57 protein-coding genes and 1 riboswitch (1 of these 58 cut by a window edge) are annotated in these 53,119 nt (G+C 73.4%); of the genes, 22 read left to right on the forward strand and 35 right to left on the reverse strand.

From position 1 onward, the window contains the following. The first annotated feature begins 49 nt into the window (after positions 1 to 49). On the forward strand, positions 50 to 631 hold the full coding sequence (locus tag ACWCYO_RS23405; RefSeq protein ID WP_270148847.1) for a dihydrofolate reductase family protein: 582 nt from the start codon (positions 50 to 52) through the stop codon (positions 629 to 631). 93 nt (positions 632 to 724) lie between these two features. On the opposite strand, the gene ACWCYO_RS23410 is transcribed toward ACWCYO_RS23405, so the two are convergent. The 3 genes from ACWCYO_RS23410 to ACWCYO_RS23420 are packed head-to-tail and all read right to left on the reverse strand — an operon-like array spanning position 725 to position 3,683. Then, positions 725 to 1,723 (reverse strand): adenosine deaminase, encoded by a 999-nt coding sequence (locus ACWCYO_RS23410; protein ID WP_449785288.1) that lies wholly within the window; start codon positions 1,721 to 1,723, stop codon positions 725 to 727. A gap of 50 nt (positions 1,724 to 1,773) precedes the next feature. Next, on the reverse strand, positions 1,774 to 3,072 hold the full coding sequence (locus tag ACWCYO_RS23415; protein WP_449785289.1) for an MFS transporter: 1,299 nt from the start codon (positions 3,070 to 3,072) through the stop codon (positions 1,774 to 1,776). After that, positions 3,069 to 3,683, reverse strand: a complete 615-nt coding sequence (locus ACWCYO_RS23420) for an ArsR/SmtB family transcription factor (protein WP_449785290.1) — start codon at positions 3,681 to 3,683, stop codon at positions 3,069 to 3,071. Before ACWCYO_RS23420 ends, ACWCYO_RS23415 begins: the two co-directional genes overlap by 4 nt. 141 nt (positions 3,684 to 3,824) lie before the next feature. Here ACWCYO_RS23420 and ACWCYO_RS23425 point away from each other — a divergent pair, with 141 nt between their 5' ends. Together ACWCYO_RS23425 and ACWCYO_RS23430 are read left to right on the forward strand one after the other, a co-directional pair. Then, positions 3,825 to 4,106 (forward strand): DUF6158 family protein, encoded by a 282-nt coding sequence (locus ACWCYO_RS23425; protein ID WP_270148840.1) that lies wholly within the window; start codon positions 3,825 to 3,827, stop codon positions 4,104 to 4,106. A gap of 127 nt (positions 4,107 to 4,233) precedes the next feature. Continuing rightward, complete coding sequence (locus tag ACWCYO_RS23430) at positions 4,234 to 5,622, forward strand: NADP-dependent succinic semialdehyde dehydrogenase (RefSeq protein WP_449785291.1); 1,389 nt, start codon at positions 4,234 to 4,236, stop codon at positions 5,620 to 5,622. Positions 5,623 to 5,655: 33 nt separating this feature from the next. Here ACWCYO_RS23430 and ACWCYO_RS23435 read toward each other — a convergent pair whose 3' ends face one another. Then, complete coding sequence (locus ACWCYO_RS23435) at positions 5,656 to 5,940, reverse strand: hypothetical protein (protein ID WP_270148836.1); 285 nt, start codon at positions 5,938 to 5,940, stop codon at positions 5,656 to 5,658. Between the two features lie 52 nt (positions 5,941 to 5,992). Then, positions 5,993 to 7,000 (reverse strand): non-homologous end joining protein Ku, encoded by a 1,008-nt coding sequence (gene ku / locus ACWCYO_RS23440; protein ID WP_270148834.1) that lies wholly within the window; start codon positions 6,998 to 7,000, stop codon positions 5,993 to 5,995. A 332-nt stretch (positions 7,001 to 7,332) separates the two neighbouring features. Here ku and ACWCYO_RS23445 point away from each other — a divergent pair, with 332 nt between their 5' ends. Continuing rightward, complete coding sequence (locus ACWCYO_RS23445; RefSeq protein WP_405000745.1) at positions 7,333 to 8,784, forward strand: amino acid permease; 1,452 nt, start codon at positions 7,333 to 7,335, stop codon at positions 8,782 to 8,784. Between the two features lie 90 nt (positions 8,785 to 8,874). Here the strand turns inward: ACWCYO_RS23445 and ACWCYO_RS23450 are convergent, their stop codons facing one another. Continuing rightward, positions 8,875 to 9,693 (reverse strand): hypothetical protein, encoded by an 819-nt coding sequence (locus ACWCYO_RS23450; RefSeq protein ID WP_449785292.1) that lies wholly within the window; start codon positions 9,691 to 9,693, stop codon positions 8,875 to 8,877. Positions 9,694 to 10,439: 746 nt separating this feature from the next. Here ACWCYO_RS23450 and ACWCYO_RS23455 point away from each other — a divergent pair. Continuing rightward, the gene (locus ACWCYO_RS23455; RefSeq protein WP_449785293.1) at positions 10,440 to 11,165 is read left to right on the forward strand and encodes an aggregation-promoting factor C-terminal-like domain-containing protein; all 726 of its coding nucleotides are present in this window, start codon (positions 10,440 to 10,442) and stop codon (positions 11,163 to 11,165) included. A gap of 205 nt (positions 11,166 to 11,370) precedes the next feature. Further along, the gene (locus tag ACWCYO_RS23460; RefSeq protein ID WP_449785294.1) at positions 11,371 to 12,375 is read left to right on the forward strand and encodes a glycosyltransferase family 2 protein; all 1,005 of its coding nucleotides are present in this window, start codon (positions 11,371 to 11,373) and stop codon (positions 12,373 to 12,375) included. A 7-nt stretch (positions 12,376 to 12,382) separates the two neighbouring features. Here the strand turns inward: ACWCYO_RS23460 and ACWCYO_RS23465 are convergent, their stop codons facing one another. Next, a complete protein-coding gene (locus tag ACWCYO_RS23465) occupies positions 12,383 to 13,003 on the reverse strand; it encodes a hypothetical protein (RefSeq protein WP_449785295.1) in 621 nt (206 codons plus the stop codon). Positions 13,004 to 13,124: 121 nt separating this feature from the next. On the opposite strand from ACWCYO_RS23465, the gene ACWCYO_RS23470 reads away from it, so the two are divergent. Beyond that, positions 13,125 to 16,058: an FAD-binding and (Fe-S)-binding domain-containing protein gene (locus ACWCYO_RS23470; protein WP_449785296.1), complete on the forward strand. Its 2,934-nt coding sequence runs from the start codon at positions 13,125 to 13,127 to the stop codon at positions 16,056 to 16,058. On the opposite strand, the gene ACWCYO_RS23475 is transcribed toward ACWCYO_RS23470, so the two are convergent. Next, complete coding sequence (locus ACWCYO_RS23475) at positions 16,059 to 16,565, reverse strand: hypothetical protein (protein ID WP_449785297.1); 507 nt, start codon at positions 16,563 to 16,565, stop codon at positions 16,059 to 16,061. It lies immediately after the preceding gene. Between the two features lie 42 nt (positions 16,566 to 16,607). Then, positions 16,608 to 17,189, reverse strand: coding sequence for a DUF1453 domain-containing protein (locus tag ACWCYO_RS23480; protein WP_449785298.1), 582 nt, complete (start codon positions 17,187 to 17,189; stop codon positions 16,608 to 16,610). Between the two features lie 72 nt (positions 17,190 to 17,261). Here ACWCYO_RS23480 and ACWCYO_RS23485 point away from each other — a divergent pair, with 72 nt between their 5' ends. Then, positions 17,262 to 17,882 carry a TetR/AcrR family transcriptional regulator gene (locus tag ACWCYO_RS23485; RefSeq protein ID WP_270148818.1) on the forward strand — a complete coding sequence of 207 codons (621 nt, stop codon included), beginning with the start codon at positions 17,262 to 17,264 and terminating at the stop codon, positions 17,880 to 17,882. A 32-nt stretch (positions 17,883 to 17,914) separates the two neighbouring features. Next, positions 17,915 to 18,325, forward strand: coding sequence for a PaaI family thioesterase (locus ACWCYO_RS23490; protein ID WP_270148816.1), 411 nt, complete (start codon positions 17,915 to 17,917; stop codon positions 18,323 to 18,325). 45 nt (positions 18,326 to 18,370) lie between these two features. On the opposite strand, the gene ACWCYO_RS23495 is transcribed toward ACWCYO_RS23490, so the two are convergent. After that, on the reverse strand, positions 18,371 to 18,823 hold the full coding sequence (locus tag ACWCYO_RS23495; protein WP_270148814.1) for a CBS domain-containing protein: 453 nt from the start codon (positions 18,821 to 18,823) through the stop codon (positions 18,371 to 18,373). A 76-nt stretch (positions 18,824 to 18,899) separates the two neighbouring features. After that, positions 18,900 to 19,910 (reverse strand): slipin family protein, encoded by a 1,011-nt coding sequence (locus ACWCYO_RS23500; RefSeq protein ID WP_449785299.1) that lies wholly within the window; start codon positions 19,908 to 19,910, stop codon positions 18,900 to 18,902. A 148-nt stretch (positions 19,911 to 20,058) separates the two neighbouring features. Here ACWCYO_RS23500 and ACWCYO_RS23505 point away from each other — a divergent pair, with 148 nt between their 5' ends. Beyond that, a complete protein-coding gene (locus ACWCYO_RS23505; RefSeq protein ID WP_449785300.1) occupies positions 20,059 to 20,832 on the forward strand; it encodes a uracil-DNA glycosylase in 774 nt (257 codons plus the stop codon). A gap of 119 nt (positions 20,833 to 20,951) precedes the next feature. Here ACWCYO_RS23505 and ACWCYO_RS23510 read toward each other — a convergent pair whose 3' ends face one another. Beyond that, complete coding sequence (locus ACWCYO_RS23510) at positions 20,952 to 21,830, reverse strand: CHAD domain-containing protein (protein ID WP_270148808.1); 879 nt, start codon at positions 21,828 to 21,830, stop codon at positions 20,952 to 20,954. Between the two features lie 208 nt (positions 21,831 to 22,038). Here ACWCYO_RS23510 and ACWCYO_RS23515 point away from each other — a divergent pair, with 208 nt between their 5' ends. The 3 genes from ACWCYO_RS23515 (at position 22,039) to ACWCYO_RS23525 (ending at position 24,386) form a co-directional block, all read left to right on the forward strand. After that, complete coding sequence (locus ACWCYO_RS23515; RefSeq protein WP_270148807.1) at positions 22,039 to 22,710, forward strand: hypothetical protein; 672 nt, start codon at positions 22,039 to 22,041, stop codon at positions 22,708 to 22,710. A gap of 139 nt (positions 22,711 to 22,849) precedes the next feature. Then, on the forward strand, positions 22,850 to 23,656 hold the full coding sequence (locus ACWCYO_RS23520) for a DsbA family protein (protein WP_270148805.1): 807 nt from the start codon (positions 22,850 to 22,852) through the stop codon (positions 23,654 to 23,656). A gap of 82 nt (positions 23,657 to 23,738) precedes the next feature. Beyond that, entirely contained in the window at positions 23,739 to 24,386 is a 648-nt protein-coding gene (locus tag ACWCYO_RS23525; RefSeq protein ID WP_449785301.1) for a vitamin K epoxide reductase family protein, read from the forward strand. A gap of 7 nt (positions 24,387 to 24,393) precedes the next feature. Here the strand turns inward: ACWCYO_RS23525 and ACWCYO_RS23530 are convergent, their stop codons facing one another. From ACWCYO_RS23530 to ACWCYO_RS23545, 4 genes are all read right to left on the reverse strand, one after another. Beyond that, positions 24,394 to 24,894, reverse strand: a complete 501-nt coding sequence (locus ACWCYO_RS23530) for an NUDIX domain-containing protein (protein WP_270148801.1) — start codon at positions 24,892 to 24,894, stop codon at positions 24,394 to 24,396. 105 nt (positions 24,895 to 24,999) lie between these two features. Continuing rightward, positions 25,000 to 26,073, reverse strand: coding sequence for a serine hydrolase domain-containing protein (locus ACWCYO_RS23535; RefSeq protein WP_449785302.1), 1,074 nt, complete (start codon positions 26,071 to 26,073; stop codon positions 25,000 to 25,002). A gap of 29 nt (positions 26,074 to 26,102) precedes the next feature. After that, positions 26,103 to 26,639, reverse strand: a complete 537-nt coding sequence (locus ACWCYO_RS23540) for a GNAT family N-acetyltransferase (RefSeq protein WP_270148797.1) — start codon at positions 26,637 to 26,639, stop codon at positions 26,103 to 26,105. Positions 26,640 to 26,718: 79 nt separating this feature from the next. Then, complete coding sequence (locus tag ACWCYO_RS23545) at positions 26,719 to 27,111, reverse strand: ankyrin repeat domain-containing protein (protein ID WP_449785303.1); 393 nt, start codon at positions 27,109 to 27,111, stop codon at positions 26,719 to 26,721. Between the two features lie 408 nt (positions 27,112 to 27,519). Here ACWCYO_RS23545 and ACWCYO_RS23550 point away from each other — a divergent pair, with 408 nt between their 5' ends. The 3 genes from ACWCYO_RS23550 (at position 27,520) to ACWCYO_RS23560 (ending at position 30,090) form a co-directional block, all read left to right on the forward strand. Next, positions 27,520 to 27,714: a hypothetical protein gene (locus tag ACWCYO_RS23550; RefSeq protein WP_270148795.1), complete on the forward strand. Its 195-nt coding sequence runs from the start codon at positions 27,520 to 27,522 to the stop codon at positions 27,712 to 27,714. Between the two features lie 110 nt (positions 27,715 to 27,824). Then, a complete protein-coding gene (locus tag ACWCYO_RS23555; protein WP_449785304.1) occupies positions 27,825 to 29,438 on the forward strand; it encodes a hypothetical protein in 1,614 nt (537 codons plus the stop codon). A 277-nt stretch (positions 29,439 to 29,715) separates the two neighbouring features. Then, entirely contained in the window at positions 29,716 to 30,090 is a 375-nt protein-coding gene (locus ACWCYO_RS23560; protein ID WP_030279777.1) for an RNA polymerase-binding protein RbpA, read from the forward strand. Between the two features lie 133 nt (positions 30,091 to 30,223). On the opposite strand, the gene fxsA is transcribed toward ACWCYO_RS23560, so the two are convergent. The 5 genes from fxsA to ACWCYO_RS23585 form a co-directional block, all read right to left on the reverse strand. Then, positions 30,224 to 30,802 carry an FxsA family membrane protein gene (gene fxsA, locus ACWCYO_RS23565; protein ID WP_449785305.1) on the reverse strand — a complete coding sequence of 193 codons (579 nt, stop codon included), beginning with the start codon at positions 30,800 to 30,802 and terminating at the stop codon, positions 30,224 to 30,226. 55 nt (positions 30,803 to 30,857) lie between these two features. Then, positions 30,858 to 32,498 carry an apolipoprotein N-acyltransferase gene (gene lnt, locus ACWCYO_RS23570; RefSeq protein WP_449785306.1) on the reverse strand — a complete coding sequence of 547 codons (1,641 nt, stop codon included), beginning with the start codon at positions 32,496 to 32,498 and terminating at the stop codon, positions 30,858 to 30,860. 111 nt (positions 32,499 to 32,609) lie between these two features. Then, positions 32,610 to 33,062 carry an N-acetyltransferase gene (locus tag ACWCYO_RS23575; protein ID WP_449785307.1) on the reverse strand — a complete coding sequence of 151 codons (453 nt, stop codon included), beginning with the start codon at positions 33,060 to 33,062 and terminating at the stop codon, positions 32,610 to 32,612. A 42-nt stretch (positions 33,063 to 33,104) separates the two neighbouring features. Continuing rightward, positions 33,105 to 34,712, reverse strand: coding sequence for an amidohydrolase (locus tag ACWCYO_RS23580; RefSeq protein ID WP_449785308.1), 1,608 nt, complete (start codon positions 34,710 to 34,712; stop codon positions 33,105 to 33,107). 31 nt (positions 34,713 to 34,743) lie between these two features. Next, positions 34,744 to 35,184: an Lrp/AsnC family transcriptional regulator gene (locus ACWCYO_RS23585; protein ID WP_030058365.1), complete on the reverse strand. Its 441-nt coding sequence runs from the start codon at positions 35,182 to 35,184 to the stop codon at positions 34,744 to 34,746. A 354-nt stretch (positions 35,185 to 35,538) separates the two neighbouring features. Between ACWCYO_RS23585 and ACWCYO_RS23590 the strand changes: the two genes are divergently transcribed. Continuing rightward, complete coding sequence (locus ACWCYO_RS23590) at positions 35,539 to 36,036, forward strand: hypothetical protein (RefSeq protein ID WP_270148785.1); 498 nt, start codon at positions 35,539 to 35,541, stop codon at positions 36,034 to 36,036. A gap of 116 nt (positions 36,037 to 36,152) precedes the next feature. Here the strand turns inward: ACWCYO_RS23590 and ACWCYO_RS23595 are convergent, their stop codons facing one another. Then, entirely contained in the window at positions 36,153 to 37,316 is a 1,164-nt protein-coding gene (locus tag ACWCYO_RS23595; RefSeq protein ID WP_449785309.1) for an acyl-CoA dehydrogenase family protein, read from the reverse strand. 307 nt (positions 37,317 to 37,623) lie between these two features. On the opposite strand from ACWCYO_RS23595, the gene ACWCYO_RS23600 reads away from it, so the two are divergent. Further along, positions 37,624 to 38,241, forward strand: coding sequence for a uridine kinase family protein (locus ACWCYO_RS23600; protein ID WP_449785321.1), 618 nt, complete (start codon positions 37,624 to 37,626; stop codon positions 38,239 to 38,241). Between the two features lie 407 nt (positions 38,242 to 38,648). Beyond that, positions 38,649 to 40,676 carry an AAA family ATPase gene (locus tag ACWCYO_RS23605; RefSeq protein ID WP_270151377.1) on the forward strand — a complete coding sequence of 676 codons (2,028 nt, stop codon included), beginning with the start codon at positions 38,649 to 38,651 and terminating at the stop codon, positions 40,674 to 40,676. Positions 40,677 to 40,700: 24 nt separating this feature from the next. Here the strand turns inward: ACWCYO_RS23605 and ACWCYO_RS23610 are convergent, their stop codons facing one another. The 10 genes from ACWCYO_RS23610 to ACWCYO_RS23655 form a co-directional block, all read right to left on the reverse strand. Beyond that, positions 40,701 to 41,687 carry an NAD-dependent epimerase/dehydratase family protein gene (locus tag ACWCYO_RS23610; RefSeq protein WP_449785310.1) on the reverse strand — a complete coding sequence of 329 codons (987 nt, stop codon included), beginning with the start codon at positions 41,685 to 41,687 and terminating at the stop codon, positions 40,701 to 40,703. Positions 41,688 to 41,787: 100 nt separating this feature from the next. Further along, positions 41,788 to 42,834 (reverse strand): hemolysin family protein, encoded by a 1,047-nt coding sequence (locus ACWCYO_RS23615; RefSeq protein ID WP_449785311.1) that lies wholly within the window; start codon positions 42,832 to 42,834, stop codon positions 41,788 to 41,790. Then, positions 42,831 to 44,174 carry a hemolysin family protein gene (locus tag ACWCYO_RS23620; protein WP_270148778.1) on the reverse strand — a complete coding sequence of 448 codons (1,344 nt, stop codon included), beginning with the start codon at positions 44,172 to 44,174 and terminating at the stop codon, positions 42,831 to 42,833. Before ACWCYO_RS23620 ends, ACWCYO_RS23615 begins: the two co-directional genes overlap by 4 nt. Before the next feature lie 298 nt (positions 44,175 to 44,472). Continuing rightward, on the reverse strand, positions 44,473 to 44,913 hold the full coding sequence (locus ACWCYO_RS23625; RefSeq protein WP_270148776.1) for a PH domain-containing protein: 441 nt from the start codon (positions 44,911 to 44,913) through the stop codon (positions 44,473 to 44,475). A 176-nt stretch (positions 44,914 to 45,089) separates the two neighbouring features. Continuing rightward, positions 45,090 to 45,938 (reverse strand): ATP phosphoribosyltransferase, encoded by an 849-nt coding sequence (gene hisG / locus ACWCYO_RS23630; RefSeq protein ID WP_270148773.1) that lies wholly within the window; start codon positions 45,936 to 45,938, stop codon positions 45,090 to 45,092. Positions 45,939 to 45,991: 53 nt separating this feature from the next. Then, positions 45,992 to 46,264: a phosphoribosyl-ATP diphosphatase gene (locus tag ACWCYO_RS23635; protein ID WP_270148771.1), complete on the reverse strand. Its 273-nt coding sequence runs from the start codon at positions 46,262 to 46,264 to the stop codon at positions 45,992 to 45,994. A gap of 113 nt (positions 46,265 to 46,377) precedes the next feature. After that, positions 46,378 to 46,851 (reverse strand): 6,7-dimethyl-8-ribityllumazine synthase, encoded by a 474-nt coding sequence (gene ribH, locus ACWCYO_RS23640; RefSeq protein WP_270148769.1) that lies wholly within the window; start codon positions 46,849 to 46,851, stop codon positions 46,378 to 46,380. Between the two features lie 111 nt (positions 46,852 to 46,962). Beyond that, the gene (locus ACWCYO_RS23645; RefSeq protein ID WP_449785312.1) at positions 46,963 to 48,234 is read right to left on the reverse strand and encodes a bifunctional 3,4-dihydroxy-2-butanone-4-phosphate synthase/GTP cyclohydrolase II; all 1,272 of its coding nucleotides are present in this window, start codon (positions 48,232 to 48,234) and stop codon (positions 46,963 to 46,965) included. Beyond that, positions 48,231 to 48,878 carry a nicotinamide mononucleotide transporter family protein gene (locus ACWCYO_RS23650; protein ID WP_270148765.1) on the reverse strand — a complete coding sequence of 216 codons (648 nt, stop codon included), beginning with the start codon at positions 48,876 to 48,878 and terminating at the stop codon, positions 48,231 to 48,233. The genes ACWCYO_RS23645 and ACWCYO_RS23650 overlap by 4 nt, the downstream gene beginning before the upstream one ends. Beyond that, positions 48,875 to 49,582 carry a riboflavin synthase gene (locus tag ACWCYO_RS23655; RefSeq protein ID WP_449785313.1) on the reverse strand — a complete coding sequence of 236 codons (708 nt, stop codon included), beginning with the start codon at positions 49,580 to 49,582 and terminating at the stop codon, positions 48,875 to 48,877. Before ACWCYO_RS23655 ends, ACWCYO_RS23650 begins: the two co-directional genes overlap by 4 nt. A gap of 227 nt (positions 49,583 to 49,809) precedes the next feature. Beyond that, positions 49,810 to 49,937, reverse strand: a riboswitch (FMN riboswitch). Positions 49,938 to 50,133: 196 nt separating this feature from the next. Between ACWCYO_RS23655 and ACWCYO_RS23660 the strand changes: the two genes are divergently transcribed. Next, positions 50,134 to 50,379 (forward strand): SCO4226 family nickel-binding protein, encoded by a 246-nt coding sequence (locus tag ACWCYO_RS23660; protein ID WP_449785314.1) that lies wholly within the window; start codon positions 50,134 to 50,136, stop codon positions 50,377 to 50,379. Positions 50,380 to 50,452: 73 nt separating this feature from the next. On the opposite strand, the gene ACWCYO_RS23665 is transcribed toward ACWCYO_RS23660, so the two are convergent. Further along, the gene (locus ACWCYO_RS23665; RefSeq protein WP_270148761.1) at positions 50,453 to 50,767 is read right to left on the reverse strand and encodes an antibiotic biosynthesis monooxygenase family protein; all 315 of its coding nucleotides are present in this window, start codon (positions 50,765 to 50,767) and stop codon (positions 50,453 to 50,455) included. Positions 50,768 to 51,001: 234 nt separating this feature from the next. On the opposite strand from ACWCYO_RS23665, the gene ACWCYO_RS23670 reads away from it, so the two are divergent. Beyond that, entirely contained in the window at positions 51,002 to 51,697 is a 696-nt protein-coding gene (locus ACWCYO_RS23670; protein WP_449785315.1) for an MSMEG_1061 family FMN-dependent PPOX-type flavoprotein, read from the forward strand. A 68-nt stretch (positions 51,698 to 51,765) separates the two neighbouring features. Here the strand turns inward: ACWCYO_RS23670 and ACWCYO_RS23675 are convergent, their stop codons facing one another. Further along, positions 51,766 to 51,954 carry a YegP family protein gene (locus ACWCYO_RS23675; RefSeq protein WP_270148758.1) on the reverse strand — a complete coding sequence of 63 codons (189 nt, stop codon included), beginning with the start codon at positions 51,952 to 51,954 and terminating at the stop codon, positions 51,766 to 51,768. A gap of 178 nt (positions 51,955 to 52,132) precedes the next feature. Between ACWCYO_RS23675 and ACWCYO_RS23680 the strand changes: the two genes are divergently transcribed. Then, complete coding sequence (locus ACWCYO_RS23680; protein ID WP_270148756.1) at positions 52,133 to 52,549, forward strand: HIT family protein; 417 nt, start codon at positions 52,133 to 52,135, stop codon at positions 52,547 to 52,549. Between the two features lie 455 nt (positions 52,550 to 53,004). Here the strand turns inward: ACWCYO_RS23680 and ACWCYO_RS23685 are convergent, their stop codons facing one another. Next, positions 53,005 to 53,119: the end of a winged helix-turn-helix transcriptional regulator gene (locus ACWCYO_RS23685; protein ID WP_449785316.1), read on the reverse strand. The gene runs 422 nt beyond the window's last position; 115 of the gene's 537 nt are visible here — the last part of the coding sequence; its start codon lies off the right edge, out of view; it ends in the stop codon at positions 53,005 to 53,007.

Consider the following 53,119-nt stretch of genomic DNA (forward strand, 5'->3'; position numbering starts at 1 on the left):
GCTCCCGGCCCGGGAGCGGACGGCGGACCCTCCTCCCCGCGAGGTCGTCATGCGACGCAGGATCGTCCTCTTCGTCAACGTGTCCCTGGACGGCTACTTCGAGGGCCCGGACCACGACCTGAGCTGGCACCAGGTCGACGACGAGGTGCACACCCACTTCAACCGCGAACTCGCCCGGATGGGTGGTTTCGTCTCCGGCCGGCGCACCCACGAGCTGATGGCCTCGTTCTGGCCCACCGCCGACCAGGACCCGGCCGCCGACGGCCCGATGGCGGAGTTCGCGGGCATCTGGCGCGCGATGCCGAAGACCGTCTTCTCCCGCACCCTCGACCACGCCGACTGGAACACCACCATCGTCCGCGAGGTCACCCCCGAGACGGTCGCCGCCCTCACCGCCGGCCCCGGCGGTGACCTCTCGCTCAGCGGCGCCGAACTGGCCGAGTCCTTCCTCGCCCTGGACCTGATCGACGAGTTCCGGATCTACGTCCACCCCGTCGTCCTCGGCCGCGGCACCCTGCTCTTCCGCCCCATCGACCACTCGGTTCCGCTCACCCTGACCGACACCCACCGCTTCACCAACGGCGTCACCCTGCTGCACTACGCCCGCGGCGGGCCGTCACCACTGGACTGAACCGCCGCCGGGCGCGGCGGCGAACCACCACCGCGCCCGTGCCGGCCGCTCAGCCCTCGGTCGGCCCTCGCTCCGCCCTCGGTCGGCCCTCGCTCAGCCCTCGGCCGGCTCGAAGGTGAACTGCTCGACCTCGGCGAGGAGTTCGGCGCGGCGGCGGTCGTCGATGAAGGAGGCGCGGAAGGAGTTGGCGGCCAGCCGGCGCAGGGTCTCCTGGTCGAGGGCCAGGGCCTGGCGGACGGCGCGGAAATTGTCCTCGACGTAGCCGCCGAAGTAGGCCGGGTCGTCGGAGTTGACGGTGACCAGCAGGCCGGCGTCCAGCATCTCCCGCAGCGGGTGGTCGGCGAGGGTGTCGACGCAACGCAGGCGGACGTTGGAGAGCGGGCAGAGGGTGAGCGGGATCTGCTCGCGGACCAGGCGGGCCACGAGTTCGCCGTCCTCCAGGCAGCGCAGCCCGTGGTCGATCCGCTCGACGCCCAGGACGTCCAGCGCCTCGGTGATGTACGAGGCGGGGCCCTCCTCGCCCGCGTGGGCGACCCGGCGCAGCCCGGCCTCGGCGGCCCGGCGGTAGACCTCGCGGAACTTCGCCGGCCGGTTGCCGACCTCGGCCGAGTCCAGGCCGATGCCCGCGATCCGGTCGAAGTGGGGGCGGGCGGCCTCGAAGGTCTCCAGCGCGGAGTCGGCCGACTCGTCGCGCAGGAAGCACATGATCAGCTGGGTGCTGATGCCGTACCGCTCCTCGCTGCGCGACAGCGCCCGCGTAAGCCCGTCCACCACGGTGCCGAGCGGCAGTCCGCGGGCGGTGTGCGCCTGCGGGTCGAAGAAGATCTCCGCGTGCCGGACGCCCTGCTCGGCGGCCCGGGCCAGGTAGGCGTCGGCGAGGTCGGCGAAGTCCTGCTCGGTGCGCAGCACGGCCATCAGCGCGTAGTAGAGGTCCAGGAAGGACTGGAGGTCGCTGAAGGAGTACGCCTTCCGCAGCTGCTCGGTGTCGGCGTACGGCAGCGCGACGGAGTTGCGGGCGGCGAGGGCGAAGGCCAGCTCGGGTTCGAGGGTGCCTTCGATGTGCAGGTGGAGTTCGGCCTTGGGAAGCGGCATGTGCGATCTGTCCGAGCTGTTGGGGACTGAACCTGAAGGTCCGGAATGATTCATCCTATGATCTTTCCGTTCTCTGGGGGCGCCGTGGGCAGCTCCCGGAGGGTGCGCAGCGGCGAGAGGAGCGGCAGTGCCCCGGCCAGCGCGAGCAGGCCGGTCATCACCCACATCGTCGCCCGCAGACCGATCACCTCGCCCAGTGCACCGCCGGTCAGCGCGCCGAGCGGGATGGTGGCCTGGACGACGAACATCGAGCCGGCCGTCACCCGGGTGAGCAGTTCGGGCGGGGTGTAGGTCTGCCGGAAGGAGCCGAGCACGATGTTGCAGAGCACCACCACCGCGACCACGGCGAGCGACCCGACCACGTACAGCGCCGCCCCGAGGCCGGGCCCGGCCAGCGGCATCAGCAGCCCGAACGGGGTGACGGTGAGCAGCACGATCCGCGTCCCGCGCGCCGTCCCGAGCCGGCGGCACAGCGGGCGGGTCGCCAGCGAGCCGAGCACGCCGCCGACCGCGGCGGCGGAGGCGAGGGCGCCGACCCAGCCGGGGGCGATCCCCGCCGCCCGGACCAGGAACAGCGCCAGGATCGACTGGTACCCCATGAGGGCGAAGTTGGCGGCGGCGCCGAAGCACAGGAAGGGGCGCAGGTACGGGTCGCGCAGCAGGAAGGACAGCCCCTCCCGGACCTGCCCGCGCATGCTGCCCGCCTGCTCCCGGACCACCGGCTCCGGTCGGGTGCGGATCCGCAGCAGGGTGCCGGCCGCGACCAGGAAGCTCACCGCGTCGATCAGCAACCCGGCGGCCGCGCCCATGAGTTGGACGATCAGGCCGGCCAGTCCGCGCCCGGCGACCTCGGCCGCCGAGCCGCTGCCGGTCAGCTTGGCGTTGCCCTCGATCAGGTCCTCCCGCGCCACCAGCTCGGGCAGGTAGGCCTGGTCGGCGGCGCCGAAGAACACCGAGCAGACGCCGCTGAGGAAGGCCACGGCCACCAGCTGCGCCATGGTGAGCACGCCGAGCCGGCCCGCCACCGGCACGCTGGCGAACAGCGCGGCGGAGCCGAGGTTGCAGCCGATCATCACGGCCCGCCGGGGCACCCGGCCGACCCACACCCCGGCCGGCAGCCCGAACAGCAGCCACGGCAGCCAGATCGCAGCGCTCAGCAAGCCGGTCGCGAGCGGCCCGGCGTCCAGGGTGAGCACCGCGACCAGCGGCAGCGCGACGGTGGTGACGCTGCTGCCCAGCCGGCTGACGGTCTGCCCCGCCCACAGCAGCCGGAAGTCGCGCTGGGCGAACAGGCCCCAGCGGGAGCGGACTTGGGGGTCATCGGACGGCGGGGCAAGGGTGGCGGTCACGGCTTGGCCGGGACGCTGTGGGCGAAGGCGAGGACGGTCTCGCGCTCCCGCCCGTCCTCGGGCACCGGTCGAAGGGCCCACTTCTGGATCACCTCGTGCAGGTCCGCGGCCAGCTCCCGGGCCTCGTCCGGGGTGAGCCGCAGCCAGGCCTGGGTGGCCACCGAGCAGCCGTCCCGCCAGTCGGGCCCGTACCCGCCGCGCCGTACGGACCATTCCCGGACCAGCTCGACCTGGCGCTCCAGCAGGATCGATCCGGCCGCGTCCGCGACGGCCTCGGTGACCGGGTCCCCGTCGAAGTCGGCCCTGGTCCAGCTGAGTTCGCGGTCGGCCAGCCGCCACCAGCGCTCCCGGCGGTCCCGGGCGAGTTCGGGCGCCTCCTCGATCAGCCCGCTCTCGGCCAGCACCTTCAGGTGGTGGCTGACGTTGCCGACCGCCTGCTCGGTGCGCTCGGCCAGCCTCCCGACGGTGGCCGGGCCGTCGACCTTGAGCAGGTCGATCAGCCGGCGGCGCAGCGGGTGGGTGAGGGCGGCGAGCACCCGGGAGTCCTGGATCTCCCGGGCGCCACGCGGCTGTTCGGCGAGTTCGGGCGTGCGGCCCGTGGTGTCGTCCATGACGGGAGAATATCCGCAAGAACTCTTGTACGACACCTCTTTCACAACTTCTCTTGTGCACTGCCGTCCGCTCGAACGGGTGTACCGGCGCCGGGCACCGGGCACCGGGTAGAAGGGGGCTTCCGCCGAGGAGGTACCGAGATGCGGCACGTCAACGACCCGCACATCCGGCCCGCGGGCATCTCCCCGCACGCTCTGGGCAACGACACCCTGCTGCACGAGCTGGAGCAGCTGCACCGCACCCGCCACGAGACCTTCCTGTACGGCTCGGAGGAGGCGCTGAAGCGGCACACGCTGCGCACCGGGGAGCTGGAGGCCGAGTACCTGCACCGCTTCCCCAACCGGCAGGTGACCGCCGCGCGGACCAGGGCCGGAGCCCGGGCCCGGGAGGCGGCGGCGCGAGTGGAGTCGCTGCCCGAATAGCCCCCGGAACGGCGGACGCCGCTGCCCGGCGGGACACGCCGGGCGGCGGTGGCGTGCCCGGGGGCGGGGTGTCGGGGAGGGTGTGAGGGCAGACGCACCCGACTCTTGAACCCTCTGGGAGCCCCGCATGCCCATCGCCAGCGTCAACCCCGCGACCGGCGAGATCATCCAGACCTTCGAACCGCTCGACGCGGCCGGGATCGAGCGGCGACTGGCCCGCGCCGAGGCCGCCTTCCACCGCTACCGCGGCACCTCCTTCACCGGCCGCGCCGAACTGATGCACCGCGCGGCCGACCTGCTGGACCAGGAGCAGGAGGCACTCGCCCGCACGATGACCGAGGAGATGGGCAAGCCGATCGCCGCCTCCCGGGCCGAGGCCGCCAAGTGCGCCAAGGCGATGCGCTGGTACGCCGACAACGCCGAGGCCCTGCTCGCCGACGAGCACCCGGCCCCGGCCGACGTGGCCGACAGCGGGGCCGCCCGGGCGTACGTCCGCTACCGCCCGCTCGGCCCGGTGCTCGCCGTGATGCCGTGGAACTTCCCGTTCTGGCAGGTGATCCGATTCGCCGCGCCGGCCCTGATGGCGGGCAACGTGGGCCTGCTGAAGCACGCCTCCAACGTGCCGCGCACGGCGCTGGCGATCGAGGAGCTGTTCCAGCGGGCCGGCTTCCCGGAGGGCTGCTTCCAGACCCTGCTGATCGGCTCGGACGCGGTCGAGGGCGTGATCCGGGACCGCCGGGTCGCCGCCGTCACCCTCACCGGCAGCGAGCCGGCCGGTCGGGCGGTGGCCGCCGCCGCGGCCGACGAGGTGAAGAAGGCGGTGCTGGAGCTGGGCGGCAGCGACCCGTACGTGGTCATGCCCAGCGCCGACCTGGAGTCCGCGGTGGGCACGGCGGTACGGGCCCGGGTGCAGAACAACGGCCAGTCCTGCATCGCCGCCAAGCGCTTCATCGTGCACACCGACGTCTACGACCGCTTCACCGCCGCCTTCACCGAGGCGATGAGCTCGCTGCGGATCGGCGACCCGATGGACGAGGACACCGATGTCGGACCGCTGGCCAGCCGCCAGGGCCGGGACGACCTGGAGGAGCTGGTCGAGGACGCCCGCACCCACGGCGCCCGGGTCGAGTGCGGCGGCGAGCGCCCGATGGGCTGGGACACCGGCTGGTTCTACGAGCCGACCGTGCTGACCGGCGTCACCCCGGCGATGCGGATCCACCAGGAGGAGACCTTCGGCCCTGTCGCCACCGTCTACCGGGTCGCCGACCTGGACGAGGCGGTGGCGCTCGCCAACGACACCCCGTTCGGGCTCAGCTCCAACGTCTGGACCACCGACCAGGACGAGCAGGAGCGCTTCGTCCGCGACATCCAGGCCGGCGGGGTGTTCTTCAACGGGATGACCGCCTCCCACCCGGCGCTGCCCTTCGGCGGCGTCAAGCGCTCGGGCTTCGGGCGGGAGCTGTCCGGGCACGGCATCCGGGAGTTCTGCAACGTCACCACGGTGTGGATCGGCTGAGCCCTCCCGGATGACCGTCGTAGTCAGGCCGGGTCAGGAGGCCGCCATCCGGTGCCTGCCCCGGCCGGGCGTCGCCCAGCGGGCCACGACGCCGACCAGGGCGATGAAGGTCAGGAACCAGAAGAAGGCCATCAGCCCGATCATCGGGTCCCAGGCCGTCTGGACGGCGATCATGCACAGGCCGATCGAGAGCGCGACCATGAACGTCACCACGGTCGGGCTGAGGCTGAGCAGCCAGCGCCAGGCCCGGTGCCCGAGGCTCGGGTTCTTCGGGGCGTCGGGACCGGTTTCGGCTTCCTTGTAGCTGAGCAGGTCCATCGGGATCGCCTCCAATGCTGGACGGGACGGAACGCCCGGCCCGCGCGGTCGGTCAGGAGGCCTTGCGCGGAGCCGCGGACTTGCGGGTGGTGGTCTTCTTCGCCGCGGAGGTCTTGTTGGCGGACGCGGTCTTCTTGGCCGCGGTCTTCTTGGCCGACGTCTTCGCGGCCGACGTCTTCGCGGCCGACGTCTTCTTCGGCGCAGCGCGCTTGCGGGACGCCGGCTTCTCCTCCTCCGACTCCTCCGGCTCCTCCGCCGTCCCCCGCCCACCGGCCGGCGCCCGCCCGCCCTTGGCTTGCTTGAGGCTGCTGCGCAGCGCCTCCATCAGGTCGATCACGTTGTCCGGCGCCTCACCGGCCTCCTCCTCGTGCGGGATCTCGACGCCCTCCAACCGGGCGGTGATCACCTGCTGGAGCGCCTGCTGGTAGTCGTCGTGCAGCTGGGAGAGGTCGAAGTCCTCGGAGAGGGTGTCCATCAGCGACCGCGCCATCTTGAGCTCCTGCGGCCGCACCGTGACGTCCTCCTCGGGCGCGATCCCGGCCGCCGGACGGACCTCGTCGGGCCAGATGCACGTCTGCAGCACCAGCGTGCCGTCGTGCACCCGCAGCACCGCGGGCGACTCCCGGGTGCGCAGCGCGATCTTGGTGACGGCGATCTGCCCGGACTCCACCAGGGCGTCGCGCAGCAGGGCGTACGGCTTGGCGGCCGCCTTGTCGGCGACGCCCACGTAGTAGGCCTTGGAGAACATCAGCGGGTCGATCTCGGTCTCGTCCACGAAGGCCAGCACGTCGATGATCTTCTTGCTGGGCAGCGGCAGGTCGGCGAGGTCCTCGTCGCTGAGCGTGACCGTCCGGCCGTCGGGTGACTCGTAGCCCTTGGCGATCTCGGCGTACGGGACCTCCTTCTCCTCCCGTTCGCAGTACCGCTTCATCCGCACCCGCCCGCCGTCCTTGGCGTGCACCTGGTGCAGCGGGACGTCGTGCTCCTGGGTCGCGGAGTAGAGGTGGACGGGGATGCTGACCAGGCCGAAGCTGATCGTCCCCTTCCAGGTCGTCTGCATGGAGTGGCTCCGAGAACGTCGGAAGTGCCCCGAGAATCCCACTGTGCCCGGGTTCGCCGCGATCGGCCACACCGCGCCGCCCACGGGCCGGAGAGGGGTGCCCGACTCGCCGCCGAACCTCTGACGATGCATCAGATTTGAGCTTTCCATGCCACCCCCATACCTGCCCTGACCTGGCCTTTTGCGTTCGGTAAGCGAACAGTTATCAAAGGATTGTTCCGATACTCGTGCGTAGAAGTTAGGTTGCACCGCAATGCGCGGATCTGTCCCCCACCCTGCGGCGCGACGAGCCGAGGGTCATGCCGCGCTGGAAAGGCATGAGGACACACTCCATGAGTGCGGACACCACCAAGCAGGCGGCGGACACCACCCAGGTCCCCGACCAGCTCGGCCCGGTCGGACACGGTGGCGACGGCCACCTGAAGGCCGGGCTCAAGAACCGCCACCTGTCGATGATCGCCATCGGCGGCGTGATCGGCGCCGGCCTGTTCGTCGGCTCCGGCGCGGGCATCGCGTCCACCGGCCCCGGCATCCTGCTCTCCTACACCCTGGCCGGCGCGCTGGTGGTGCTGGTGATGCGGATGCTCGGCGAGATGGCCGCGGCCGACCCGCAGAGCGGCTCCTTCTCGGCCTACGCGGACCGCGCGCTGGGCCGCTGGGCCGGCTTCACCATCGGCTGGCTGTACTGGTTCTTCTGGGTCGTGGTGCTGGCGGTCGAGGCCACGGCCGGCGCCAAGATCCTCAACAGCTGGGTCCCGGGCGTGCCGCAGTGGGGCTGGGCACTGATAGTCATGGCCGTGCTGACCGCCACCAACCTGTTCTCGGTCGCCTCCTACGGCGAGTTCGAGTTCTGGTTCGCCGGCATCAAGGTGGTCGCGATCGCCGGGTTCCTGGTGATCGGCGCGCTCGCGGTCTTCGGCGTCCTGCCGAACACCCACGCCGTCGGCCTCACCAACCTGACCGGCCACGGCGGCTTCCTGCCGCACGGCGTGGGCGCGGTGTTCACGGGCATGCTCACGGTCGTCTTCGCCTTCATGGGCAGCGAGATCGTCACCCTCGCGGCCGGCGAGTCGGAGGACCCGGAGAAGGCGGTCAGCAAGGCCACCAACAGCGTGATCTGGCGGATCGGGATCTTCTACCTGGGCTCGATCCTGCTCGTGGTGACCCTCCTGCCCTGGGACTCCGCCGCGGTCAAGGACAGCCCGTACGTGGCGGTGCTGGACCAGCTGAACATCCCGCACGCCGGCCAGGTGATGGACGTGATCGTGCTGACGGCCGTGCTCTCCTGCCTCAACTCCGGGATGTACACCGCCTCCCGGATGGCCTTCTCGCTCGGCCAGCGCGGCGACGCCCCGAAGGCCTTCGCGACCGTGACCTCGCGTGGCGTGCCGCTGGTGGCCATCCTCTCCTCGGTGGTGTTCGGCTTCGTCGCCGTCTTCTTCAACTACACCTCGCCGAAGACCGTGTTCGCCTTCCTGCTGAACTCCTCCGGGGCCGTCGCGCTGTTCGTCTGGCTGGTGATCTGCATCACCCAGCTGCGGATGCGCAAGATCATCGAGCGCGAGATGCCGGAGCGGCACACCGTCCGGATGTGGCTGTACCCCTACCTGACGTGGGTCGCCATCGGCATGATCGGCTTCGTCGTGGCGTACATGTTCACCGACGCCGACGGACGCAAGCAGATGTACCTGTCGCTGGTCGCCGCGGCGATCGTGCTCGGCGCCTCGGCCGTGGTGAGCCGACGGCGGCGGGCGGCGGTGGCGGCAGCGGCGACGGAGTCCTGATCCGTCCGCGCCGCGCTTGAACGCCGGGCCCGGGAACCGTTGCGGAGGTTCCCGGGCCCGGTTTGCCGTTCGGGGACGCTCCTGGGCCGCTCAGCCGGTGCAGCCGGGCACGGAGCCGGCGGGGGCGCAGTTGTTCGGGGCGTTGCCGGTGACGGTGCTGCCGATGTCGGACACGTGGCCGCCACTGACGAAGACACCACCGCCCGAGGTCCCCGCGGAGTTGCCGGTGACCCGGCTGCTGACGAGGTTCGTCTGGCCGTTCACATTCAGAACACCGCCACCGTCCTGGGCGGCCGCGTTGCCCTGCACGGTCGAGGAGCTGACGTTCAGCGTCCCGACGTTGACGAGGGCACCGCCGCTGACGGTGGCGGTGTTGCCGGTAACAGTGACGACGTCCAGGTTGGTCGTGGCACCGGGCTCGTTGGCGATGGCCCCACCGAACTTCGCCGCGTTCCCGGAGAGGGTCGCCTGGGCAACGGTGAGCGAGCCGTTGTTGTTGACGGCGCCGCCGACATCACCGTTGTCGAGGTTTCCGCCGGTCAGGTTCACCTGGTCCAGGGTGAGGCTGCCGCCCGTCGCCACGGAGAACAGCCGGAACAACGGCGTCCCGACAGCGGTGGAGCGCGCGATCGTGGCACTGAACGAGCCGATCCGGATGTTGCCGGTGATCACGGGCATCGCGTTGTCGGCATTGTCCGTGTTGACCACCGTGTAGGTGCAGCCCGACTGCAGCGCGATGTCACCGTTACCGGCGGCGTTGAACGTGTTGATCGCGTGCCGCAGACCCGCGATGTCCCCGCAGGCGACAAAGGTCGAGGCCGCGTTGGCCTGGACGACGGGGACCAGGGCGAGGCCCAGGCCCAGAGCGAGGGAGCCGGCGAGGCTGCCCAGGCGCAGGGTGGCTTTCATTGAGGATCTCCTAGCTGGTGACTCGGGGCGGAGGACGGGACGGACCCGATGCCGTCGGCGCCGTCCTTGCGCTCGATCGCTCCCGCCTCTCGTCACAATCGGGTGACCTTCTGCCACGTGCAGTGTCCAGGCGGTGCGGTATCAGCGAATCCCGGCAGCGATTTTCGCGCCACATGGAGTGCGCCGATCGGCCACTCCTTGCCCGGGCCCCGGGCGTGCTGGATCAGTCACGCTGCGCCGAACACGGCCCCGCAAACGTGTGAGCCCGCCCACAAGGGGTTTCACAGCTACGACCCCGGATAGTGGGTTGCCTGCGCCGGGCACCCTTCCCACCGCCCCGGCCGCATCCGGACCGCGCCCGCCGTCGCCGCGCCCGGCCTGAAGAACCCAGGCCACCCGCCCTCACGCCCTCAGGTTCCGTCGTCGTCGCCCGCCCGCGACCCCCGGATGGACAATTCGGGCAAATCACCCAAACCACCCTCCGCGCCCGGCCGCGCCCTCCCCGCAGCCACTACCTGGCGTAGTAGCGAAGGCCTTTGCCACCCGTCCTCGGTCCTGCCAAGAATGGCCCGTCGCCAGGCAGCACCGGCCGGCCCCGTCCGCCGTGTGCAGCCCGCCCGCCCCGCCTCACCGCCGGGGCGCCACGGCCGTCCCGGACGGCCGCGCGGGCCCCGCTCACCCGGAGCCCACGCGATGCCCGCCCAGTGCCCCCGGCACGGCCCCGACGGAAAAGGATCGCCCGCTCCATGCAGCTCAGCCATGCCCGCCGCAACTCCCTGATCACCGGCATCGCCACCCTCGTGGTCTCCGGTGCCGCCACCGCCGCGCTCGCCATCCCGCAGGTCGGGGGCACCACCGAGGCCGCCGCCCCGGCGGCCGCCGTCTCGGTGGACGGCAAGCCGGTCGGCGACCAGGGCCAGGCTGGCACCGCTGCCGCTGCCGAGAAGGCCGCCCAGGACGCCAAGGCCGCCCAGGACGCCCAGGCGAAGGCCCAGGCGGACGCCGCCGCCCAGGCGCAGGCCCAGGCCGCCGCCCAGGCGCAGGCCCAGGCCGCCGCCCAGGCGCAGGCCCAGGCCGCCGCCCAGGCGCAGGCCGAGGCCGAGGCGAAGGCCCAGGCGGACGCCAAGGCCCAGGCCGACGCCGCCGCCTCCCGCTCCCAGCAGCGCCAGGACCTCAACAGCTACTCCGGCACCCCGCAGCAGATCGCCGCGCAGATCGTGCCGGCCGGCCAGCTGCAGTGCTTCAGCAACATCGTGTACCGCGAGAGCAGCTGGAACCCGCTGGCCGTGAACGCCTCCTCCGGCGCCTACGGCCTGGTCCAGGCCCTGCCCGGCACCAAGATGGCCTCGGCCGGCGCCGACTGGCGCACCAACCCGGCCACCCAGATCAAGTGGGGCCTGAACTACATGAACAGCCGCTACGGCAGCCCCTGCGACGCCTGGTCGTTCTGGCAGGCCCACCACTGGTACTAAGCCGGCCCGGCCTTCACTCCGTACACGCCCCAGGCCCGCGACGCACTCCGCGTCGCGGGCCTCGCGGCGTTTTCGGTCGACGTGTGCACGCCCAGCAGGTGACGTGAAGATATGGCGCACGCTCGTACGATTTGCCGCCCTTGCCCTGAGTTACACGCCGTCAGCACTTTGCCACGGTTCGCGCGCCCTCTTACGCTCCGGCGTCATGCCCTCACCCCTGATCAGCGTCGTGGTCCCCGCCTACGACCAGCACGGACAACTCGCCGACTGCCTGGACTCGCTGCTCGCCCAGTCCCTGGCGAACGTCGAGGTGATCGTGGTCGCCGACCGCTCCCCCGAGACCGCGGGCGGGCTCGCCGACGCGTTCGCGGCCCGGCACCCGCAGGTGTCGGTACTGCACCTGAACGCGGCGGTCGGGGTCGGGGTGAGCCGGAACGCGGGTGCGGCGCGGGCCTCCGGCGACTACCTGCTGTTCCTCGACGCCGACCACCTGCTGCCCCGGGACGCCCTCCAGGCGCTCGCCGACCGGCTCGAGCAGACCGGCCCGGTGGACGTCCTGCTGTTCGGCCACTCCCGCCACCACAACGACCGGGACTGGCCGGGCGGCGCCGAGGCGCTGCTCGCCGAGGTCGGCCCGGAGGCGTTCGCCCCCTTCGACCACCCGGAGCTGTTCGGCGCCCCGCCGCTGGTCTGGGACCGGCTCATCCGCCGCGGCCACTGGGAGGAGCTCGAGCTCGCCTTCCCCGTCGGCCGGTACGAGGAGATCCCGGTCGTGCACGCCGCACTGCTGGGCGCCCGGAAGGCCGCCGTGCTGGCGCGCGAGTGCGTCCAGCTGCGCCGCCGGGAGACCGTCCACCCGGCCGGCGGCCCGGGCAGCAGCGTCTTCGACCTGTTCGAGCAGTACGAGCGCAGCTTCGCCCTGCTGGAGGACCAGCCCCACCTCTACGCGGTGCGCGACGCCCTGTTCGTCCGGATGATCCGGCACTACCTGTTCGTCTTCGACCTCGCCGGCTGCGTCTCCCGGGCCGAGCGGCCGCAGTTCTTCCACCGGGCCGCCGAGCACCACCGCCGCTTCATGCCGCCCGGCCACCGCAGGCCGGGCGGCCGCGAGGGGATCAAGTTCTCCCTGCTGGCCGGCGGCGCCTACCCGGCCTTCGAGGTCGCCAAGCTCTCCCACATCGCCCGCGGCACCCTCACCGGGCGCAAGTAGCCGCTTCTCAGGCGTGCGCGGTGCCGCCGTCCGCGGCCATCGCGGCGGCGATCCGCCGGGCACGCTCGGCCCACACCTCGGCGGGCAGCGGCGGCAGCACGTCCATCCACAGCGGCAGGGTGGAGCCGCGCAGCTGCGTCAGGCCCTCGGGCCGGGCGATCAGCCACAGGTGCAGGTGAGCGGCGCCGTCGCCCCAGCGGTTCACGTGGACCCGGCCGATACCGCCCAGCGACAGCACGGCCCGCTCGCCCCGCTGGAGCATCGGGCCGAGCTGTGCGGACAGCTCGATCGGCAGGTCCAGCAGGTCGTGGTGGGTGCGCGGCTGGAGCAGCAGGGCGGCGGGCAGGCCGGTCGGCTGGTCGGTGCCGCTCAGGCGCCAGTGCTCGTCGGTCCACAGGAAGTCGGAGTCCGGGCGGGCGCACTGCTGGCAGCTCTCCGGACCGTCCTCGCCCTGGCGGGGCGGCTCGGGCAGTTCCGGCTCGCGCAGCCGCCGGACGGTCAGCTCGCCCTCGTACGGGAAGATCTCCCAGGACGGCGCGCCGTCCGCCGGGACGGGCAGCGGCTCGCCGATCGGCAGCCGGGCGAGGTAGGCGTCGGGGCCGGCCGGGTCCGCGGGATCGTTGATCATGAGTGCCGAGGGTGTCACAGGACACCCCGTCGGCGGAAGCCCCGTCGTGCCCGGTACCCATGCGGCGCCCCGGCTGCGATCATCGGCGGAGCCGCTGCCGCACCCGCCCGGGAGGTCCCTGGTGAGCCGTCCGTCCGCCGACCCCGGGGCCGAGCTGGCCCGTGAGCTGGCCGCCGTGCTGCGCGGGGAGGTCCGCTTCGGCGCCGCCGAGCGCACCGTCTACGGCCACGACGCCTCCAACTACCGGCACTTGCCGCTCGGTGTGGTCAAGCCCGCCGACCTGGACGACGTGCGCACCGCGCTGGCGCTGTGCCGCCGGTACCGGGTGCCGGTGGTGGCGCGCGGGGCCGGGACGAGCATCGGCGGGCAGGCGATCGGCCCGGGCGCGGTGGTGCTGGACTTCCGCCGCCACCTCGGCTCGGTGCTGGAGATCGATCCGCAGGCCCGCACCGCGCGCGTCCAGCCCGGCACCGTGCTGGACGACCTCCAGCGCGCCGCCAAGCCGTACGGGCTGCGCTTCGGCCCGGACCCGTCCACCCACAGCCGCTGCACGATCGGCGGCATGATCGGCAACGACTCCTGCGGCTCCCACTCGCTCGCCTGGGGGCGCACCGCCGACAACGTGGAACGGCTGGAGCTGCTGCTCGCGGACGGCACCGAGCTGACCGTGGGCGGGCGGCTGACCGCCGCCGAGCGCGCGGCGCTGCGCGAGCTGCCCGGCCCGCTCGGCCAACTCCACACCCGGCTCCAGGAGTTCACCGACCGCAACCTCGCCGTCATCCGGCAGGGCATGCCCCGGTTGCCGCGCCGCACCTCCGGCTACCCGCTGGACGCGCTGCTGCCCGAGCACGGCCACCACCTGGCCCGGGCGCTCACCGGCACCGAGGGCACCTGCGCGCTGCTGCTGGGCGCCACCGTCCGGCTGGTCGAGGATCCGCCGGTGCGCGCCCTGGTGGTGGCCGGTTACCCCGACGAGGGCGCCGCCGCGGACGCCGTCCCGGCGCTGCTGCCGTACGGTCCGCTGACCGCGGAGGGCATGGCGGCCGACCTGATCGCCGCACTGCTGGCGGCCGGCCCGCGCCCGCCCGCGCTGGACCGGCTGCCCGCGGGCGAGTGCTGGCTGTTCCTGGAGGCCGGCGGCACCACGGCGCTGGAGGCCTACCAGGCCGCCCGCCGACTGGCCGACGCGGTGCGCCGGGAGCGCTCGGCCACCGTCGCCCTGGTCACCGACCCGGTCGAGCAGCGCCAGCTGTGGGCCGTCCGGGAGGCCGGCGCCGGGATCGTCACCCGGCTGCCCGGCGGCGGCGAGGCCTGGCCCGGCTGGGAGGACTCCGCCGTCCCGCCCGAGCGGCTTGGCGACTACCTGCGGGACCTGCGCGCCCTGCTGCGCCGGCACGGCCTGCGCGGCGTCCCGTACGGGCACTTCGGCGACGGCTGCGTGCACCTGCGGATCGACTTCCCGCTGGACGAGCCCCACGGGGTGCTGGTCTTCCGGGAGTTCCTCGAGCAGGCCGCCGATCTGGCGGTCTCCTACGGCGGTTCGCTCTCCGGCGAGCACGGTGACGGGCAGGCCCGGGCCGAACTGCTGCCGCGCATGTACCCGACCGAAGTCATCGGCCTGTTCGGCGAGTTCAAGCGGATCTGGGACCCGGAGAACCTGCTCAACCCGGGCGCCCTGGTGGACCCGCGCCCGCTCGACGCCGACCTGCGCTTCGTCACCGCCCCGCGCCGACCGCTGCCGCTGGCCCTGCCGTACGAGCGGGACGGCGGGAGCCTGGTCAAGGCGGTGCACCGCTGCGTGGGCGTCGCCAAGTGCGTGGACCCGACCACCGGGGTGATGTGCCCGAGCTACATGGCCACCAGCGAGGAGCGGCACTCCACCCGAGGCCGGGCCCGGCTGCTCGCCGAGATGCTGCGCGGGCTGACGGCGGATTCCGGCCGCCGGACCGGGGAGGCGATCCCGGACGGCTGGCGCTCGGCGGAGGTGCGGGAGGCGCTGGACCTCTGCCTGAGCTGCAAGGGCTGCGCGAGCGACTGCCCGGTGCACGTCGACATGGCGACCTACAAGACCGAGTTCCTGTACCAGCACTACCGGCACCGGCCGCGCCCGCTCGCCCACTACTCGATGGGCTGGCTGCCGCTCTGGCTGCGGGCGGTCGCGCTCGCGCCGGGGGCGGCCAACACGCTGGTCCGCTCCCCGGCCGGCGCCCTGCTCAAGCGGCTCGGCGGGATCGACCGGCGCCGGGTGCTGCCGGTCTTCCCACCCGAGACCTTCACCCGCTGGTACCGGCGGCACCGCGCAGCCCACCCCGCCCCGGTGGACGCGCGCCCGGTGCTGCTCTGGCCGGACACCTTCTCCAACCACCTCCAGCCGGACGTGCTGCGCTCGGCCGTCGAGGTGCTCGAGCACCTGGGCTTTGACCCTCGGCTGCCCGACGGGCCGGTGTGCTGCGGCCTCACCTGGTACTCCACCGGCCAACTCGGCACCGCCCGCCGGGTGTTGCGGCGCAGCCTGGGCACGCTGGCGGCCGCCGGGCTCCCGGCCGACACCCCCGTGATCGGCCTGGACCCCAGCTGCACCGCCACCCTGCGCGAGGACCTGCCCCGACTGCTCGGCGCCGACGGCCGCCCGCTCTCCGAACGGACCCGCACCTTCGCCGAGTTCATCGACGAGCTCGCCCCGGACGCCCCGCTCCCCCGGATCCGGCGGGAGGCCGTCACCCAGACCCACTGCCACCAGCACGCGGTGCTCGGCAGCGCGGCCGACCGCCGGGTCGAGGCCCGACTTGGCCTGCAGAACCGGGTGTTGGACTCCGGCTGCTGCGGGTTGGCGGGCAACTTCGGCTTCGAGCGGGGCCACTTCGAGGTGTCCGAGGCGATCGCCGAGCGGATCCTGCTGCCCGAGGTCCGGGCGGCCGGGCCCGACACCGTGCTGCTGGCGGACGGCTTCAGCTGCCGCACCCAGATCGCCCAACTCGCGGACGGCCGAAGGGCGCTGCACCTGGCAGAACTGATCGCCCGTGAGCTGCGGACCGCCGCCCGGCCGACCGACTGACTACCCGTGCCCGGCGAGGAACGCCCCGGCGTGCGCCGCGGCCTCCTCCCGGCTCAGGTGCCCGACCACCGCCCGGCCGCTCTCCCCGTCGGCACCCGTGGCCGTCCAGAGCCAGCCGCCCGAGTCCTCGTCCCGGACCAACTCGGCGGTTCCACCGAACAGTTCGAGCGAGTCCGGCCGGGCCGCCGGGCGGCTGACGGCCTCCGGCCACTTCTTCCGGGCGCCCTGTCGGGTGATCCCCCAGGCCGCGCCCAGTTGTTCGTAGCTGGCGCCATAGGAGCCGGCGGTGGCGGCCGCGGTCGCGGTGAGCCGCTTGACCTCGGCGTCCACCAGCTTCCAGGCGGACAGCACGGAGAGGGCGACCTCGACCGGCTCCGCGTCCCACATCCGTTCCTCGGGCAGCCCGGTCGCGCGGGAGCGCACGGCGGCGGCGAGGGGGTTGAGCGCTTCGAGGAGGGCCTTGGCCAGCTCCCTCTGCTCCTCATCGGTGATCTCCACGGTCGTCATGGCGACAACTGCAGTTACCAACTCGGACTTCGACAACCATTGTTACCGGCGGTCGAATCGGTCCGAGTCCCGCTCCGAGCCCCGGTCCGAGCCGCGACCCAGCCCACGGAACAGGGAGCCCAGGTCCCGCCCCCCGAAAGGTGAGTTCGAGTCCCGGCTCTCGGGCGCGAAGGGAGTCCCGGAGGTGAGCGCGCGGTAGCCCACCACCAGGGCCTCCCCCAGGAAGCCGACGCCGATCGACAGCTGGACCGGGCGGGCGTCCGACGCCAGGCCATGGTGCTCGGCGAGCATCGCGAAACCCGCCATCAGGGCCAGCGAGATCGCCGCCGCCAGGAACGTCCAGCCGGTGTAGCGCTGCCACAGCACCCCCTCGCGCTCGTAGACCCGGATGGTGGCGCCGCGGGCCACCCCGAACGCGGTGCCGAGCACGGCTCCCGCCCCGATCCAGACGTAGTCGCCCGCGCCGAGGCCGTGGTGCTGCGAGAGCGCCCACAGGCCCAGGCCGGTGAGCACCACCGGCGGCACGAGCAGGTCCCGTGGGTTCAGCGGTTCGCCGCGCAGCCGCCGGACCACCACCACGACCACCACGGCGGCGATCAGCGCCACGTGCACCCAGTTGTTCATCCCTGCTCCCCGGATTTTTATAGCTTGACCGTGCTAAATCAGAATTTAGCTCGTCCGTGCTATAACGGCAACATGCCGAAGATCGTCGACCCCGTGGAACGCCGCCAGGCCGTCGCGGACGCCGTCCTGCGCGTCGCGGCCAGGGAGGGCCTGGAGCGCGCCTCGCTGCGCAACGTCGCCGAGGAGGCCGGACTCGCCATCGGCTCGGTACGGCACTACTTCGCCGGCAGCTCCGAGCTGATGATCTTCGCGATGCAGGAGCTGGCCCGCCGGATCGACGCCCGCATCCGCACCCACGCCCGCGTCCTGCTCGACCCGGACCCCGGCCCCGGCACCGACCGGCGCGAACAGACCGTCGGGCTGCTCGCCGAGACCCTCCCGCTGGACGCCGAGCGCCGGGAGGAGTCCGCGCTCTGGCTCTCCTTCGTCACCGCCGCCCGCACCCGGCCCGAACTGCTGCCCCGCGCCGGCGAGCTGCAGGCCGGCCTGGACGCGCTGGTCCGGCGCGTCCTGGTCGAGATGGAGCGTTCCGGCGCCCTGCTCCCCGGCCTCGACCTCGACCTCGAGACCCGCCGCCTCTCCGCCCTGCTGGACGGCCTCACCCTGCAGGGCGTCCAGCACCCCGACCTGGTCGGCCCGGACGAGCTGCGCGCGGTGCTCCGCCGCCACCTGGACACCCTGACCACTTCCTGACACCGCACCAACGCGCTTGGCACAATGGCCGGGTGACCCTCACCCCCGCCGAGGCGGACAAGATCCTGGCCGACGACTTCGCTCCCTGGGTACAGGCACTCGGCCTGTCCACCGTGGAGACCGGCGCGCGGCACGCCGTACTGCGGCTGCCCTGGTCCGAGCAACTCGCCCGCGAGGGCGGCGGGTTGTCCGGCCAGGCGCTGATGGCCGCCGCCGACACCGCCTGCGTGGTCGCCCTCTCGGCGGCCCGCGGGGGCTTCGCGCCGATGACCACCGTCCAGCAGTCCACCAGCTTCCAGCGCGCGGTCAGCGGCCGGGACGTCCTGGTCCACGCCGTGGTCACCAAGCTCGGGCGGCGGATCGCCTTCCTCGACATCACCCTCACCGCCGAGGACGCCGAGGAGCCCGCTGCCCGCGCCACCACCGTCTACGCACTGGGGTGACCGGTCCCGTACGCGGGACCGGTCACCCCAGGGCATCGGGCCGGATCAGCCCTGCAGCGCCTCCCTCTTGGGCGGCTCCTCCGCGCACACCGCCGTCACGAACTCCGCGAGCCGCGCCTGCGGCAGCCCGCGCGCGATGTCCGCCTCACTGATCATGCCGACCAGCTTGTGCTCCGGGTGGTTGATCACCGGCAGCCGGCGGACCTGGTACTGCTCCATCACCCGCAGCACCTGCTCGCAGTCCTCGTCCGCCTCCACCGTCATCGGCCGCCCGAGCGCCAGGTCGCCCGCCGTCACCTGGGCCGGATCCCGCCCCTCCGCGACGCAGCGCAGCACGATGTCGCGGTCGGTCACGATGCCCACCAGTTTGTCGTTCTCCCCGCAGATGGGCAGCGCGCCCACGTGCCGTTCCCGCATGATCCGGGCGGCGGCGGCGAGCGTCTCGTGCTCGCGGACGCACTCCGCGCCCTGATGCATGATGTCGCTGGCTTTGGTCATGGTCCGCCTCCTGACCTGGCTTGCTTCCTCTCGTCCATCGTGGTCCGGGCCGATGCCGCACGCCACCGGGCACCCGTCAGGGCGTCGCCTCCGGCTCCGGGCGCTCCTCCACGCCGGCTTTCCCGTCCCCCTCCAGCGACCCGCCCTCCAGGTCCGTGCCCTGCAGTGGCGAATGGGACAACAGCTCCTCCAGCGGCGGGAGTTCGCGCTTTGGCTGCTCGCGGTCGAGCTCCGGCTCGGGCACCTCCCCGCTCTCCACCGCCTGCTCCGCGGACTTCGCCCCGGCGGCGACCGCGGCGGCCGCCAGCAGATCCCGCTGCTGGGACTCCGTCGCACTGTCCAGGAAGCGCAGCAGCTCCACCGGGAACGGCAGCACCAGCGTCGAGTTCTTCTCCGCCGCCACCTCCACCACGGTCTGCAGCAGCCGCAGTTGGAGTGCCGCCGGGGTCGCGCTCATCACCGCCGCCGCCTCCGACAGCCGCTCCGAGGCCTGGTACTCACCGTCCGCCGTGATGATCCGCGCCCGCCGCTCCCGCTCGGCCTCCGCCTGGCGCGCGATCGAGCGCTTCATCGACTCCGGCAGGGCGACGTCCTTGATCTCCACCCGGTCGATCTGGATGCCCCAGCCCAGCGCCGGACTGTCGATCATCAACTCCAGTCCCTGGTTGATCGGTTCGCGGTTGGCCAGCAGGTCGTCCAGCTCGCTCTTGCCGATGATCGACCGCAGCGAGGTCTGCGCGACCTGGGAGATCGCGAAGTTGTAGTCCTGGACGTTGACCGTCGCCTTCACGGGGTCCTGCACCTGGAAGTAGACCACCGCGTCCACCCGCACGGTCACGTTGTCCCGGGTGATGCCCTCCTGCGCCGGGATCGGCATCGTCACGATCTGCACGTTCACCCGGCGCAGCCGGTCCGCGATCGGCATCAGCGCGACCAGCCCCGGCTGGCGGATCTCCTCGCGCACCCGCCCGAAGCGGAACACCACGCCCTTCTGGAACTGCTGGACCACCCGGATGCTCAGCCCCGCCCAGACCGCCCCCAGCCCGACCAGCCCCCCGAGGGCCCCCAGCACCGCATCGACGATCATCGCGGCCTCCTCGCGGCCTCCGCGCACACCCGCGCCTCCGGCCACCGCCGACCGGACCGGACCGGGGGCCGCCGGAGCAACTGATTCCACGCTACGCCTGCCCGGCGGAGGCCGGGACGAACGGTCCGACGGCCCTAGGATCGGGGCCATGCAGCTGGTCCCCGCCGACGACCCGAGCCACCCCCGCCACCCCGCCGAGGCCGCCGCCCGCGCCACCGGACTCGCGGATCTGGACCGCGTCGTCACCGGCTGCCGAGCCTGCCCCCGGCTGGTCGAATGGCGCGAGGAGACCGCCCGCACCAAGCGCCGCGCCTACCAGGACTGGGACTACTGGGCCCGTCCCGTCCCCGGCTTCGGCCCGCCCGACGCCCCGCTCGTCCTGGTCGGCCTCGCCCCCGCCGCCCACGGCGCCAACCGCACCGGCCGGATCTTCACCGGCGACCCCTCCGGCGACCTCCTCTACGCGGCCCTCTACGACCTCGGGCTCGCCAACCGCCCCGAGTCCGTCCGCCACGGCGACGGCCTGGAACTGTACGGCGTCCGGATCACCGACCCGGTCCGCTGCGCCCCGCCCGACAACAGGCCCAGCACCGCCGAACGCGACACCTGCCGCCCCTGGATCACCCGCGAGATGCAGCTGCTGCGCCCCACCGTCCGGACCGTCGTCGCCCTCGGCGGCTTCGCCTGGCAGGCGATGCTGCCGGTGATCGCCGACGCCGGCTGGCTGGTCCCGCGCCCCCGCCCGGCCTTCGGCCACGCCGCCCGGGTCACCCTCCCCGCTCGCGACGGCGGCCCCGACCTGCGGCTCTACGGCTGCTACCACGTGAGCCCGCGCAACACCAACACCGGCCGCCTCACCACCGCGATGCTCCGCGAGCTGCTCCGCGAGGCGGCCCTCTCGGCCGGGCTCCACCCCCGGTAGCGGCCGGTCTCCCGTCGAACCGTCGGATGGCGGCGATCCCGCCGTCCACCGGCAGCGTCACGCCCGCGCCGGTGTGGTGCCGAGGCCTCGGGTGAGCGCGAGCGGTCGACCACCACGCCCTAACCGAACCGCGCCAGCTTCCGCTTCTCCGCCCCCGCCCACACCTGCGCCAGCCGCTCGCGCGCCGCCTGGGCCGCCGCCAGCTGGCCCGCGTAGAGCACGCCGTAGGCGAAGGGCTCGCCGTCGGTGGCCGCGCGGTCGGCCAGGGCCGCGGCGGCGACCACCGCGTCCTGGTGTTCGCCGAGCACCTCCTGGACGGCCTTCATCCGCTCCGCGTAGCGCTCCGCCGCCGCGCCGACCGCGGGGGCCGCGGTCTCGCCGGCGTAGCGGGCGCGCTTGGCGGCCTTGCGGGCCTCGTGCAGGGCCCGGTCGCGGTCCTCCGGGCCCGCCGCCAGTGCGGTGTGGACGCGGTCGGCCGTGCGGCGCTGCTCGCGGGCGGCGGTGCGGGAGAGCTCGGGGGCGGCTGCCCGGGCGGCCCGGGGGCGCAGCGGCGGGTCGGTGACCAGGGCGGTCAGGGCGGCGGCGATTGATCGGCGGCGGGGGCTGTCGAGGGCGGCGACCACTTCGGGCCACACCCGGCGGTACTCGGCCTCGCCCCACCGCTCCAGCGCTTCCGCGACCCGTTCCGGTGCGCAGCCGGCGGGCAGCTCGCGGGCCCGGGCGGCCAGCCGTTCGGCGAGCACCTCGCGGTCCCGGGCACGGCCGAGCGCGGCGCCCAGCCAGCGCAGATCGGCGACCAGGGTGTCGGTGGCGCCGGGGGCGAGGAGGCCGCGGAAGGTCTGCAGGGCGCTGCGCAGCCGCCGGCAGGCGACCCGCATCCGGTGGACCGCGTCGGGTTCGTCCGCCCGGACGGCGTCGTCCAGTCCGGCCAGCTCGACCGCCTGGGCCTCGATGCGGTCGAGCAGTACCTGTCCGACCGTGGTTTCGGGCCTCGCCATGGCTGTGCACCCCCTCGTCGGGGTCGCCGGGATGCTTTCCAGGGTAGGGCCTGGCTCTTGGGTTTTGTCGGGCCGGACAAGGACCCAGGCCCTCGTCGCGTGGCGGCGGCTGTCGACCTCGGGCCGGCCTGAGGGGGCGTCACTCGAACGCCGTATCCGTACGCGCTCTCGTGCCCGGTGTGAGGGGCATGGCATACTCCGGGACGTGATGACCTCCACCCATGCGACCAGGGCCCTGCGGGCCGCGGTGTTCACCGCGCTCGCCGTGCCGATGGCCGCGCTGGGTCAGGTGGTCATCACCGGTCGCCCGTTGCCGGTGTCGCTGGTGGCCACGGCGAGCGCCGTCGTGTTCCTGGTCGCGGCCGTGCTGGCCGGCGGGGAGCGGCGGCTGCTGCACATCACCGGGGTGATGGTGCCGGTCGAGCTGCTGCTCAACACCACCTTCAACCTGGGCCAGACCGGCTGTGGACCGGTCCTGTCCGAGCACGTGTCCGCGCGCGGGGTGAACCTGCTGGTCTGCGGCGGCGGTTCGGTGGACAGCTCGCTGCTGGGCGGCCCGCTGGGCCACGCCGGGCAGTTGGCGCCCGCCGCCACCCAGCTGCTGCTGCTGGCCGTGCACCTGGTGATCGCACTGGCGGCCTCGGCCTGGCTGCGGCTGGGCGACTCCGCGCTGTCCGGCCTGGCCCGGGCGCTGCGCGCGCTGCGCCAGTCGGTGGCCCGCCCGCTGCGGGCGCTGCTCGTCCTGCTGCTCCCCGCCCCGGTGCGCCCGGTGCTGCGGGTGCCCCTGCCGGTGTCGGACCGCGAGCGGCCGCGCCGCGAGGACGTGGTGCTGAGCCCGGCTCCCCGGCGTGGTCCGCCGGCCTTCGCGCCTGTCTGCTGAGCGCGTACCCGCTTCCGTAAGCACGGTTCCCGTACGCCCGCAGGCAGTGCGCACGACTCCCGCGTCACTTGCCCCGCCGCACCCGCGTGTGCGGCCACCCGCGCGCACCCGCGCGCCGCGTACAGGAGTTGACTTCCCCATGGCTCAGGACAAGAACAAGAAGCGCATCAGCGCCCGCGAGCGGATCCAGGAGGCGCAGCGCCGCGAGCAGCAGGCCGCCAAGCGCCGTCAGCGGATCGTCGTGTCGGTCTCCGCGCTCGTCGTGCTCGCCCTGGCGGGCGGTGTGGCGCTCGCGATCGACACGGGCTCGAAGAACGACGACAAGGCCGCGGCGGCCGCTTCCGCGGCCCCGCTGGTCGTCCCGGCCAACGCCACCGGCCAGGACGGCACGGTGATCACCTACGGCAAGGCCGACGCCCCGCACACCATGGAGGTGTACGAGGACTTCCGCTGCCCGGTCTGCAAGCACTTCGAGGCGGCGAACGGCCAGACCGTCAAGGAGATCACCCAGGACGGCCAGATCAAGGTGGAGTACCACCTGGCCGCCTTCCTGGACAAGAACCTCGGCGGCAAGGGCTCGCGCACCGCGCTGGCCGCGGCCGGTGCCGCGCTGAACGAGGGCGTGGACAAGTTCAAGGCGTTCCACGACGTGCTGTACGCCAACCAGCCGGACGAGCGCGAGGACGGCTTCGGCGACGTCAACCACCTGCTGGACCTGGCCGGCCAGGTGCCCGGGCTGAAGACGGACGCCTTCGTGAAGGCGGTCACCGACCGGACGTACGCGCCGTGGGCGGCGAAGGTGGCCGAGGCCTTCAACAACAGCCAGGTGACCGGCACCCCGACGATCAAGGTGGACGGCAAGCCGATCAACCTGTTCGCGGGCAACGCCCCCGCGTCTGCGGAACAGTTCACCGCCCAGGTCAAGCAGGCCGCCGGCCTGCAGTAGGCCGGTCCGCACGACACCACCGGCCCGGCCGAACTCCCGGCCGGGCCGGCCCCCTCCCAGCCAGCCACCGGAGTGTGCTGTCATGACCGCGACCACCGTGCACCTCTCCCGTCCCACTCCCGACGCCGCCGACCGGGACCCGATCGGCGCGAGCCGGGCCCTCGCCCTGCTGTTCCTCCTCGGCGGACTGGTCGGCCTCGTCGCCTCGGCCGTACTGACCTTCGACAAGCTCCGCATCCTGGAGAACCCGTCCTACGTCCCCAGCTGCAACATCAATCCGATCATCAGCTGCGGCTCGGTGATGCGCACCGAGGAGGCCGCGGTGTTCGGCTTCCCGAACTCGCTGCTCGGCCTGGCCGCCTTCGGCGCGCTGGCGGCGATCGGCGCGGGACTGTTGGCCGGCGCCGGGTACCGGCGCTGGTTCTGGCTGGGCCTGCAGGCCGGGACCACCCTGGGCATCGTGTTCACGCACTGGCTGATCGACCAGTCGCTGTACGGCATCGGCGCGCTGTGCCCCTACTGCATGGTGGTGTGGGCGACGACGGTGGTGCTGTTCTGGTACACCACCCTGCACAACCTGCGCACCGGCGTGATTCCGGTCGGGCCGAGGATGCGGACGGTCGTCCGGGAGGCGGCGCGCTACCACTGGGCACTGCCGGTGCTCTGGGCGGCGGTGATCGCACTGATGGTGCTCAACCGGTTCTGGTACTACTGGAGCACCCTGGTCTGACGTGTCGTCAGCCGACGTACCCGGCCGAGTGCAGCAGCGCGGCGGCGCCGGTCCGCCGGGCCTCCAGGGCTCCGGTGAGCCGGCGCGCCGCACAGGGGTGCAGCAGGGCGGCCGCCCGGGCGGGGGTGAAGTAGCCGTGTGCGGCGATCTCCTCCGCCTGGAGCCGGACCACCGCCCCCGGCTCGACCGCACCGCCGTCGAACATGAAGTGCACGGCCGGGTGGGCGTGTTGGCCCTGGTCGGGGATCGCCTCGCGCCACTCCACCACCAGCAGCCGCAGGTCACGGGCCACCAGTCCGGTCTCCTCGTACAGTTCCCGGGCCGCGCACTCGGCGGGGCCCTCTTCCGGGTCCATCCCGCCGCCGGGGAACTGCCACTGGTCGCGGTAACTGGCCTTCAGCAGCAGGATCTTGCCGTCCTGGCCGGTGAGCAGCACGCTGCAGCCGATGTAGGCGCGCACCATCCGGGAGAGCCACTCCTCCTCCGAGAGTGCCCAGGTGTCCGTCATCGCGCCTCCTTCGCCGACTGCCTTCCGTCGCGGCCACTCTGCCCAATCGCCGCTCCGTGAAAGGTGGTTCGTGCCTAATCCACCCGATCGGGTGCTACCGGGCCCTCATCCGAAGACCGCCCGCCGGAAGGCGTTGCGCAGGTCGGTGAGCGACTGGGTGACCCGGCTGTGGTGCACCTGGTTGGTGAGCAGCAGGGCCCAGCGGCCGAGTCGGCGGGAGACCCAGATGCCGGTGCCGGTGAAGCCGTAGTGGACGAAGGTGCCCTCGGCGGGTTCGGTGCCGGGGGCGTACAGCCAGGACAGGCCGCGGGCGGGCGTGAGGCCGCCGGTCTGCTCGCGCAGCGAGGCGGTGATCCACGGCTCGCCCCAGGGGAGTTGGGGCGGCGGGGCGAGCAGGGCGGTGAGGAAGCGGGCGAGGTCGCGGGCGGTGGAGAAGGCGCCGGCGTTGCCGGAGACGCCGCCGAGCAGCCGGGCGGAGGGGTCGTGCACGACGCCGCGCAGGTGGGCGCCGCTCGCCTCGTCGTACTCGGTGGGCGCAGTGCGGGCGGTCGCCGAGCCGTCGAGCGGCCCGTAGCGGGTGTCGGTCATGCCGAGCGGCCGCCAGGCCCAGCGCGCGGCGAGTTCGTCCAGCCGGGCTCCGCCGAGGTCCTCGACCAGGTAGCCGAGCAGCACGGCGGCGCGGTCGGTGTACTCGACGGCCGCCCCCGGCGCGCGGTGCAGCGGGGCGGTGATCACCCCGACCCGGATCGCCGCGGCCGCCCGCCCGTAGAGCTGCTCGAAGCGGGTGTACGGGAGCATTCCGGCGGTATGGGCGAGGAGTTGACGGACCGTCACCGCACCGGCCGGGTGTCCGGCGGCGGGCGGCCACCAGCCGCCGAGCGGTTCGTCCAGCGGCAGCCGGCCGGACTGCCACAGCACCCCGGCGCACGGCCAGAGCGAGACGATCTTGGTGAGGCTGGCGAGGTCGTACAGCGTGTCCGGCCCGGGGGCGAGCCGTGCGTACGGGCCCTGCCCGAGCGTGCCGTGGCTGCCGCCGCCGAGCGTGCCCCGAGCGTCGCCGACGGCCCAGACGGCGCCGGCGCCGGCGGTGCGGGCGCCGTCCCGGACCAGTCGGTCCAGCTCCCCGCCGGGCCCGGCCAGGGCGGGGAGCCGTTCGGCGTCGGGCGGTCGGCGGCTCACCCCGGATGTCTACCCGGCGCGCGCACCGCTCAGACCGCCGCCGTTCGGACCGCCGGCGCCGTCGGGAGTTCCTTGCCGAGGCAGATGCTCTGCGGGTGGTCCTTGTAGATGCCGAACTTGCGGATCGCCGCGTAGCCCTCGGAGCCGTACAGCGCGATGGCCTCGGGCTGTTCGGTGCCGGTCTCCAGGATGAAGCGGGTGCGCCCGGCCGCCACGGCGGTCTCCTCCAGGCGGCGCAGCACCGCCCGGGCCAGGCCCCGGCCGCGGGCGTCGGGGATCACGAACATCCGCTTCAGCTCGGCGTCACCGTCGCGCAGCCCGTCCGGGCCGGCCTGCTTGGCCCGCCAGCCTCCGCAGGCGACCGGGCGGCCGTCCAGGTAGGCGATCATGAACAGGCCGGCCGGCGCCTCGAAGTCCTCCGGGTGCAACACGGTCTCGTCCGGGTCGCCGTAGCGGCGGACGTACTCCTGCTGCACCTCCGCCGACAGGGCCTGCGCATCGGGGTGGGCGTACCCGGTGATGCGGAACTCGACGGTACCGGTGTCCCGGGTGGCGGTGTTCTCCATGGTTGGAGAGCGTACGGCGTCGAGGGCCCGGCGTGCGGGGCGGGTCGGATCAGGCCGGCCCCGCACGCCGGGCCCCGACTCAGCGGCCCTCGAACCGGGCCAGCAGCTCGGTCTTGCCGAACATCGCGGCGGCGTCGACGGCGGACGGGACGCCGGCCTTCGGGTCGGCGCCGCCGGCGAGCAGGGCGTCGACGACGTCCGCGCTGCCCTTGAAGACGGCTCCGGCCAGCGGGGTCTGGCCCTTGTCGTTGGCCCGGTTCGGGTCGGCGCCGCGCTGGAGCAGGGCTTCGACGGCGGCCGCGTGGCCGTGGTAGGCGGCGAGCATGACCAGGGTGTCGCCGCTGCCGTTGGTGAGGTCCGCGGAGACGCCCGCGTCGACGGCGGTGGTCAGGGTCGCGGTGTCTCCGGACCGGGCGGCGTCGAAGAGCTTCCCGGCGAGCGCGATCACCTCGGCGTCGGGGGCGTCGGTCATGGTGGACTGCCTTTCTGGGGGCTGGCGAGGGCTCGTGCGTACGCACCGTAGCGGTCGGCGCCGGACCGGGCCAGCGGGCATCCGGAATCCGGATGACGGCCGCGCCGGGAGCGGGACGCGGTACGACCTGCGGCCGCGCGCGTCGCGCCGCCGTTCGAGCGAACTTCCGGGACCCCCCGGAAGCTTCCCACCCACGCCCCGGGAATGCCTCGCGGCACCGAATCCACGCGGCAGCCATGCGACACCGGGCCCTCACCCGGGCCGGTTCGCATACCTCCGTCCGGCCTCCCCCGGGCGGTACCGAGCGGCAGAACCACCCGTTTGCACCGTTCCATCATCTATTACTTTTTGTCACGATAAGGGCACTTTAAGTAACGCTGCCCCCGTCCCCTTCCCGAGGAGCTGAACGTGGTTCTCAATGTCTCCGCGCTCGTCCTGTTCGGCACCGTCGCCTTCCTGTTCTTCCGCAGAGACGGCCTGAAGATGTCCCACGCCATCGTCTGTGCCCTCTTCGGCTTCTACATCGCCGGCTCCTCGATCGCCCCGAGCATCACCGCGGGCGGTGCCAGCCTGGCGAGCCTGCTCGGCGGCATCAAGTTCTAGGTGCCGCCACTCCCCTACGGCCCGGGCGCGGATCCCACCGCCCGGGCCCCGTCGTACCACGAGCAGTCCCCCCTCACCCCACCCGTCCCACTCGACCGGGGAGTCACGGAATGCCGCTCCACCGCCATCTCGGCAAGCGCCGAGAGATCGCCCGAACCGTCGGGGACCACGCCACCGACATGTTCGCCCCGCTCGCCCTGATCGGCCGCGGGCTGCGCCACCACGCCGGCTGGGCCTGGGACCGCTGGCAGGCCACCCCGCAGGAGCGCCGCGGCCCGACGCTGTTCCTGTCCGCCGCAATGATGATCGGCATCTACCTGCTGCCGCACGGCCTGCTGTTCGCGCTGATCGCGCTGATGGCCAGCGCCGCCTGGGCCGGCCGGGCCCCCAAGGCCGCGCCCGCCCCGCCCGCGCCCGACGTGGCCGACGTCAAGCTCGGCGCGCTCTACTCGGCGCTCACCCCGTACCTGTGCGGCCCCGAGGACACCAACCCGCTCTACCACTTCGAGGGCAGCTACAAGAACGCCTTCGGCTCCTGGGAGTTCGACGGCGAGGGCCGGCTCTCCCGGCTGGAGCTGAGTTACCCCGCGTACTTCACCGACACCGAGCCGACCGCCCGGGCCCGGATCGAGCAGGTCGTCCAGGGCAAGGCCGGGCGGGCCCGGGAGTACCGCTTCGACTGGGACGAGGAGTCCAACCGGCTGCGGATCACCGCGCTCGCCCCGCTGCCCACCGATGTCGTCGCCCAGCGCTTCGTGGCCGCCCCGGGCGAGATCGTGCTCGGCTTCACCGACGAGGACGGCACCGCCCGCACCATCCCGGTCACCCAGGGCGGCACCATCACCCAGCAGCCGCCGGTGATCTGGCGCACCGGCCCGCGCTCCTCCGAGCCCCACCTGCTGGCCCTCGGCATCACCGGCTACGGCACCTCCAGCCTGATCCGCTCGATCGCGCTCCAGGCCCTCCCGTACGCCGACCTGGTGGTGATCGACGGCGCCGGGACCGGCGAGCACGCCTGCCTGGTCAACCGGCCCGGCGTGCACACCGTGGAGACCAGCCTGCACGGCGCGCTGGCCGCGCTGACCTGGGCCGCCCAGGAGACCGAGCGCCGGCTCGCCGCGCTGAACGCCGCCCGGCACACCGGCACCACCCCGCCCGAGGACGTCACCCGGCCGCTGTGGCTGCTACTGGACCACCCGACCGAGCTGGGCGAGCTAGCCCACGCGGAGGGCCGCCCCGACCCCCAGGACCTGCTGGAGCTGCCGCTGCGGCACGGCCGGGCCGCCCGGGTCACCGTGGTGATCGCCGACGACGTCGAGGCCCGGGACCGGATCACCCCGACCGTCCGCGCCACCACCCGGGCCAGGGTGCTGCTCGGCCCGGCCGGGCCCGAGGAGGGCCACGCCGCGCTCGGCGCGCCGCTGGACATCGTGCCCGCCGCGCAGGCCCCGGTCGGCCGCGGCTACGCCCGGATCGGCAACGGAACCCCGGTCCGGCTCCAGGTGCCCGCCACCGTCGACCCGCTCGACGAGGACGCCCCGGCCCAGCTGCGGGACGCCGTGATCGCCCTGCTGCCGCACCGCGACAGCCGGACCGAGCCCGCCCCCGCCGCACCGCCCCGCCCGGACCGTCCGCCGGTGATTCCGGCCGATGCCACCCTGCCCTCGCACCCGGTCGAGCTCGGCAAGACCGAGCCGATGATCCGTTCCCGACCGATCTCCTGATCGCGCGGGAAGCGGGGTCGGCGGGCACCGCGGAATCCCCTGCCGGTAGGCTCGTCACAGAAAGTCCGCACGATCACCAGATGTGAAATAGGTGACACCTGGGGTGATATCAGCGGCCAGATGTGACAAATCGGGCGCCGGTGGGTACAAACAGGGGCGGCACAACAGACGACGCATGTCCCGGGACGGGAATCTTCGTCGGAAGCCGAGCGTTGACCGAACGACGAAGAACAGCGACCACTAGTCCTGTGGGCCATAAGCCCGGGAGGCACGATTCATGAGCGAGCGAGCTCTCCGCGGCACGCGACTCGGGGCCACTAGCTACGAGACCGACCGTGGTATCGATCTGGCTCCCCGCCAGACCGTCGAGTACGCATGTCAGAACGGACACCGATTCGAGGTTCCTTTCTCGGTCGAGGCGGAGATCCCCCCGGTGTGGGAATGCCGCTTCTGTGGCCAGGAGGCGGCACTTCTCGACGGTGACGAGCCGGAGGAGAAGAAGGTCAAGCCCACGCGCACCCATTGGGACATGCTGATGGAGCGCCGGACGCGCGAGGAGCTGGAGGAGGTGCTGGCCGAGCGGCTGGCCGTGCTCCGCTCCGGTGGGATGAACCTCGCGGTGCACCCGCGGGACACCCGCAAGAGCGCCTGACACATCTCGCTCCCGCCGCGTGCGGGAGGACGCGAAAAGGGACCCTGGTGACCAGGGTCCCTTTCGCGTTGTCCGGGGCCGTACGTTCGCGTTGTCCGGGCTCGTTCCGCGTCGTCCGGCGCCGTACGGCGGCTCAGCCGTCGATCGGCGGGCGGTAGGTGGTGTCCGGACCCTGCGGACCGCGCGGGCCGGCCTCGGGGTCGACCACCTCGCCCTGGATCACCTTGCCGCCCGGGCGGTGGATGCGCAGCTGCTCCTGCAGCCGCATCGCGTCCGCGAACGGGTCGGCGCCCACGGGGGAGGCGCTGCGCACCGCCTTGTCCGCGACCCGGCGGCCGACGGCCCGCCACAGCGCCCGGGTGGGCGGGAACAGCAGGGTCAGGGCGACCAGGTCGGACAGGAAGCCGGGGATGATCAGCAGCAGCCCGGCCAGCACGGTCATGCTGGTGCCGGTCTGCGGCTGCTGGGACTGCGGGTTCTTGCTCTGCTCGACCGCCGCCGACAGCGCCCTCAGCCCGGCCCGCTTGATCAGCGAGCCGCCGATCACCCCGCCGGCGATGAGCAGCAGCAGGACGGCGAAGCCGCCCAGCCAGGAGCCCACCAGGACCAGCAGCCAGATCTCCAGCACCAGCCAGGCGGTGATCAGCAGCGGCAGCACCCGGCGGAGCCTGCTGCGCGGGACCGGACGGGTGGGCGTAGCTTGCTGGGTCACGGTACGAATCCACTCCAAGCGGTGCTCTGCGCGCCGCACGGGAGGTCCGGGCCGGCTACGGCACCACCTGGTCCAACGATTCCCCGGTGGCCGGTGTTCCGACCGCGCTCTTCCGACGGCGGCCCACCAGGACGGCGGCGCCGCAGGCCAGCAGGCCGCCGATCGCCAGCGTCCACTCCGGGGCGGCGCCGACCCGGTCGGCCACCGTGGTGCCGTCGCGCAGCGGGACGGTGGCGGACAGCTCGGCCCGGGTCAGCTCCGCGGTGCGCTGCTCGACGGTGCCGTCCGGGGCGATCACCGCGCTGATGCCGCTGGTGGCGGCGATCAGGACGGCCCGGCCGTGCTCGACCGCGCGCAGCCGGCTCATCGCGAGCTGCTGCTCGGGCTGGCCGGTCTTGGCGTAGGTCGCATTGTTGGTCTGGACCACCAGAACGCGGGCGCCGCTGTCCACGGTGTCCCGGACGATCTCGTCGTAGGCCACCTCGAAGCAGATCACGTCGCCGATCTTCGCCGGGCCGAGCTGCATCACGCCGTTGTGGTCGCCGGGGTAGAAGTCGCGGGCGACCCGCTGGAGGCGGGTGACCACCTTCATCAGCTGGGCACGGAACGGCACGTACTCGCCGAACGGGACGGGGTGCTGCTTGGTGTAGGAGGCGCCGGGGCCGGTGACCGGGTCCCAGACGATTCCCTCGTTCTGGACGTGCTGCGCGTCCGGGCCGTCCACCAGGGTGCCGACCAGGGTGGGCACGCCGACCGCCTGGACCGCCTCGTCGATGCGCTGACGGGCCAGCGGGTCGCTGAACGGGTCGAGGTCGGAGGAGTTCTCCGGCCAGATCACCACGTCCGGGCGCGGGGCCCTGCCCATGCTGATGTCGTAGGCCAGGCGCTCGGTGGCCGTGGCGTGGTTGTTGAGGACCATCATCGGGCGGCCGAGGAAGTCCATGCCCGGGTTCGGCACGTTGCCCTGGACGATGGCGACCTTGACGGTGTCCGTCGCGGCGGTGGGCACCGGGACGAGGTAGCCGGCCAGCAGCGCGGCCACCGCCCCGAGCGCCGCCAGCGCCGCCGCCCTCGGCGCCCGGCCCGGCCCGCGCAGGCGCAGCGCGGCCCAGGCCAGCAGGGTGCCGGAGAGGGCGACCGCGAAGGTCACCAGCGGCGCGCCGCCGATCGCGGCCAGCGGGGTGTACGGGGTGGCGGTGTTGGCGAAGGCGAGCCGGCCCCAGGGGAAGCCGCCGAGCGGCATCCGGTCGCGCGCCCACTCCTGGGTGACCCACAGGGTGGCCGCCCAGAGCGCCCAGCCGGGCAGCCGGGAGGTGAGCGCCAGCGCGCCGCCGAGCAGGGCCAGGAACAGCGCCTCGACGACGGACAGCCCGACCGTGGCGTCCCAGCCGACCACCCGCAGCCAGCTGAGCAGCATCAGGAAGAACGGGAAGCCGAAGGCGAAGCCCGTCCAGGCGCCCTGACGGAAGGTGCGTCCGCGGGTGAGCAGCGAGAGCGCGGCGACGCCGAGCAGCGACAGCGGCCACAGGTCGTACGGCGGGAAGGCGAGCGCGAGCAGCAGGCCGGCCAGTGCGGCGAGGCCGGTGCGCGGCAGCCCGGCACGGACCTTGGCGAGCGCGCGGGCGCCGCGGCCGGGCTTCGGGGCCGGGTCCTGTGGCTCGGGAGCGGTCCCGGACCGCTCCTGGGTGACGGGCATGGCCACCGGCGCACCATCTTCCTGGGGCTTGCTGTTCGGACGCTGTGCGAAGAAGGTACCCCGGAACGTCGGGGAGGCGTGAGGTGAGGGTGGTAGGGCCCGGCCGGGCGGTCAGCGCTCGGCGTAGACGAAGCGTCCCAGCGGCCAGTGGCCGGTGAGCCAGGCGGAGACCGCGCGGTACAGCGGGGCGTCCAGCTCGGCGCGGTCGGCGCGGACCCAGGAGCTGACCGAGACCACGGACGGGTCCTCGCGGTCCGGGTGGACGTAGACGCAGCCGATCACCTCGTCGCGGTCCGGCTCGAGGACGGTGTAGGTGAAGCCCCTGCGGGCCTCGAAGTCGGCGGCGTGGCGGCGCAGGTCGTCGAGGTTGCGCTCGAGCGGCATGCCGTCGGCCGGCGGCCAGCTGCGGCCGGCCCAGCCGGGGGTGGCGCGGATGTGCTGGATGCTGCTCGTCCAGGCGGCGAGGTCGGAGGCGTTGTGCTGCTCGCCCAGGGGCTCCAGGCGGAACTCCGGGGCGAGCAGCTCGCGCGGGACGGTGAAGTCCGCGGGTACCAGGTCGGTCATGGTGGTCAACCTATGAGGCCGGGGCCCGCGCCCTCATCCGGTTTACCGCTGGTACACGGTCCGCCCGCGGACCACCGTGCGCAGGCAGACGGGCAGTTCGCGGCCGGGGGTGAGGTCGGGCAGGCCGGGGGTGCCGGAGCGCGGGTCGGTGGACCAGCCGGCCACCCGGGAGTCGGGGGCCTGGACGACCAACTCGTCGGCGGCCCAGATCGCGTAGTTGGCGACGGCTCCGGGCACCAGCACGCCGTCCTGGTCGCGGCCGATCGCGCGCCAGCCGCCGCGGGTGTGGGCGGTGAAGGCGGCGCGGACCGAGATCCGGTGCTCCAGGGTCTGGTGGAAGGCGGCGGCGCGGACGGTGCCCCAGGGGTCGAGCGGGGTGACCGGGGCGTCCGAGCCGAAGGCCAGCGGGACGCCGGCCCGCAGCAGCGCGGCGTACGGGTTGAGGCCGGCGGCCCGCTCCGCCCCGAGGCGCCGGACGTACATGCCGTCCGGGCCGCCCCAGGCCGCGTCGAAGGCGGGCTGGACGGAGGCGGTGAGGCCGAGCTCGGCGAAGGCGGCGATGGCCTCGTCGTCCAGCGCCTCGGCGTGCTCTACGCGGTGGCGCAGCGCCCTGACCCGGTCGGCGCCGACCCGCTCGCCGGCCGCGCGGACGCCCTCGAGCACGGCGGTGACGGCCGCGTCGCCGATGGCGTGGAAGCCGGCCTGCAGCCCGGCCTCGGTGCAGGCGGCGACGTGGTCGGCGACCTGCTCGGCGGTCAGGTAGGCGGTGCCGGTGTGCTCGGCGTCGGCGTAGGCGGCGTGCAGGCAGGCGGTGTGCGAGCCGAGCGCGCCGTCCACGAAGAGGTCGCCGCCGGCGCCCACCGCAGCGAGCTTGCGGGCAGTCTCGACACCACCCAACTCGCCCCAGTAGCCGAAGACTTCGGGGCCTTCGCCGTCGGCGGCGAGGGCCAGCAGGGCGGTCAGGTCGGCCTCGGAGGAGATCTCCGGGCCGGCGCACTCGTGCAGGGCGCCGATGCCGAGTTCGGCGGCGCGGGTCAGGGTGGCGCGCTGGGCGCGGCGGCGCTGCTCGGGGGTGAGGTGGGCGAGCGCGGTCTGCCGGACGGCGTGGTGTGCGTCCTTGGTGAGCGGGCCCTCGGCGTCGTGGCCGGGGCGCTCGGCGAGGCCCTCGGTCAGGGCGCGCAGCGCGGTGGTGGCGAGCGCGGAGTGCACGTCGGTGCGGGAGAGGTAGAGCGCGGCGCCGCGGGCGGCGGCGTCGAGTTCGGCGAGCGTGGGCGGGCGGCCCTCGGGCCAGCCGGTCTCGTCCCAGCCGTGGCCGATCAGCACGCCGCCGGTCTCCGGCTGGGCCTCCACGAAGGCGGTGACGGCGGCGAGGGTGGCGGCCAGCGAGGGGCTGCCGGTGAGGTCGAGGCCGGTGAGCGCCAGTCCGGTGGCGGTGGCGTGCACGTGGGCGTCGACGAAAGCGGGGGTGACCAGCGCACCGTCCAGCTCGACGATCTCGTCGGCGGTGGTGGCGTACGCCTCGGCGGCGCCGTCGCTGCCGACCCAGGCGATGTGCCCGCCCTCCACGAGCATCGCGGTGGCGAAGGGGTCGGCGGGGCTGTAGACGGCGCCGCCGCGCAGCAGGACGGTTCGTGGGGTGCGTTCGGTCATGCCGCTAAGTCTGCACCCCTCCCGTTCCTGGTCAGAGCTTCGGGGGTCGGGCCTCGTAGGGGGTGGAGAGCACGACGGTGGTGCGGGTGGAGACTCCGGCGGCGCTGCGGATGCGGGCGAGCAGGTCCTCCAGGTCGCCGGGGGCTCCGACGCGCACCTTGAGGATGTAGTTCTCGTCGCCGGCGACGCTGTGGCAGGCCTCGATCTCGGGCAGGCCGGCCAGGCGGTCCGGGGTGTCGTCGGGAGCGCTGGGGTCGAAGGGCTTGACCGAGATGAACGCGGTCAGCGCCAGGTCGACGGCGTCGGGATCGATGATCGCGGTGTAGCCGCGGATCACCCCGCGCTGCTCGAGGCGGCGCACCCGCTGGTGCACCGCCGAGGTGGACAGGCCGGTGGCCTTGCCCAGGTCCGTGTAGCTCATCCGGCCGTCTTCGAGGAGCAGCTGGACGATGCGTTGGTCGAGATCCTCCACAGTGCGCAAACCTACCCGGTCGGGAGCGCGGGGGCGTACGTGGTGGCGACCGCCCCGAGCCGAAGGGCGCGCCGGCGCCGAAAGCGACGAGCGACGAGCGACGAGCGAGGAACGAGCGTGGGAGCGAGAAACGTCGGCGCCGGGTCAAGAGCGCACGGAGGCGAGCGGGCGGATCACAGTGGGCTTGCAGGTGTCACACGGGCATTTGCCGGGTGAATGTGGCGGGCGGTGTGTCCAAGGACACACCCGGTGCATCACGGTGCACGACTCCGCAGGGTTATGAGCCCGGACGGCAGGGAAGTGCTGGTTGTGGCCCTGAGCGACCACGCCGGGCCCGATCCTAGGGGGATCCTCATGCCTGCTACTGACCAGCGCGTGCTGGCCACCGACGAGACCGACGATCTGACCGGCCGCGACGACCTCGCGGTCGACCACGCTCCGGGCGGCGACCCCGGCGACGCCGAGAGCTGGGACATCTTCCGGGTCCACTGCCCCGAGTGCCGTCGCCCGATCGCCCTGGTGGCGGACGAGGAGCGGTTGCCGCAGCACGCGCTGCTGCCGACCGCCTGGAACCCCTTCGCCCCCGCGATCTGCCCCGGTTCGGGCACGCCGACCGACGACCTGGCCGAGGTCGAGGCCCCCGAGGACGCCCGACCGTCCAGGTTCGACGCGCTGTTCAAGCTCCCGAGCGGGCTCGACTGGCGCACCCAGCCGTTCTCGCACGCGCTGGTGCACCGCCCGGTGCGCAGCGCGGCGGCGGCCGCCGCCCCGGCCAAGGCCGGGCGAGCGGTCGCCGGGGCCGTGCCGCTGGCCACCATACCGGAGCAGCGACGGCGCCTCGCCCGGCGCTGACTCCCGCCGCCCGCAGGAATGTTGACGCCACGTCAGAATCGCCTCCGGCCGTCACTCCGCACCCTGGAGTGACGGCCGGAGGCCGTTTTTCGGGGCTCAGCCCTTGGTTTCGGGGCTCAGCCCTTGGTGAGGTGGCGGCCGATCACCAGGCGCTGGATCTGGTTGGTGCCCTCGACGATCTGCAGCACCTTGGCCTCGCGCATGTAGCGCTCGGCGGGGAAGTCCTGGGTGTAGCCGTAGCCGCCGAGCACCTGGACGGCGTCGGTGGTCACCCGCATCGCCGTGTCGGTGCAGAACAGCTTGGCCATCGCCGCCTCCTTGGAGAACGGCCGGCCCGCGTCGCGCAGCCGCGCGGCGGCGAGGTAGAGCGAGCGTCCGGCCTCGATCTGGGTGGCCATGTCGGCGAGCATGAAGGAGAGGCCCTGGAACTCGGCGATCGGACGGCCGAACTGGCGCCGGGTGCGCGCGTAGTCGACCGCGAGGTCGAGCGCGGCCTGGGCGACGCCGATCGCGCAGGCGGCGATGCCGAGGCGGCCGGAGTCCAGTGCGGCGAGCGCGATCTGGAAGCCCTGGCCCTCCTCGCCGATCAGCCGCTCGCGGGACACCCGGGCGCCGTCGAAGTGCAGCTGGGCGGTCGGCGAGGAGCGCATGCCCATCTTGTGCTCCGGCGGCGCGGCCGAGAGGCCCTGCTGGGTGCCGGGCACGAGCAGGCAGCTGATGCCCTTGGGGCCCTCGGCGCCGGTGCGCACCAGGGCGCTGTAGAAGTCGGCCTGCCCGCCGTGGGTGATCCACGCCTTGGTGCCGTTGACGACGTACTCCTCGCCGTCCAGGTCGGCGCGGGTGCGCAGGGCGGCCGCGTCCGAGCCGGACTGCGGCTCGGAGAGGCAGTAGGCGCCGAGCTGCTCGCCGGAGAGCATGCCGGGCAGCCAGTTCTCACGCTGCTCCTCGCTGCCGAAGGTGGCCAGCGCGTGGCAGGACAGGGTGTGCACGCTGACGCCGAGGCCGACGGCCAGCCAGCCGGCCGCGAGCTCCTCCAGCACCTGCAGGTACACCTCGTAGGGCTGCTCGCCGCCGCCGTACTTCTCGTCGTACGGGAGGGACAGCAGGCCGGCCTCGCCGAGGGTGCGGAAGACCTCCCGGGGGAAGCGGTCGGCGGCCTCGTCCTCCGCCGCGCGCGGCTGGAGCTCGCGCTGGACCAGGTCCCGGGTGAGGCTCAGCAGCTCGCGGGCCTCCTCGCTGGGCAGCTGGCGCTCCACGGCTTTCACGGGGGAGGGGGTCATGGCGGGGGTCGCCTCCTCGATCGGGTGCCGGCCCGGGGTGGTGGGGGTCCGGCGCGGGTGTGGCAGGTCGGCCCGACCGGGCACCGGGTTGCGGTGAACGGCCGTTCACAGGCGTGGCGAAGGCGAGTATGCCCGAAAGCCGCGCTGCCGTCACGACCAGCACAGATGAACTGTCCGCAGTGGTGGGTTACAGCACCGTAGGGTTGACGTTGTGGCTGCATCCGGAACCGCCCCCTCCCTCCGTCCGTCCGCTCCCGGCGACGCGCGGACCGGGCCCGACGGGCTCGGTGTGCCCGACGCGCTCGGTGTGCCCGACGCGCTCGGCACCCCCGGCACAGCCGACGCGCTCGGCGCTCTCGTCGCCGAGCTGCGCGCGCTGGCGCCCTCCTGCGGGCCGGTGCGGCTGGTCGCGGTCGACGGGCACGCCGGCTCCGGCAAGACGACCTTCGCCGGGCGGCTGGCGGCGGCGCTCGGCGGGGCGCCGGTGGTGCACCTGGACGACCTGGCCACCCACGCCGAGCTGTTCGAGTGGACCGGACGGCTGCGCGAGCAGGTGCTGGAGCCGCTGGCGGCCGGGCGGGAGGCCGAGCACCGGGTGTACGACTGGACGCTGCGCCGCTTCGCGGGCGCCGCCCGGGTGCCGCTCGCCCCGGTGGTCCTGGTGGAGGGGGTCGGCGCGGGGCGCCGGGAGGTGCGTCCGTGGCTGGCCCGGGTGATCTGGATGGAACTGGAGGCCGCCGCGGCCCGGCGGCGCGGGGAGGAGCGGGACGGGCCGGAACTCGCCGGGTTCTGGGCGCACTGGGCCCGGGCGGAGGCGGCGCACTTCGCCGCTGACCCGAGCCGTCCGTACGCCGCGACGCGGGTCGACGGGGTGACCGGACGGATCCTGCCGGGCACCGTCGGTGAACCTTCAACTAGCCCTTGACCTGCGACATCGCCAGGATCTAGGTTCTCCTCAGCCGCCGGAACCAACCGTTCCGGCGCCTCGGACCCGGCGTCCCCGGCTTGTTCCCCCGTGAGCCGGGGGCGCCGTCCGGTCCCCTCCCGCACCCGCCCGGCCAGCGGTGTTTCGGCCATCCGCACGCCCAACAGCCCTGCGCGCGATCGCATTTGACCCTGTACGGCACCTTCCGGATCAGCTCCGCGCCGGTACGATTCCCGTAGGCGCATATGCGCCCCGGGGGCTTCCGACCACCGGCCCGGCTGCCCGCAGGCGATCCGCCGGCCGGGCCCCGGGCCACACCGCGGGGGGCGTGAGTGACGACGGTGGACAGTTCCGACAGCACGACGGGCGGCCCGGACCGGCTCGCCGACCGGGCCTGGTCGCGCGCCATGGACGCCTACACGGCCGGCGCCTACGCCCGGGCCGAGGAGGAGTTCCGGGCGGCCGTCCGGCTGGACCCGGGCATGGCCGACGCCTGGCTCGGGCTGCACGCGCTGCGCAGCGACACCTCGGCGGCCCTGCTGGCCATGTACCGCAACCAGAAGCGCTTCGGCGAACAACGACGGCTGCACCGGCGCCCGCTCAGCTCCTGGTACTGGCTGGGCTGGTGGGTGCAACCGGTGCTGGAGGACGCCCGCGACCTCGCGCTGGCGCACGCCTCGCACTGGCTGGACGGCCGCCACCTGGCCGAGCTGGACCGGGCGTTGGAGCAGTGCCCGGCGCCCGGCGAGGATCCGTCCGCACAGTTCCTCTACGCCTGCCGCTCCTATCTGCTCAAGGACTGGGAGCAGTTGATCCGGGACACCGACCGGCTGCTGGACGACCCGCTGCTGGGCATCGAGGCCGGGCTCTTCGCCGGCATGGCCCGGGTGCGGCTGGACATGTGTGCCCAGGCCCAGGGGCCGCTGGCCGCCTCACTGGCGCGCTGCCGCTCCGAGCAGCCGCAGCGCAAGGAACTGCGCTACTGGCTGGCCCGGGCGTACGAGGGGGCCGGGCGCAGCGCGGCGGCGCTGCCGCTGTACCGGGCGGTGCACCGGGCGGATCCGGCGTTCATGGACACCTCGGCCCGGCTGGCGGCGATCTCGGCGGAGGACGCGCTCGCGGACGGGCTGCTGGCGGGCGGGCGCCCGGGCGGACCGGAGGCTGCGGAGCCGGACGCGGGGGGGCTGGACGTCGGGGGGCTGGACGGTGCCGGGCTGGACGGCACTGGACTGGATTGCACCGGGCTCGACGGCGCCGGGCTCAACGGCGCCGGGGCGGGCGGCGAGCAGGGGTGCCAGGACGACCCCGGGTACCCCGAAGGACCGCTGCACGATGCCGAGTTCGGCAGTGGGGCCGCGCCCGTCGGCGGCGGGCCATCGGTGGATGCGACGCTGGTGGACGGCCCGCTCGCCGAACCGGGGCCGGACGCCGCCGCCCCGGTGGGCGGCGCGCCGCAGGCGGCGGGCGAGCGCTCCGGCTCGGGCTCCCCGGCCGGACCGGCCGCGCCCGTGCCGCTGCCGGTGCGCGGCGCGGCGCAGTCCCGTACCGCTCCCCCGCCGGTGCCCCGATCCGCGGGCGACGAAAGGGAGTTGGACGCGGCGCTGGCCGAACTCTCGCTGATGGTGGGCCTGGAGCCGGTCAAGCGCCAAGTACGGGCGCTCTCCGCCCAGTTGAGAATGTCCCGACTGCGGGCCGAACAGGGGCTGCCGGTCCAGCCGCCGAAGCGGCACTTCGTCTTCTCCGGACCCTCCGGCACCGGCAAGACCACCGTGGCGCGGATCCTCGGCCGGGTCTTCCACGCCCTCGGCCTGCTCTCCGGCGATCACCTGGTGGAGGCCCAACGGGCGGACCTGGTGGGCGAGTTCCTCGGCCAGACCGCCGTCAAGGCGAACGAGCTGATCGACTCCGCACTGGACGGCGTGCTGTTCATCGACGAGGCGTACAGCCTTTCCAACTCCGGCTACACCAAGGGCGACGCGTACGGCGACGAGGCGCTCCAGGTGCTGCTGAAGCGGGCCGAGGACAACCGGGACCGACTGGTGGTGATCCTGGCCGGCTACCCCGAGGGGATGAACCGGCTGCTCGCCACCAACCCCGGCCTCAACTCCCGCTTCACCACCAGGGTCGACTTCCCCAGCTACCGGCCGAACGAGCTGACCGCGATCGGCGCGGCGCTGGCCGGCCGGGACGGCGACGGCTGGGACGAGGACGCGGCCGAGGAACTGGCCAGCATCTGCACCCACGTGGTGCGCGAGGGCTGGATCGACGAGCTGGGCAACGGCCGGTTCATCCGCACCCTCTACGAGAAGTCCTGCGCCTACCGGGACCTGCGGCTGTCGCTGCTGCGCGAGCCGCCGGGCCGGGAGGACCTGGCGACCCTGCGGCTGCCGGACCTGGTGCAGGCGTACGGCGAGCTGATCGACGGTCGGGGCTGAGCGACCGGGCCGTCCCGACGCCCCTCAGCCCTTGAGCAGCTCCGCCTCGCGCGCGGGGTCGAGCCCGACGTTCGGACGGTCGGCGCGCTGCGGGGCGTCGCCGCCGATCGAGCGCAGCCAGGCCCAGGTGTCCTCGACCGTCTCGGCGACCGGGCGGCAGCGCAGCCCGGCACCGACCGCGCGGGCGACCGAGGCTCCGTGCAGGAAGTCGTACAGCTCGCCGGGCGCCAGCCAGATCGGCAGCTCCGTCCACGGCTGCACGCCCGCCGCGACGATCCGCTCCGGGTCGGTCCAGCGCAGTTCGGCGTCCGAGCCGGTGGTCCGGACGCAGGCCTCCAGCAGTCCGCCCATGGTGGTGTGGCCGGCCGGGCTGACCACGTTGTACGGGCCGCTGAGCCGGGCCGCCACCGCGTCCAGGGTCCAGGCGGCGAGGTCACGGCCGTCGATGTACTGCAGCGCCAGATCACGCGGGCCGGGGGCGAGCACCGGGCCGCCGCGGGCGATCCGGTTCAGCCACCAGGGCAGTCGGCCGATGTTCTCGTACGGGCCGAGGATCAGCCCGGCGCGGACCAGCAGGGCGCTCCCGCCGTACTCCTCCTCCAGGGCCAGCTCGGCGCCGCGCTTGGCCTCGGCGTAGGGCACCTCGCCGGTGAGGTCCGGGGAGGAGGGCACCACCGGGGCTGTCTCGTCCGCCCCGGCGCGCAGCGGGTAGTCGTAGACCGACCGGCTGGAGACGTACGCGTAGTGGCCGACCCGGCCGAACAGCTGCCGGGCGCTGTCGCGCACCGCCGCCGGGGCCCAGGACCAGGTGTCCACCACCGCGTCCCATTCGCCCGTGCCCAGCGCGGCGAGGCCGTCGTCGGCGGTGCGGTCGCCCCGCAGTACCCGCACGCCCTCGGGCGCGGGCTGGGTACCGCGGTTGAGGGCCGTCACCTCCCAGCCCCTGGCCAGCGCCTCCTCGGCGACGGCCCGCCCGACGAACTTCGTTCCACCCAGCAGCAGCAGTCTCATGCCGGCCACCCTGGCGTCAGGGTGGCCGGAATGGGAAGCGTTGCCTGCTGTGGGCAGAATCGCCGTCGGCGAACCTCGGCGAACGACCGGGGATTCAGGCTCAGGCGGTCGTCCGGTGGTCGGGGTCGTGCATCTCGCCGACCAGCTCCTCCAGGACGTCCTCCAGCATGACCACGCCGATCGTGCGCCCGTCCTGGTCCAGCACGGCGGCCAGGTGGCAGGCGGCCCGGCGCATCGCGCCGAGGGCGTCGTCCAGCGGGAGGCTGCCGCGCAGCACCGTGATCGGCCGCCACAGCCGGGCCGGGACGGGCGTCGACCGGTCCTCCACGTCGAGGATGTCCTTGAGGTGGAGGTAGCCCAGGTAGCCGCGACCGGCCGGGTCGCCGTCGGTGACCGGGAAGCGCGAGAAGCCGGTGCGCAGGGCGAGCTCCTCGACCTCGACGGCGGTCGCCTTCGGGTCGACGGTGACCAGCTGCTCGGGCGGCAGCAGCACGTCGGTGACCGGGCGGCGGCCCAGCTCCAGGGCGTCCTCCAGCCGCTCCTGGCGGTCCTCGTCGAGCAGACCGGCGTCCCGGGAGTCGACCAGCAGGTACATCAGCTGCTCAGTGGTGAAGACCGACTCGACCTCGCCCTTGGCCTCGACCCGGAACAGCTTCAGCACGCCGTTGGCGGAGGCGTTGAGCAGCCGGATCACCGGGGCGAGCCAGCGGGCCAGCCGGTCCAGCGGCGGGCCGAGCCAGAGCGCGGCCCGCTCCGGGCCGGCCATGGCCATGTTCTTCGGCACCATCTCGCCCATCACCATGTGCAGGAACACCACGAGGGCGAGCGAGATCCCGTACGAGAGCGGGTGCATCAGGCCGGGCGGGACGCCGATCGCGTGGAACGGGCCCTCCAGCAGGGCGGCGATGGTCGGCTCGGCGAGCGCACCGAGGCCCAGCGAGCAGACGGTGATGCCGAGCTGGGCGGCGGCCAGCATCGCGGAGACGTTGGTCAGCGCGTGCAGCACGGTGCGGGCGCGCTTGTGCCCGGCCTCGGCGAGCGGCTCGATCTGGCTGCGGCGCACCGAGACGACGGCGAACTCGGCGCCGACGAAGAAGGCGTTGCCGAGCAGGAGCAGCACCGCGAGGAGCAGTTGCAGGACGGTCATCGGACGTCCTCCCCGGCCTCGCCGAACAGCCCGGGCGCGCTGGTGCGCTCCACCCGGACCTGGCTGGTGCGGTGCCGGTCGACGCCGGTCACGGTGAGCAGCCAGCCGGGCAGCACGGCCTGCTCGCCCACCTCGGGGAGCTTGCCGAGCAGGTCGGCGACCAGGCCGGCCAGGGTCTCGTACGGGCCGTCCGGGGCGTTCAGGCCGATCGCCTCCAGCTGGTCGAGCCGGGCGCGGCCGTCCGCCTCCCAGGCGGGCAGGCCGTCGACGGCCGGCAGCGGGAGCAGGTCGGGGTGGTCGGCCGGGTCGTGCTCGTCCTGCACCTCGCCGACGATCTCCTCGACGATGTCCTCGACGGTGACGACGCCGGCGGTGCCGCCGTACTCGTCGACCACGATGGCCATCGGCTGGAGCCGGCGCAGCTGGTCGAGCAGCCGCTCGGCGGGCAGGGTCTCGGGCACCAGCAGCGGCGGCGAGGCCAGCTCGGCGACCCGCACCTGAGCGCGCCGGACGGCCGGCACGGCGAGCGCGTCCTTGAGCGTCACGATGCCGGTGACCTCGTCCACGGTGTCGGTGTAGACCGGGAAGCGGGACAGGCCGGTGGCCCGGGTCAGGTTGATCACGTCGGAGGCGGTGGCGTCGCGCTGGAGGGCGGCGACGTCGATCCGCGGGGTCATCACCGACTCGGCGGTGAGTTCGCCGAGGCCGAGGGTGCGGACGAACAGGGTCGCCGACTCCTCGTCTATCGCACCGGCCTTGGCCGAGTGCCGGGCCAGCGAGACCAGCTCGGCCGGGGTGCGGGCGTGCTCCAGCTCCTCCTGCGGCTCGACGCCGAAGGCCCGGACGGTCCGGTCGGCGGCGCCGTTCAGGAAGCTGATCAGCGGACGGCAGACGAAGGAGAAGGCCATGTGCGGGGCGGCGACCGCGCGGGCCACCTGGAGCGGGCGGGAGATCGCCCAGTTCTTCGGGACCAGCTCGCCGATCACCATCTGGACGACGGTGGCCAGCACCATGCCGATCACCACGGCGGCGCCGCGGGCGACCGAGTCGGGCACCCCGATGCCCGACATCACGGGCTGGAGCAGGGTCGACAGGGCCGGCTCGGCGAGCATGCCGACCACCAGCGAGGTGACGGTGATGCCCAGCTGGGCGCCGGAGAGTTCGAAGGAGAGGTGCCGCAGGGCCCGGGAGACCCGGGCGGACTTGGCGTCGCCGGCCTCGGCGGAACGTTCCACCGCACCGCGGTCAGCGGTCACGAAGGCGAACTCGGCGGCCACGAAGAGGCCGTTGGCGAGGATCAGGAGAACGGCTGCGAACAACAGCAGCCAGGCGGTGATCACAGTGCCGCCTGCCTTCCGGGGGTCGGAAGCGAGGCGGCGCAGGTACTACCGGACGGATCGTCCATCGAGGGGGTGTGTCACTCCTCAGGTCGCTCGAAGCGCGGATCGGTTCGAGTGGGGTCGTTTTCGGGCAGGACTGAATCTTTGCCCCGCTTTTACCAGCGTAGACCATACCGGTGCGGTGTTAGGAAGCGTGTTCGGACCTGCCAGGACCGGGACCGGGACCGGGACCGGGACCAGGACCGGGACTGGGACCGGGGTCGGAGTCGGGACCGGGGTCGGGGGCTGCCGGGCGCCGTCAGACCTGGGTGTGGTGCTCGACCAGGTCGCGCAGCGCGCGGGCGTCCGCGATCGCCTGGGCCTTGCCGACGCCGGACTGGATGCCCACCGCGGCGAGCGAGGTGCCGTCGGCGAGGTCGAGGGTGGCCCACGGATCGCCCTGGCGGAAGTTGACCCGGACGATCTCGGCCCAGGCCAGCCGGCGGCTGCGGACGAAGTTGACCACCGTCACACCCTCCGCGTCGGCGGTCACCCGGGGGCGGGCCAGCATCAGGCCCACGCACGCGAACAGCACGCCGCTGGCGATCATCATGATCCGGTCGTTGAGCTGCCAGTTCGCCGGGAGCAGCATGGCCAGCACGACGAACAGCACCACCAGCACGGCGCAGACCGGCAGCAGCACCACGCGGGTGCGGCGGGGCGCCCAGGTGACGGGGAACTCGACGGGCGGGGTGGACACGTGGGGTCTCCGGTGGTTCTGGGGCCGGTGGTTCGGGTTCCGGTGCTTCCGGACCCGGTGGTCCCGGGCTTGCGACAGCACGAGGGCGGGGACGCCGGTCGGCGCCCCCGCCCCATTGAACCGTTCTTTACCCGCGGATGTGCGAGCAGGTCGTGCGGGCAGGTCGTGCGGGCAGGTCAGAGGCGGCAGGCGTGGATGTTGGTGACCAGGATCGCCCGGGCACCGATGCCCCACAGGTCGTCCATGATCTGCTGGGCCTCCTTGCGGAGCACCATCGAGCGGACGGCCACCCAGCCCTCGGTGTGCAGCGGCGAGACGGTCGGCGACTCCAGGCCGGGGGTGAGCGCGACGGCGGCGCTGACCTTCTCGGCGCGGATGTCGTAGTCCATCAGCACGTAGCGGCGGGCCACCAGCACGCCCTGCAGGCGGCGCAGGAACTGCTCCACCCGCGGGTCCTCGCCCGCGCCCTTGGGGCGGATCACCACGGCGTCCGAGATCAGGATCGGCTCGCCGAAGACCTCCAGACCGGCGTTGCGCAGGCTGGTGCCGGTCTCCACCACGTCGGCGATCACGTCGGCGACGCCCAGCTGCACCGCGGTCTCGACCGCGCCGTCCAGCTTGGTGACCGTCGCCTTCACGCCGTGGTCGGCCAGGTGCTGCTCGACCAGGCCGGTGTAGGAGGTCGCGATCCTCAGGCCCTCCAGGCCGGTCACGTCCTTGACGTCCACGCCCTCGGGGCGGGCGAAGCGGAAGGTCGACCCGGCGAAGCCGAGGGCGAGCACCTCCTCCGCGTTGGAGTGCGAGTCCAGCAGCAGGTCGCGGCCGGTGATGCCGACGTCGAGACGGCCGGAGCCGACGTAGACGGCGATGTCGCGCGGGCGGAGGAAGAAGAACTCGACCTCGTTGTTGGGGTCGACGAGCACGAGCTCCTTGGGGTCCTTGCGCTGGCGGTAGCCGGCCTCATGGAGCATCTCCGCCGCGGGACCCGAGAGAGAACCCTTGTTGGGGACGGCGATGCGCAGCATGGGAGGTTGCTTCCTTACCTGTTGGAGGGGTGTGCTCGGGGAGCTTGGCTGTTCTAGAGGTACTTGTAGACGTCGTCGAGCGTCAGCCCACGGGCGATCATCATCACCTGAAGGTGGTACAGGAGCTGCGAGATCTCCTCCGCCGTCTGCTCGTCCGACTGGAACTCGGCGGCCATCCAGACCTCGGCGGCCTCCTCGACGACCTTCTTGCCGATCGAATGGACGCCCTGCTGGACGAGCTGGGCGGTGCGGGAGGACGCGGGGTCGCCGGTGGCGGCCTTCTGCTGGAGCTCGGCGAAGAGCTCCTCGAATGTCTTCGAAGCCATGATGGGACTCACCATACGGCGTGCGGGCTGACCGGCGGTAAACGGTCCCGGACCGTGGACGGCCGGATGGACCCTCCGCGGTCCGGGACCGGTCACCCGTGCGGCCCGCGCGCTCAGCGGAGGTCGCGGAGCGTCACCGCGGTGGCGACGGCGGCGGTGACGGCCTCGTGGCCCTTGTCCTCGGCGGAGCCCGGCAGGCCCGCACGGTCGAGTGCCTGCTCGTCGTTGTCGCAGGTCAGCACGCCGAAGCCGACCGGGACGCCGGTGTCCACGCTGACCTGGGTGAGGCCGGCGGTGGCCGCCTGGCAGACGTAGTCGAAGTGCGGAGTGCCACCGCGGATCACCACGCCGAGGGCGACGACGGCGTCGTAGCCGCGCTCGGCGAGGCGCTTGGCGGCGACCGGCAGCTCGAAGGTGCCGGGGACGCGCAGGACGGTGGGTTCGGCGACACCCAGCTCCTTGAGCGCGCGGTGGGCGCCGTCCAGCAGGCCGTTCATCACCTGGTCGTGCCACTGGGCGGCGACGACCGCGACCTTGAGGTCGGCGGCGCCGTCGATGGTCAGCTCGGGGGCTCCGTGGCCGCTCATGTTCGTGTTTCCGTTCTGTCGGTTCGGTAGGGGTGCGTCAGGAGCCTCGGGGGCTTCACGAGCGTCGGAGGCTTCGGGAGCCTCGGGGGGCTTCCGGAGCCTCGGAGTGCTTCAGGAGTCGAGGCCGGGCAGGTCGTGGCCCATCCGGTCGCGCTTGGTGCGCAGGTAGCGCAGGTTGTGCTCACCCGGCGCGATCTCGACCGCCTCGCGCCCCTTGACCTTGAGGCCGTGCTCGGTGAGCGCGGTCAGCTTCTGCGGGTTGTTGGTCAGCAGGGTGAGCGAGCGCACGCCGAGGTCTGCCAGCATCTGCGCCGCGATGCTGTAGTCGCGGGCGTCGGCGGGCAGGCCGAGGTCCAGGTTGGCGTCGACGGTGTCGCGGCCCTGCTCCTGCAGCTCGTACGCGCGCAGCTTGTGCGCCAGGCCGATCCCCCGGCCCTCGTGGCCGCGCAGGTAGAGCACCACACCGCGGCCCGCCTCGGCGACCCGCTGGAGCGAGGCCTCCAGCTGGGGGCCGCAGTCGCAGCGCAGCGAACCGAAGACGTCGCCGGTCAGGCACTCGGAGTGGACCCGCACCAGGACGTCCTCGCCGTCCGGCAGCCGCCCGTCCGCCCCGAGGCCGCCGGCCACCAGCGCGATGTGCTCGACGCCGTCGATGGTGCCCCGGTAGCCGACCGCGGTGAACTCGCCGTGCGCGGTGGGCAGGGCGGTGACGGCGGCCCGGTCGACGTGCAGCTCGGTGCGGCGGCGGTAGGCGATCAGGTCCTCGATGGAGATGATCGCCAGGCCGTGCTGGCGGGCGAAGGCGACCAGCTCGGGCAGCCGGGCCATGGTGCCGTCGTCGTTGACCACCTCGGCGATCGCGCCGGCCGGCGGAAGCCCGGCGAGCCGGGCCAGGTCGACGGCGGCCTCGGTGTGCCCGGGGCGGACCAGCACGCCGCCCTCGACCGCGCGCAGCGGGAAGACGTGCCCGGGGCGGGTGAGGTCGCCGGGCTCGGTGCCGGGCGAGGAGAGCAGCCGGACGGTGCGGGCGCGGTCGGCGGCGGAGATGCCGGTGTCCACCCCGTCGCGGGCGTCCACCGAGACGGTGTACGCGGTGCCCTTGCGGTCCTCGTTGACCTGGGTCATCGGCGGCAGCTTGAGCCGGTCCAGCTCCGCGCCGGTCATCGGGGCGCAGATCACGCCGGAGCTGTAGCGGATGGTGAAGGCCATCAGCTCGGGGGTCGCGGCGGAGGCGGCGAAGACGATGTCGCCCTCGTTCTCGCGGTCCTCGTCGTCGACCACGACCACCGCGCGGCCGACCGCGATGTCGGCGATCGCCCGCTCGACGGGGTCGAGCACGAGCTCGTCACCGAGGTTGCTGTGGTGGGTCTGGTTCTCGGTCATGCCGTGGCTCCCTGCGGGACGTTGGAGGACGTGGCTCGCGGCTCACGGGTGCTCAGCCACCAGGAGCGCAGACCGAGCAGCACCAGGACGAAGTAGACGGAGTAGGTGAGGCCGGAGAAGGTGTAGCCGCTGTTGAAGGCGAACGGGACGCCGACCGCGTCGACCGCGATCCAGGCGAACCAGAACTCCAGCCAGCCGCGCGCCTGGGCGACCATCGCGGCGAGCGTGCCGACGAAGATGTAGGCGTCCGACCAGGGGCTCCAGGACAGGCTGGGGTAGGCGGTGAAGAGCAGCGCCAGGGCGACGGTGCCGACCGCGGTGCCGGCCACCAGGGCGGCCCGCTCGGGCCAGCTGGCGAACCGTACGGCGATCGTCCCGGTGTCGCGACGACCGCGCCGCCACTGCGCCCAGCCCCAGGCGGCGGTGACGATGACGATCAGCTGCTTGCCGATCAGGCCGGGGACGTGGCCGCCGAGGTAGGCGGCGATCAGCACGACGCCGGACAGGAGTTGGACCGGCCAGCTCCAGACCGAGCGGCGCCAGCCGAGCGCCAGGCCGGCGAAGCCGAGCAGGTTGCCGATCATGTCGGCCCACTTCACGTGTTCGCCGAGGACGGTGAACGCCTCGCCGCTGAGCCAGCTCACTTGGTCTTCCCGGTGGTGGTGTCGGTGCCCGGCAGGTTCGGGAGCTCGGACGGCAGGGTGGGCAGCTTGGGCAGGGTGCGCGATTCGAGCAGCCGCTCCACGTACTTGGCGAGCACGTCCACCTCGAGGTTGACGCTCTCGCCGAGGGCCTTGGCGCCGAGCGTGGTGAGCGCGAGGGTGGCCGGGATGAGGCTGACGGTGAAGCTGTCGCGGGCCGCCTCCACCACGGTGAGGCTGACGCCGTCGACCGTGATCGAGCCCTTCTCCACCAGGTAGCGGGAGATGGACTCCGGCAGCGAGAAGCGCAGCACCTCCCAGCGCAGGTTGCCGTCCGCGTCGCGCTCGCCGGGCTCGCGGCTCAACAGCCGCCCGGTGGCATCGACATGGCCCTGCACCAGGTGGCCGCCGAGCCGGGCGCCGAGCGCCATCGCGCGCTCCAGGTTGACCGGGGAACCGGGCTTCAGCTCGCCCAGGCTGGAGCGGTGCAGTGTCTCGGCCATCACGTCGGCGCTGAACTCGCCGGTCTCGGCGGCCAGTTGCTCGGGGCTGTCGACGACGGTCAGGCAGACGCCGTTGACCGCGATGGAGTCCCCGTGACGTGCGCCGTCCCGAACCACCGGACCGCGCAGACGGATTCGCGAGGAGTCGCCGATCTCCTCGATCGACACGACCTCGCCGAGCTCTTCGATGATGCCGGTGAACACCCGGGTCTCCTCGCGCTTGGGGCGCGGACTCCGGGGCGGCAGAGGGAGATGACACGGACGGGCACCGGTGCGCGGGCCCGTGGGCACGACCCGTCGCCGGGGTGCCGGAGCCGCCGGGAGATCGCTCGCCCGGCCCGGGAGACGCTGCTCCCGCCGTTCACCTGACCGTGGTCCGGTCCGGTTCGTGATGGACGTGCATGGACCACGGGTACTGCTCTTCGTCCGCCCGCGCACGCCTCCCATCCGGACTTTAACCGTCGGTCCAGGAATTTCACCTGGTCAACCGCCCGCTGGCTGCGGACGGGTCGCGGACTGTAACCGCCGGTTCGGATTTTCACCGACCCCGGAGTGCGCTGAACGTCACTGCTGTTGACGTCATTGTGCCACGCGGGACGCGAGCCCAGGGAGGGTGTTCCACTGTGGTCTGTTTCACGGTCCCGCCGGGAATGCGGGGCGGGGCGGGGGCGGGACGTACGGGCAGGGGCGTCTGGTGGCGTCGGCGTGCGGGGAGGGCGAGGCTGGTGGTGGGGCCAGGTTCGGAGGCTACGGCGATGAAGTTCATGGACGTCCATCACGGGATGACCGGGATCACGGCGGAGCAGCTCAGGGCGGCCCACGCGGCCGACGCGGCGATCGAGAACGAGGAGGGCGTGCACTTCGAGCAGGCCTGGGCGGACCCGGATTCGGGCACCGTGTACTGCCTGTCCGAGGCGCCGTCCAGGGAGGCGGTGCAGCGGGTCCACAGCCGTACCGGGCACCCGGCGGACGAGATCCACTCGGTGCCGCTCTCGGTGTGAGGGCCCGGGGTGTGGGCCCTGGGTGCGGCGAGGGCCCGGGGTTCGGGCCGGACTCGGAGCGTGCGCGCCGGGATCAGAGCGCGGCGGGTGCGGCGATCGGCATGAAGTGGGTGACCTCCGGCGGGTGCATGAGGTAGTGCAGCTCGCCCTCCGACCAGACCGGCCGGATCCGCCACATCGGCCCGGCGTACCCGCGCAGGGCGTCCTCGTCGCGCCAGCGACTGACCACGAGCACCCGGTGCCCGTCCTCGGCCACCGAGCGCAGGAGTTCACCGCCGAGGCAGCCGTCCGTCCGCCCGAGCTGCGGGAGCACCTGGCTGGCCAGGTGTGCGCAGAACTCCTCGATGCGATCGGCCGTGACCTGCCCGGCCCAGATTCTGACGATCACGGCCACCACCTCCGGCTGGCTGGAGTCCCTGGCCCCATTATCAGCGGAAAACCGCTGGTGGGGAGGGGTGGGGCGGCTCTTTCACGGAGAGTGGAGGAAACCCGGGCGGGTGGGTCCGCCAGGGGCGCGGGCGGGCGGCGGGCCGATGGCGGGACGGCGGCCGCGACCGGCGCGGCCGCGGGATCGTGCACCCGGGCCGTCGGCGCGGCGAGGGGCCTCGGTTAGATTCCCGGCATGACCCTCACACCGGAAGCCACCACACCGTCAACCACCGCTCCGGACAACCCGAACAGCCTGTTCGCCGCCCTCAGCGCGGGAGCCCTCACCGACCCGGCGCAGCTGCGCGAGGTCTACGAACAGCCCGGCGAGCACGCGCGCCGCAAGCAGGTCGACCGCCTGCACGAGATCGCCCAGCGGCTGATCGCCTGCTCCTCGCTGGTGTTCGTCGCCAGCGCCGAGGCCTCCGGCCGCTGCGACGTCTCACCGCGCGGCGGGCCGGCCGGGCTGGTCTCGGTGCTCGACGAGTACACCCTGGCCATTCCGGACGCCACCGGCAACAAGCGGTTGGACACCCTGCACAACATCCTGGAGACCGGCCGGGTCGGGCTGCTCTTCGTCGTACCGGGCCGGGACACCACGCTGCGGGTCAACGGGCGGGCCTGCGTGTCCACCGACCCCGAGCTGCTGCGGCAGCTGACGGCCGTCGGCAAGCCGCCGCGCAGCGCGATCGTGGTGGCCGTGGAGGAGGTGTACGCGCACTGCCCGAAGTCGCTGCTGCGCGCTTCGGCCTGGAAGCCGGAGAACTGGCTGGCCAAGGACGCGCAGCCGAGTTCGGCGGAGGTCACGCTGTCGCACCTGCGGGACGACTCGCTGACCGTCGAGATGATCGAGCAGACGGAGCGGGAGGCGCTGCTGTACCGGTACGAGTAGGTGCTGCCTGCCGCCCGCCCGCCGGGGTGGGCGGGTCGCCTGCGGGGCGCCCGCACGTCCCGGCCGGCTCAGGCGGCCTTCGGGACGTCGATCACCGCTGCGTCGTCGGCCGCCCGCCGGACCGCCTCGACGCCCTTGTACGCGGCGTCCTTGTCGGCGCAGCCCTGACCAGTGGCGACGATCCCGCCGTTGCCCGCCTTGAGCCGGAAGCGGTACTTGCCGTCGGCGTCCTGGTAGACCTCGAACCTGCCCGGCATCGGGGCCACCTCCTCGTTCGGCACGCGGTGCGCCGCCTCGGCCCGTCCCCCTCCCCCTCGCAGCACCGTGCGCCCGGCGCGGGGGCGGGCGCACCCGGTCGGCCGCCGGACGGGTGAAGCCGGGCGGGCCCGGGTTTGCGGAGGTGCCGGGACCACCGCCGGTGGTTTGAATGGACGGATGGACTGCGTGTTCTGTGCGGTGGTGGCGGGTGAGGAAGCCGCGCACCGGGTGCTGGACGACGGGACGGCGGTGGCCTTCCTGGACCGCCGGCCGCTCTTCCCCGGCCACGTGCTGGTCGTGCCGCGCGCCCACCACCGGACCCTGGCGGACCTGCCGGTCGAGGAGGTCGGGCCGTTCTTCCTGCGGGTGCAACGGGTGGCGGCGGCGGTCGAGCGGGGGATGGGCGCGGCGGGCAGCTTCGTGGCGGCGAACAACCGGATCAGCCAGTCGGTGCCGCACCTGCACGTCCACGTGGTGCCGCGCAATCCCAAGGACGGGCTGCGCGGGTTCTTCTGGCCGCGCGGGAAGTACCCGGACGAGGCGGGGGCGGCGGAGGTCGCGGCGCGGCTGCGGGCGGCGCTCGGCGAGGCGTAGGGGTAGGCGGCGCACTCCAACCACCGGTGCTGGTAAGGCACTTCACGGCCATACGGTGTCGGCGATCCATGGACGGGGCGGGTCGGGTCGGTGGCGGGCGGGTCGGTGCGCTGTTCCTGGGCGGGAGCAGCAGGCTGTGGTGTCCGTACTTCGTGAGGCGCAATCGGGCGGAGCGGGGCGTACGGCCGTGGGAGCATCCGGGGCGGCCGAAATCGTCTTCCGGGCGGACGACTTCGCAGGTCGCGGCCGCCTGGGCTCACCGCACATGACGAACTCGCCCGCCTCGTGGAGCAGACCGCCGACCGGCTCGCGGGCCGGCACGTCGGCGTGGTGGTCGCCGGGCTGGCCGGTGGCTCCGTGGCGGGCAGCATCTGCCTGCTGTGGGTGCGGCGCCCGCGAGGCCGTCGGCGACCTGCCGGCGGCCTCGTCGGCCTGCCCGCCCCGGTGGTGCCCCGCTACGCCGCGGCCGAGGCGATCGGTTCGAGCAGCAGGTGCGGGCGGACCAGGGCGCGGGAGACCGGGTCCTCGCGGTGGCCCCCGGCGTGGGCGGGGTTGGGGCGCATGGCGACC

Source organism: Kitasatospora sp. NPDC001683, from assembly GCF_053596495.1.

What these genes read in the sequence shown, in the direction of transcription:
- ACWCYO_RS23485 (WP_270148818.1), top strand. Translation starts at nt 17,262, where the DNA reads ATGCCGAAGATCGTCGACCCCGTGGAACGCCGCCAGGCCGTCGCGGAC.
- ACWCYO_RS23580 (WP_449785308.1), bottom strand. Translation starts at nt 34,712, where the DNA reads ATGACCGAACGCACCCCACGAACCGTCCTGCTGCGCGGCGGCGCCGTC.
- ACWCYO_RS23635 (WP_270148771.1), bottom strand. Translation starts at nt 46,264, where the DNA reads ATGGCTTCGAAGACATTCGAGGAGCTCTTCGCCGAGCTCCAGCAGAAG.
- ACWCYO_RS23455 (WP_449785293.1), top strand. Translation starts at nt 10,440, where the DNA reads ATGCAGCTCAGCCATGCCCGCCGCAACTCCCTGATCACCGGCATCGCC.
- ACWCYO_RS23540 (WP_270148797.1), bottom strand. Translation starts at nt 26,639, where the DNA reads ATGGAGAACACCGCCACCCGGGACACCGGTACCGTCGAGTTCCGCATC.
- ACWCYO_RS23545 (WP_449785303.1), bottom strand. Translation starts at nt 27,111, where the DNA reads ATGACCGACGCCCCCGACGCCGAGGTGATCGCGCTCGCCGGGAAGCTC.
- ACWCYO_RS23445 (WP_405000745.1), top strand. Translation starts at nt 7,333, where the DNA reads ATGAGTGCGGACACCACCAAGCAGGCGGCGGACACCACCCAGGTCCCC.
- ACWCYO_RS23590 (WP_270148785.1), top strand. Translation starts at nt 35,539, where the DNA reads ATGCCTGCTACTGACCAGCGCGTGCTGGCCACCGACGAGACCGACGAT.
- ACWCYO_RS23510 (WP_270148808.1), bottom strand. Translation starts at nt 21,830, where the DNA reads ATGGCGAGGCCCGAAACCACGGTCGGACAGGTACTGCTCGACCGCATC.
- ACWCYO_RS23670 (WP_449785315.1), top strand. Translation starts at nt 51,002, where the DNA reads ATGACCCTCACACCGGAAGCCACCACACCGTCAACCACCGCTCCGGAC.
- ACWCYO_RS23450 (WP_449785292.1), bottom strand. Translation starts at nt 9,693, where the DNA reads ATGAAAGCCACCCTGCGCCTGGGCAGCCTCGCCGGCTCCCTCGCTCTG.
- ACWCYO_RS23465 (WP_449785295.1), bottom strand. Translation starts at nt 13,003, where the DNA reads ATGATCAACGATCCCGCGGACCCGGCCGGCCCCGACGCCTACCTCGCC.
- ACWCYO_RS23560 (WP_030279777.1), top strand. Translation starts at nt 29,716, where the DNA reads ATGAGCGAGCGAGCTCTCCGCGGCACGCGACTCGGGGCCACTAGCTAC.
- ACWCYO_RS23495 (WP_270148814.1), bottom strand. Translation starts at nt 18,823, where the DNA reads ATGACCAAAGCCAGCGACATCATGCATCAGGGCGCGGAGTGCGTCCGC.
- ACWCYO_RS23615 (WP_449785311.1), bottom strand. Translation starts at nt 42,834, where the DNA reads ATGACCGTCCTGCAACTGCTCCTCGCGGTGCTGCTCCTGCTCGGCAAC.
- ACWCYO_RS23460 (WP_449785294.1), top strand. Translation starts at nt 11,371, where the DNA reads ATGCCCTCACCCCTGATCAGCGTCGTGGTCCCCGCCTACGACCAGCAC.
- ACWCYO_RS23430 (WP_449785291.1), top strand. Translation starts at nt 4,234, where the DNA reads ATGCCCATCGCCAGCGTCAACCCCGCGACCGGCGAGATCATCCAGACC.
- ACWCYO_RS23645 (WP_449785312.1), bottom strand. Translation starts at nt 48,234, where the DNA reads ATGACCGAGAACCAGACCCACCACAGCAACCTCGGTGACGAGCTCGTG.
- ACWCYO_RS23610 (WP_449785310.1), bottom strand. Translation starts at nt 41,687, where the DNA reads ATGAGACTGCTGCTGCTGGGTGGAACGAAGTTCGTCGGGCGGGCCGTC.
- ACWCYO_RS23680 (WP_270148756.1), top strand. Translation starts at nt 52,133, where the DNA reads ATGGACTGCGTGTTCTGTGCGGTGGTGGCGGGTGAGGAAGCCGCGCAC.
- ACWCYO_RS23435 (WP_270148836.1), bottom strand. Translation starts at nt 5,940, where the DNA reads ATGGACCTGCTCAGCTACAAGGAAGCCGAAACCGGTCCCGACGCCCCG.
- ACWCYO_RS23475 (WP_449785297.1), bottom strand. Translation starts at nt 16,565, where the DNA reads ATGACGACCGTGGAGATCACCGATGAGGAGCAGAGGGAGCTGGCCAAG.
- ACWCYO_RS23525 (WP_449785301.1), top strand. Translation starts at nt 23,739, where the DNA reads ATGACCGCGACCACCGTGCACCTCTCCCGTCCCACTCCCGACGCCGCC.
- ACWCYO_RS23660 (WP_449785314.1), top strand. Translation starts at nt 50,134, where the DNA reads ATGAAGTTCATGGACGTCCATCACGGGATGACCGGGATCACGGCGGAG.
- ACWCYO_RS23480 (WP_449785298.1), bottom strand. Translation starts at nt 17,189, where the DNA reads ATGAACAACTGGGTGCACGTGGCGCTGATCGCCGCCGTGGTGGTCGTG.
- ACWCYO_RS23595 (WP_449785309.1), bottom strand. Translation starts at nt 37,316, where the DNA reads ATGACCCCCTCCCCCGTGAAAGCCGTGGAGCGCCAGCTGCCCAGCGAG.
- ACWCYO_RS23505 (WP_449785300.1), top strand. Translation starts at nt 20,059, where the DNA reads ATGCAGCTGGTCCCCGCCGACGACCCGAGCCACCCCCGCCACCCCGCC.
- ACWCYO_RS23530 (WP_270148801.1), bottom strand. Translation starts at nt 24,894, where the DNA reads ATGACGGACACCTGGGCACTCTCGGAGGAGGAGTGGCTCTCCCGGATG.
- ACWCYO_RS23555 (WP_449785304.1), top strand. Translation starts at nt 27,825, where the DNA reads ATGCCGCTCCACCGCCATCTCGGCAAGCGCCGAGAGATCGCCCGAACC.
- ribH (WP_270148769.1), bottom strand. Translation starts at nt 46,851, where the DNA reads ATGAGCGGCCACGGAGCCCCCGAGCTGACCATCGACGGCGCCGCCGAC.
- ACWCYO_RS23425 (WP_270148840.1), top strand. Translation starts at nt 3,825, where the DNA reads ATGCGGCACGTCAACGACCCGCACATCCGGCCCGCGGGCATCTCCCCG.
- hisG (WP_270148773.1), bottom strand. Translation starts at nt 45,938, where the DNA reads ATGCTGCGCATCGCCGTCCCCAACAAGGGTTCTCTCTCGGGTCCCGCG.
- ACWCYO_RS23520 (WP_270148805.1), top strand. Translation starts at nt 22,850, where the DNA reads ATGGCTCAGGACAAGAACAAGAAGCGCATCAGCGCCCGCGAGCGGATC.
- ACWCYO_RS23410 (WP_449785288.1), bottom strand. Translation starts at nt 1,723, where the DNA reads ATGCCGCTTCCCAAGGCCGAACTCCACCTGCACATCGAAGGCACCCTC.
- ACWCYO_RS23575 (WP_449785307.1), bottom strand. Translation starts at nt 33,062, where the DNA reads ATGACCGACCTGGTACCCGCGGACTTCACCGTCCCGCGCGAGCTGCTC.
- ACWCYO_RS23605 (WP_270151377.1), top strand. Translation starts at nt 38,649, where the DNA reads ATGGACGCCTACACGGCCGGCGCCTACGCCCGGGCCGAGGAGGAGTTC.
- ACWCYO_RS23515 (WP_270148807.1), top strand. Translation starts at nt 22,039, where the DNA reads ATGACCTCCACCCATGCGACCAGGGCCCTGCGGGCCGCGGTGTTCACC.
- ACWCYO_RS23500 (WP_449785299.1), bottom strand. Translation starts at nt 19,910, where the DNA reads ATGATCGTCGATGCGGTGCTGGGGGCCCTCGGGGGGCTGGTCGGGCTG.
- lnt (WP_449785306.1), bottom strand. Translation starts at nt 32,498, where the DNA reads ATGCCCGTCACCCAGGAGCGGTCCGGGACCGCTCCCGAGCCACAGGAC.
- ACWCYO_RS23405 (WP_270148847.1), top strand. Translation starts at nt 50, where the DNA reads ATGCGACGCAGGATCGTCCTCTTCGTCAACGTGTCCCTGGACGGCTAC.
- ACWCYO_RS23420 (WP_449785290.1), bottom strand. Translation starts at nt 3,683, where the DNA reads ATGGACGACACCACGGGCCGCACGCCCGAACTCGCCGAACAGCCGCGT.
- ku (WP_270148834.1), bottom strand. Translation starts at nt 7,000, where the DNA reads ATGCAGACGACCTGGAAGGGGACGATCAGCTTCGGCCTGGTCAGCATC.
- ACWCYO_RS23675 (WP_270148758.1), bottom strand. Translation starts at nt 51,954, where the DNA reads ATGCCGGGCAGGTTCGAGGTCTACCAGGACGCCGACGGCAAGTACCGC.